Below are 57,671 nucleotides of genomic sequence, written 5' to 3' on the forward strand. Positions count from 1 at the left end.
AACTCTTGCCGCCCGATCACCTCCGACTTTTAAATTAAACTTGCGGGCGCCGGTCGGCTCCCCGTCTTCCTCAACATAAACGCTTGGCCGGCGGGTTCATATGAACGATCTCGCGATCCGCTTGAAAAAAGGACGCAAACGCCGCGCCCGCCGGTTGAACGATTTTAAAATCCGTTCAAGTCCTGCGACAAACGACAACAACAACGATAAAAGACCCCGCCCATATGGACGAGGCCATTCGAAACCGAATCTCAATCTTGTCTCTCGGCCTGCAGCGAAGGCATGCGGACTTCAACCTCCGCCCCCTTGTCGCGCGAAACGAACCGCAGTCCGTATTGGTCGCCGAAGTATAGCCGGATCCGCTTGTTCACGTTGCGCAGCCCGATGCCGCTGCCGCCGCCCGCCGATTCGTACGCTTCGCCCGTTTCGAACCTGCGGTTGAGCGACTCGAGCAAATCCTGCGGGACGCCGGTCCCCGAATCGCTGACGACGATCCGCAGCTCGCCGCCGTCCGATTTCGCGTGAATGGAAATAAAAGTTTCATGCTCTTCTTCCCGCTGGCCCGAAGCGATCGAATTTTCCACGAGCGGCTGCAGGATGAAGCGCGGCACAAGGCAGGAAGCGGTCGTCTCGTCCACGTCGATGTCGAACAGGACACTGTCGTTAAAGCGCATGTTGATGATGCCGATGTAATGCGTCAAGTAAGCCAGCTCGTCCCGCAGCTCGCACATCGGATCCTTGCTCGAGAATACCGGACGGAGCAGGTTGCCGAGCGCCACGATGCTGCGTTCGATATCGTCGGTCTTTTTCATGTTCGCCATCCAGCGCACCATGTTCAGCGTGTTGTACAGAAAATGCGGGTTGATCTGGTATTGCAGCGATTCGATCTCCGTCTCCCGCTTCTGCTCCTGCATGCTGTTGTTTTTATCGATCAGCTCCACGATGCTGAGCGACATCTCGTTGAACCGCCGGATGACCGTTCCGAGCTCGTTGTCCGGCACGCGGTCGAAGGTGACGCCAAGCTCGCCCCGGCTCATATCCTTCATTTTGCCGGAGAGCACCTGCAGCGGGTTCATGATCTTGCGCAGCCATAAGTAGGAGAGCGCGAACATAATAAGGAGGCTGACGATAAAAAAGAGCGCGACGGCCCGCTGCATCTTATAAATCTGATCGGCATACAGACCGAGCGGCACTTCCTTCAAGATATACCAATCCGCATCCTGCAGCTTGTAATAAACCGTCTGGACACGCCCGCCTTTCTCGTCGCGGCTTCCGTACGCCGGCGCCCCTTCCTTTTGCGGCACGAACGGACTCGCCTTGCCGATTTTCTCTTTGTTGTTGCTGGATACGATGACGCCGTCCTTGTCCGCGATGAACATGTCCCCGTCCTCGGGCCTGAGGTCCGAAGCGTACATGGAGGCGAGATAACGCTCGTCGATGTTAAAAATCAGCGTGCCGCTGGTCCGCGGCTCGTAGATGCTGCGCACGCCGCGCAGCATGCTGACCAGCGTGGCATCGTTCGCTCCGGTCTTATAGGGGTTGTAGTACGACTCCTTCACGTTGCCCTGCACGATGAGCTTGGGAAACTCGCGCTGCGAGCGCAAATAGGCGTCGGACTTGAAAAAAAGCCGCACCCACTCTTCTTCCGTCTGCACGAGCGTCTGTCCCGCATTGCCGCCCACGACGCCCTGCTGCTCCGCGGTGAGATAGATCGAATGAATGTAATTGTAGTTAAAAATAAACGTTTCGATGCGGTTCTGCAGCAGGTTCTGATAGTTGACGAAGTCGACGTTGCGCTTGTCCGAGATGTTCTGGAGCAAATACTGAATCTGCTCGTCGACCCAGAACAGATTGGACAGCCGGTCCACCTCGCTGACGACGCCGTGGACGTTGTGATCGACCTGCTGGAACTGCTGCAGCAGCAGCCGTTCATTCTGCGCGCGGATCTGGTTCAGCATAAAGGAATAAACGTAGTACGTGCCGGCGGACAGCACGAGCACGCTGATGAGCATGTACGACAGCACGAGCTGCGAGCGAAGACTCCGAAAGGCGTGCGGCAGCCTCATTCGACGGCCGCCTGGCCGCTCGTCCGCTGCCTGCGGTAATCGTTGGGGTTCAGGCCCGTCACTTTTTTGAACACCTTGCTGAAATACGTATATTCCGGCGAAAAGCCGACTTCGACCGCGATATCGTACGACTTCATCTGCGTAGCCGCCATGAGCTCCTTGGCCCGCTCGATCCGGTACCGGTTCAGGTAATCGATAAACGTGATCTGCAGCTCTTTTTTGAACAAAAAGCTCAAATAGCTGAAGCTGAGGTTCACGTGATCGGCGACCGCCTGCAGACTGATGTTTTCCTTGTAATGCTGCTTGATATAATGGATCGCTTTGGTGATGTCGCTGCTCATATGAAGCCGGTTGCGCGTTTCTTCGACGATTTCGGCGAAAAAAACGGATACGCAATCGAGCATCTCGAGCATCGTGTCCGCCTCCTCGAGCTGTTCGGTGACGTTCATGAGCAGCGTTTTTTCATTTTGAACGTCGTTGTACAGACTCGTGCCCACCCATTGGAGAAAATGAAAAAGCAGCGACTCGATCGTCTTGCGGTCCTCGGACAGGGACGCCTCGAGCGATGCCAGGTACGCCTCGTATTCCTTAAGCTTGATCGGGGACAGCAGCGCGCGCAGCGGCGCGGCATCCCGAAGACGGGCGATGCGGGCGCGCACGCCGATTAGGTCGGGCGCTTGGCCGACGCGATGCATTTGTCCGGTGCCGGTCAAAAATTTATGCCTCAGCGCCTTGCCGGCATCGGCGTATAGCGCGGGCAGGTTTTTGTAACCGCTGCGGATGCCGCTCACGCCGAATGAAGCCGAAGCGCCGAAGTACGTGGAGATCGCTTCCTGTATGCGGCTGAGAAGCGCATGGGTTTCCTGCTGAATCGACTGCTCGGACGCCACGTCCTCGAACGAGAGCAAAATGACGTAATGCTTGTCGTCGATGCAGAATGCTTCGCCGCGGCGCACGGCCGAAGCGATCTCCCCAAGCACGTTAATCAGCGTCATCTTGATCAGATGCCCGTGCTCGTCCTTGAACTTGTCCTGAATCCGCGCGAAGCGGTTGAGCTCCATCTTGCAGGCGACGAGCCGAACCGGCTGGAGACGCAAGCCGTGCTTGACGACGAAGCGCTCGAATTCATCGGCGGAGAAAATGTTGTAAAACAGAAAATCCTTGAGCATCTTCTCCTTCACCAGGTCCAGGTTGGAGGGATGCGGCTTGCCTTCGCTCGGTTGACCGCGCGCGCTTTGCTCGTCGAGGCTGCGGCGCACGCTTTCGAGGACGCCGCCGATCTCCGCTTCGGTCATCGTAAGCTTCAATATATAGTTAGAGACGCCAAGCGACATGGCCCGGCGCGCCAGATCGAACTCCTCCAGACAGGAGAGCACGACGATGCGCGTCGCCTTGTCGGCCTCGCGAATCCGTTCGATCAGCTGCATGCCGTCCATCCGCGGCATCCGGATGTCGGTAATGACGATATCGGGCTTTTCTTTTTCGTAATAGTCCCATGCCGACTGTCCATCGGGCAGATCGGCCGCGACCTGCATGCCGTATTTGCTCCAGTCGACGGAGCTCTTCAGCCCGACGCGGACGAGCATCTCGTCCTCGACGATCATCACCTTGTACATCGCGGCATCCTCCGATCCGAGCGGCTGCTGTCCTTCGTTCGACCTCGAATATAACCGATTCGCGTGTCGCGGACAAGTTATGCGGGACACGCGCCGCGCGTTAACCGGGGGCGCTCGTCTATTTTCATCATAAGTCGTAGGATACGGCCGGAGGTTGAACGATTTTACGATTTTCTTGATTTTGCCCGAACGTTGAACGGCCGGTGCATCCATGCCCGCGCCGGCCTTCCTTTTTTATACGAGCGAGTAAATCCAGTAATAAAATTCATTCCAGACCCTATTCTCGCCTTCTTGCTCGAAGACCAGCCGCACCGTTATATCGGTCTTTCCCGCGGTGTGTTTGGCCGGAATCTCGAATTCGTCCTCCAGCCAACGCTTGTATGGGTTGCGGTCGGCGAAGTACCAGCTGCGCGATTCGACGCGTTCGCCGTCGACGTAAACGAACGCCCGCTGCCGGCCCGTGATCTGGTCGGATCTGCGGCGCAGCCTGACCCCGGCGTTGCGCGGATCGATTGCGACCGTAAACTCGCTGTAGTTCTCGATCTCCCTGCCCGTATCCCTCAGCAGACGATGCGTTCCGTCCTCGTAGCCGCTCTCGAGCGAATAGCTGCCCCGTCCGCCGTTCGCGGCGTAGCCGTGCGCTTCCTCGGAGCCGCGGTCCCCGATATCGAGCTCGTCGGTGAGCAGAAGACCGGGCGCATCGACGCCGTAGTAGAACAAAATGCCCGAATGACGTAAGTATTGATTGTTATAGTCGCCCGACTCGATGCCGAAAACCAGCTGCTCCCTGAAAGGATAACAATCGCCCGCGCACAGCCGCACCATCGACCAAGGGTTGTTCGGCAGCCCGTCGTACCCGCTCGCAGGATTCGTCTCCGGCGGCGTCGGGAAGCCCCAACCGTAGCAGACATAGCTCTCTGAGCCGTCGCTCTCGACTTGCGGCGTCGCAATGCCGTCGATGTAGACGCGAACATCGCCTTCGCAGCTGACGATGCCGGGCTTGCGGGCAAACGCTGTGACTTGCGCCGCAACCATATGCCCCTTCCCTGCGATGCGTCCGATGACGGCATCCGCTCCGCGCGTCGCACTGGATTCGCGATAAGACGAGGAACGGAAGTAACCTGCCAGTCCTTCCGAATATCGCTCAAGAGCTAACTCCGCGGATGCGCTGCGAACGTCCCAGCTTGCGATTTGAATCGCCTTGTCTCCCTTATTGACGAGTTCGACAAGCGCGCCTCGCCAGAACGGCATCGGGAAGTAGTTGTACGAGACGCCGTCCGCGCGGGTGCCATGGGAAAGGATACGAATGGCGTTTATCCCCAGCTCGTTGCCGAAGAATGCGCCGATCGGGCTTTCCAAGTCCGGCGCACCATGTCCGTCCCATGTCGCGCGTATCCACAGATCGTTCGCGCCGATTCCCGGCGTCTCGGCCAGCATCGAGACGATGCAGCCCGCTCCCGCGGCCTCGAAGACGACGGCCGAGCCGCCCGGCGGGATCGAGAGCTCCCGATGAGCGGTCGATTCTGACGGCACGTCCGGCTTCGGGTCTTCGCCGACGCGGCTCCAGATGTCAATCGTACGGTCATAGGACTCCTTGCCCGTGAAAGTAATGATATCGCCGTCTCCCTCCGCGTACGAATGATAGACGACATGTCCCCAGCCGCCGTCCCCTTTGGCCGCTCCCTTCAACCGAATATCGGTCGTGATTTTGCACGATCTCGCGTACGGCATCGGCACGAAGCTGCGCACGACGCGGATCGGGCCGCGCCCGCCTTCTTCCGGCCCGAGATACGCGCCGGCGAGCGGCGATAAGAACGGTGCCTTCATTCCGAATTCGGAATGCCTGATCTCAAAGCGAGGCGAACACTCTCCGTCGAAATAAAATCGAAACGTCGGCTCCGGACTGTCCGGATAACGATGCTGCACGAAATTGTAAATGCAGCCCGGACCGTCGACGTCAAAAATAACGAACTCATCGCCATCCTTGTAAAGCAGCCAGTCCCAATCCGCGTTGTAGCCTTGTTTGTCGATACTGCCTTCGTAGTGTACCTGCACACCGTCCCGCAGCAAGGGCAGCAGATCGAACCGCTCCAGGCTGGCAAGTCCTCTCGGCGGTTTCAAATCGTTGCTCATCTATCCGTAACCTCCGCATATGCGTTTAATCGGCACACGGCTCCACGGCCGCGTCACCTTCACCTATATTAGATTTTTTAGCGGAAGGAAGGGTTGAAAAATTTCGGGATTTTGTTGCTTTTCAAAGCAAGTTGGGTCCGGATGGGCAAGACGAAACACAAAAAAACACCTTCCCGCAAGAAGGTGTTAAGCAGTTGACAGGCGTGAGACGAGATCTATACGAAAAACGGATTGCGCCATTCCATGAGCGCCGCGTTGCCGCACGATTCCTCGTCGTCGAGATAATGGCGCGCGACGCCGACGGGCATACGCCCGCAGCGGAGCAAGAAGGAAACGACGGGATCGCGAAGCCGCCCGGCCGTCACTTCCTCCAAATATTGCTCGGGCGTCAGACTATCCGCGTGCTTGTGATAGCCTGGCATTCGTCCGCCGCTCAGCAGCCGGCGGCAGCCGAGATGGACGGCCGTCTCATGCATGGATTGAATAAGCCATTTGCCCAAGCCAAGCGTTCGATACGCAGGCCTGACGCAAAGATCGACCACGTATAATGTGTCCCCGTCAGGCTCATGGTTACGAATGTAGCCGTCATCCGTCGCCTCAGCCCAGCTATGTCCGTCCCCGTCCGCAAGCGTGCGCCTGAGCGCCGTCATGGAGCCCGCGATCCGCCCGTCGACTTCGACGCAGAGCGCGCCCGCGGGAAATTTCGTCACATGCGCCTCGAGCTGCGCTTCGTTCCACCACAACTCGGACGGGTAGGGCGGCGGGAAGCTCTCCGCCTGAACCTCAATCAGTGCCTTGAAGTCCTCCCGCGCGTATGTACGGATGACGGCTTCGACGGTTCGGCTCCCGTCCGATACGACGAGTCGTTTGCGCATATCGATGCTCCCTTCTTACTGCCAGTCCGTATACAGATCGACTCTGCGGTCCCGCCAGGTCGTGACGGAGCCCGCTTCGCGCACCTCGTCGAGCAGCGACAGGTCGAGATCCGCCGTAATCAGCATATCCGTGTTCGTATCCCCTTCGCTCAGGATGCCCCGCGGCGGAAACGGAATATCGTTTGGCGCAATGATGGCGGCCTGGCCGTAGTTCGCACGCATAAAGTCGACGGTCGTCAGCGACCCGACCGTTCCTGTCGTCACGATGTAAATTTGATTTTCTACGGTTCTGGCATGACAGCAGTAGCGCACCCGGTAGAAGCCGTGCCGGTCGTCCGTGCAGGACGGGCAGAAAATGACGTTCGCGCCTTTGGCGCGAACCATGCGCACGATCTCGGGAAACTCGATGTCGTAACACGTGAGCAAGCCGATCTTGCCATACGGCGTATCAATGACCTCTACGCCGTCGCCGGGCTGCACATGCCAGGACTCCACCTCCGTCGGCGTAATATGAAGCTTGTCCTGGGTATGCCAGCTGCCGTCCGGCTTGAACAAAAAGGCCGTATTGCGAAGCGTATCGCCACGCCTTGTCACATGCGTTCCGCCGAACAAAAACATACCGTATTGCTGCGCCAATCCGGAGAACAGCCCTGTGTACAACTCCGTGTAATCGGGAAGCGTGCCGATCGGGCGGCCCGCGCCGCCCGGCTCCTCGCCGATGCCGAGCAGCGGCGTCGTGATGAACTCGGGAAACAGCACGAACTGCGAGCCGTATTCAGCCGCGTTGCGGACGTAGTGCTTGACTTGGGCACTCCATTCCTCCACGCTTTTTACGTCTTTCAGCGCGAATTGAACGGCGGAAACTCTCATTTTCATTAATCCCATCCCTCTCTTTTTTCACCCTCATTATATCGGGTACGCAGCAGCTCGCAAACCGCTCGTGAGAATGAGAGATTTCTCATCCGTCTCTAAGAAACCGACAAGAGCCGCAGTATTATGCGACTCTTGTTCTTTTTGGAAAATTGTAGGTTGTTTGGCATCTGTTATAGTTGGGTTAAATAAAAGGCCCTAGCGAGCCGAACCATTCGGACGGAGGATCCCCACAACATGAGCATAAACATTCGCAGCCGTTTGATCCGCAAAATCGCCAGTCTGGGACTTTGCGCCGCCATTGCCGTTTCCGGAACGCTTTTCGCTTCCGCCCCCAAAGCCTCCGCGGCTGCAACGACAACTGTTAAAGCAGATAAAATTATCACGCTCGGCAAAAAATATTTAGGCGTCAAATATCGTCTTGGCGCGCCGACCGGCACGACCAAAGTGTTCGACTGTTCCAGCTTCACCCAATATATATTCGGCAAATACGGCGTAAAGCTCCCTCGCGTCTCCAGCGCGCAAGCGACCAAGGGCAAGACGGTAGCCAAATCCGAGCTCAAAAAAGGCGATCTCGTCTTTTTCAAATCCAGCAACAGTTCTAAGATCGGACATGTCGCCGTCTATATCGGCAACGACAAAATTCTTCATACGTACGGCAAGCCCGGCGTCACGATCACAAGCCTGAGCGCCTCCTATTGGAAAACCCATTACAAAACCGCGAAGCGCGTACTCTAGCATCGCGCTTCTCGCCCATTTCACATAAGAAATACCGTCAGGGAAAGCCGCACTGACGGTATTTTCATAAATTGCGGGATGCGTACAAATAACCATCTTTTTCCGATGAGGTCGGCCCTTTTATACAGGATAGATGCTAACGTGCAGTTATTTTCCTGCATTAGCCTCATTTGCGGCTTGTGCTTTGAATTTACCTGCACTTTTGCATGTATTTCATCACGTGCCGCGGGTCGACAGAAAATACATGTGCAGTCGCAGGTTCTCGGCCCGCAAACCATCGAAAAGCGCCGGCACGCCGGATGCGCGCTTCCCCGTCTGGATCTCCGCCAATTTTTATACTCTATGCTATAGGAACTAAAACCTTTGTCCTCGGCCAAGCGGCAGTATTACGAAGGCTCTTGCGCGCGGCAAAACTACAGCTATCGCGCAGACCCCCTACTTGTACGGAAGCGCAATCGCGATGGTCGTGCCGCTCCCGGGCTTACTGAACACTTCGACCGTCCCGCCGTGCAGGTCGATAATCCGCTTGGCAATGGACAGTCCGAGCCCGCTGCCGCCCGTCGCACGATGCCGAGCTTCGTCCACGCGGTAGAATCGTTCGAACAAGTACGGAATCTCGTTCTCCGAAATACCGATGCCGTAGTCCGTCACTTCGATGCGAACCGTATTTTTCTCCGATCGGATGCGTACGTCGATCGGTTCTTTGCTGTATTTGATTGCATTGTCCAGGAAAATCAGGATCATCTGACGGATCTTGTCCTTGTCTCCGACCATTTGAACCGTATTCGAGCCGGCATGAACCCGGATATGCCGCAGGAACGTGGCGCGCAGCACGCCGGACAAATCGTTAACGATAGACACGATATCGAACCGGCTCTTGTTCAGCCAATCGTCCTGCTCGGCCTCCGCCAGCGTCAGCATCGAGAGCGTCAGCTTCTTGAGCCGCTCGGTCTCGCGCGCGATCGCTTCAATCGCCTCGTCGCGCACGGTGACGTCGTCCCGGCCCCAGCGCTTGAGCATGTCCGCATAGCTGCCGATGACGGTGAGCGGCGTCTTCAGCTCGTGCGAAGCATCCGCGACGAATTGCTTCTGGCGCTCGATCGTCCGGTCCAGCCGCTCGATCATCTGGTTGAACGCGCGGATGAGCTGCTGAAGCTCCACCGATTCCTCCCGGCCCATTTTTACCCGCTGAAGCTTGCCGCTCCGGTCGATCTCACGCATCGTCTGGACCATCTGCCCGATCGGTCCCGTTAGCCGGGACGTGAACCAGTAGGTACCGAGAATGGCGAAAATGATCGCGCCGACGCTCGTCACGCTAAGCGCGCCGAGCAAAATTTGCAGATAGCCGTCGAGCGCGGTCAAATAACGCGCGCTGTCGATCTGCCCGATCAAACGATGGTTGTCGTAGATCGGGACGGACCAGGTCAGTACCCGGTGCCCGTCCACCTTGATCGTGTCCGAATGCGATACCGTACGGACTTCCTTGGGCAGGGCGAGCAGTTGCTTATCTACCCCGACCGAGTTCACGACCCGCGAATCCGGCGTGACGATGCGCATCATCTCATTGACATTGTACATGTCCTTAAGCAGCGCGGTGTCGTCGATACCCGCCATCTCATTTTTGCGGAGCGTCTCCATGACGAGGTCGGCCTTGCTCGAGAGCAGCTGCAGCTCGCCGCGTGTCGTCACCTTGATGACGAAGTAATAGACGAACACATTGTAAAGAATCAAAATAAAAATCAACCAAAAAACGGTAAAAAGCGTGAAGCGAAGCCTCAGCGTCATACTTCGGGCTCCTTGAGCATGTAGCCAACGCCGCGAACGGTGTGAAGCAGCTTATGCCGGTAACCCTTGTCCATCTTTTGGCGCAAATAACGGATGTACACGTCGACGACATTCGTATCCCCGATATATTCGTAGCCCCATACGTCGGACAAAATCTCATCCCGCGTCTTCTCCGTGCCCTTATGTCGCGCCAAATAAAGCAGCAGCTCGAACTCGCGCGGTGTCAGGTCGATGCCGTGGTCCTTGCGGTACACCTTGCGCGTGATCAATTCGATCGTCAGATCCCCGATCTTGAGCGCATCCTCGCTCTCTCCCTCGCGCGAAGCCTTGAAAATCCGCAGCAGGTTCCGCACGCGCGCGAGCAGCTCTTCCATAGCGAAGGGCTTGGTCACGTAGTCGTTGGCGCCATGCTCGAAGCCGCTGACCTTGTCCGGAACGGTGTCCCGGGCCGTCAGCAGAATGACGGGTACCGCGTTGTCATTCTGCCTGAACCTGCGGAGCACCTCGACGCCGTTCAAGCCGGGCAGCATCACGTCCAGCAGCAGAAGGTCCCATTCGCCGCTCAGCGCCATCTCCAGGCCCGTGCGGCCGTCGGCCGCACGGCCGACTTCATAGCCTTCGTGCTTGAGCTCGAGCTCTAATATGCGCGCAATGCCGTCTTCGTCCTCTATGATCAATATACGTTCGCTCATGTTCGTCCACCTCTGTCTCTACGTACTACGGAATCTGGAATAAGCGTCTGAATCCGCTGACATCTATTGTACCATGACGACCTTGCGAGATCGAATGGATGAAGCATACATTCCCGGAAGCCGCTGGTCCGACGCCCCGCGTCGACGCGCAACGCCCCAAATGGCGGCTTGCGGTTCACCCCAGCAGACGGGCGCAAAAAGCATCCGCATCGGCTGCCGCGCGCCGCGACAGCGCGACGTCTCCGCCCAGCCAGAGCCAGGCAACCGTGTCTTCAGGCGGCAAGGTCGGCACCGCGAGCAGCGGTCGCTCCGGAAACAGGCCGAGCCATTCGCTTCGCCCCGGAAAGTCCAGGTCGCGGTTCGCGATCCAGCCCGTGGCCGCGCCGGCGCTCGACACAGCCGCCAGCAGCTCCGCGCAGCCGCGCTGCCGGCGCTCCGTCCACTTGACCGGCAGCGGATCGGCCACCGCGAACAAAGCGTCGGCATGCATTGCTAGCCAGGCCGACACCTGCGCATTCTGCCAGGCGCCGGATACGTCGAGCAGCACGAGCGGCACGCCGATCGCGTCCAGCCAGGCGGCAAAGCCCGGCCCCGGTGCGCCGCCCGGCGGATCGTCCGGACGAAGCGGATAATAATCGGCATGCCCCTCCCGCCATGACGGAGACACGGAGCCTGCGCCGGACGGATCCGCGAACGCCGCACGGACCGGCATGCGCCGGCCGCCGTCCAGCCAGCGGTAAAGCTCGGGCTCGACGCCGGGGCACTCCGTCAAGGCATGCGCGACGCCGAGCAGGTTGAGCCGGGACGACAGCAACCGAGCCAGAAAAGTTGCGCCCGCGCCTGGGTAGGCCGACAAAATCGCCGCGATCCGGACCGCTTTGCCACGGAAGCGGCTTGCAGCGTTCCGGCTTGCTTGCGCATGCCGTTCTTGCTGCTGTAGCAACGGTCCGCCCAGCTCATGCGCTCCCGCGGAGGCTGCATAGTCCTGCCAATCGCTTACGACGGCAGAAGCGCCGTCCGGCCGAGCTTCCGGGCGCTCGGACAGCAGCCGCTCCACGGACGCGACGAATCCCGGCGGCGCGTCGCGCTGCCAGATCTGCCGCCCGCCTGCGCCCGTGCGGTCATAGAAGCCGCCGCCCGTCAGCAGATAATAGGCAAGGGCACCGAGCCCGTACAGATCCGTCCGGGCATCGCTTTGCTCGCCCCGCAGCTGCTCCGGCGCCGCAAATGCGGGCGTTCCGAGCATCATCGTATCCTTCGCCGCGCCCGGCTTGAACTCCCTGGCAATGCCGAAGTCGATCAGAATCGCATCGTCCCTGCTGTCGATCATGACATTTGCCGGCTTCAGGTCGCGGAAAACGACGAGCGGCCGCTGCGCATGCAAATATTGCAGCGTCCGCGCCAGCTGAAGCAAATAGCGCAGCGCCTTCCCGAACGGCAGGCGCATCCCGTGCTTGCGCATGCGGTCGGCGAGCGTCTCGCCTTCGACATAGGTCATGACGATCAGCGCAAGCCCTTGCTCGTCCGGCGGCTCGTAATCGACGATCTCCGGCAGGCCCGGATGACGCAAGTCGCTCAGCAGCCTCGCCTCGTCGATAAATTGCCGGGCATCGTCGTACGTACGCGTCAGCTTGAGCGCCAGCAGTCTCCCGCCAAGCTTCAAGTCCTCTGCCAGATAGACGCGTGCCATCCCGCCCCGGCCCAGTCCGCCGACGATCCTGTACCGGTTCGATACGAGCTGACCCAGCTCCAATATCGGCAGCGGATGCCGCGCATTTTCCCCTTTCATGCCCCGTTCCTCCCTTCGCAACAATCGCGCGGACGCAATAAAAACAAAAAACCGCGCCAAAACCGGCAATCCCGAAGGGATCCGGTTCGGCGCGGGATGCTTTCCCGTGCGTGCGTCAATCATATGGGTCCGATTATAGCATGCTGCGATCGTTAAGGGAAGGACCGAACTCGAATATCGGCTGCGAAGGGACCCCCAAACACGGCTACTTGCGCATCCAGACCGTCGCTTCGTCCCGGTTGTGGAACAATTGCTTGACCCTTCGGATATCGAAGGTCTCCTCGTACGAGCCGAGCAGGTCGACGATTGTCTGCATCGGCTTTTTGTACATGAGCTTGAGCGTAACGATGATGGATGCGCCTGCCGACAGCGCCGGCGCCAGCTGCTTCACGATCCGGGCCGTGTGGTGCGGATCCCAGCTCATGTCGCAGACGAGCAGGTCGAACGTCCCCGGCGCGAAGGAAATGTCCGCCGCGTTCTGACGCATGTGACGCAGCCTCGGATGCCCCGCGAGCGACTCGTCCATTTCCGCTGGATCGACCGCCGTCACGCGAAGGCCGCGCTCCAGGAGCACGGACGTCCATCCGCCAGGCGCGGCGCCGAGGTCAAGCGCGTTCGTAAACCGTTCGAAAGGCAGGTCAAACGTCTGCTCCGCTTCGAGCAGCTTGAAGGCCGCTCGGGAGATGAGTCCTTCCTCGCGGCGGAACCGTACGGCGCCTCCCGGCCAGTCGGACAGATTGTCGGCCGGCTCGGACAAACCGAGATAAAGGGTCCGCTTCGCCGCGTAAACGGATACGATCCACTTCGCCCCGCGGGACACGCCCTCCGCTCTCGACTCCAGCAGCGCCGGCACCATGAGGTCGCGGGCTTCGGCCGACGAAAAAGGGAACGGACTGTCCTGCGACTTGCGTACCTGAACCGCAACCTTGGCGCCCTTAACTTCGTCCGACAGCGAACCCGCGAAGCGGACGAGGGAAGATGCGACCTCCTCCGCGTGCTGCGGGATGTCGAGCTCCTCCCGCACCGGGAAGAGGTGGCGCAAAAAGACGGGCTCGTCCATGCGAAGCTGGCGGACCAGCTCGCGGTCGTCCGTGCCGGAGACGACAAGCTTAAAGGTCTCGCCTGGCGCAAGGCCCGACAACGAGACGTCCGGCCAGCGCCTGCGCATCTCCTCCATCGCGAAAGGCGCGAACCCGGGGTTGCTCGTTCCTATGAATGCCGACACGTTACCCCTCCTTTTCAACCGTGATCCACGGTCTGTCTTCGACCCAGCGTACGTTGACCGGCACCTCGTAGGCGTCGCGCAGCAGCTCCGCCGTCAGCACCTCGCGCTTGGGACCGGCCGCGATGATGCGTCCCTCGGCCATAAGCGCCACATGCGTAAACAACGGCACGATCTCTTCGATATGATGCGTCACGTACAACATGCCCTCCACGCGCCTGGACAGCGATTCAAGCGAATCCAGAAACTTTTCCCGCTCGAACAGGTCAAGTCCGGCGCATGGCTCGTCCATAATCAGAAGCTGCGGATCGGCCATCATCGTCCGGGCGAGCAGCGCCTTTTTGCGTTCGCCCTGGGACAGCGTCCCGAACGGCTGCTCGGCGCGCGAGCCGAGTCCGACGCGGTCAAGCTCCGCCAGCGCTCTTTCCTTTATTTCGTCGGATATCTCCTCGTAAATACGCAAATAAGCGTTCATCCCGCCGACGATGATCTCCCAGACCGGGTCGCGGGGAATGAGCTTTTCGATGAGCGACGGGCCGATATTGCCGATTTTTTTGCGTACTTCGCGCACGTCGACGCGCCCGTATCGGTTGCCGAGAATATCGACCGTACCGCTTGTCGGGAATAGATAACCCGAAATCATTTCGAGCAGCGTGGATTTGCCGCAGCCGTTGCGGCCAAGCAGCACCCAGCGCTCTCCGGCTTTGACCGTCAGATCGACGCCGCGCAAAATCTCCCGATCTTCGCGGCGCCATACGATATTTTTAAGTTCGATCATAATCGTTTCCCTCTCCCCTGAACGATTCGACGAGCCGCGCCCTGACCTCCACGACCGATCCGAATCGGTATATCTTATTCCATGAGCCGTCCGACCGCCGCAGCAGCAAGCAGGGAACGCTCTCGATCTGAAATGCTTCCGCGAGTCCCGGCATCAAGTTGATGTTCGCCGAGGAGATCCGAACGTCAGTCAGAGACGCCTCGGCCACCTCGAGCATTCGCCTCGCGAGCGCGCAAGTGCCGCAAAGCGGCGTATATACGAACAGCGCGAGCGCGCCATCCGTGTCTTCCATTTCTCGCTGCCAGGTCCTGGCTTCCCATTCGGTCACGGCGATTCGCCCTTCTCTCCGCCGGCGCCTTTGACCGCCGCCGCTTCGAGCACCGCCGCCGGCATCGGACCGTCATGCACGATCAGCCCGGCGATACCGGCATCGCGCAGCCCCTTCACCATCTGGGCGCGGCCCATCATGCTGGAGGAATGAACGTACACCTCTCGCGGATGCGTGCCCGAGGCGATGAGTCCGGCCACAACGGCGAACCCGCTCGGCTGCCCGTACCCGAGCTCGTAATCGAGCGACAGGATATCCACTTCGTATTCGCGGAGCAGCAGCAGGCATTCCGCTGCCGTATGTGCCGCCACAAAGCCGGCGGGACAAGGCCGCACATCGTCCAAATAAACGTTAATCACGTGAATCGTCTCCCTCGCGCAGCAGCTTAAGAACGCGGGCGATCTGTTTTTCGTGCGTGCCGTCCGCATCGGGCGGCGTCTCCATGACGATGGGCACCCGTCGAATCTCAGGCGAGGCGAGCAGCTCCCGGAGGCCGTCGTCGCCGATATAGCCCTCTCCGATCGGCGCATGCCTGTCCCTGCGCGAGCCTGAAGGATAGCGCGAGTCGTTCAAATGCACGGCTGCTAGATTTTCCCAGTAGCCGAGCTTTGAGGCCCGCGTTTGAAAATCGGTCCAATCGGCGCCGTTCCACTCTCCGCTGGCGTACAAATGACAGGTGTCCAGGCAAAAGCCGATTTTGTCCGGATAGGCGGACAGCGAGCGGATCTGGACCATCTCCTCCGGCGTCTTGCCGGCGTCGCCGTGGTTGCCGGCCTGATTCTCCAGCAGCAGCTTCGCCTTTCCTTCCCAACGGGCCAGCGTTCTGTCCAGCCAGGCGATCATGTCGCGATAGCCCTGCAGCGGGTCGTCGCCGCGGATGACGCCAAAGTGAATGACCGTGCCGATCGATCCGCACGCCTCCGCGATCGCAAGATCGCCCAGCACGCAACGCTCCATCTGGGAGGCGGAGTCGCCTGTCGCGGCGGGATTGATCGCATAGGCGGAATGGCCCAGCGAGACGATGCCTGCTTCCCGGCAGTACGCCGCGCAGCGGGATGCGTCCGCCTCGTCGACCGGCTTGGAGAAAAGCGTGCGCGGATTCGACGGAAAGTACTGGAACGCATGGCCGCCCATTCGACTCGTGGCGAGCGCCGCCTCGTAAAATCCGCGCCGCGTGCTCACATGGCTGCCTACGGCCGGCATGTCAGGCTTCCTTCTGGCACGCCGGACAATAGAACATTTTTCGTCCCGCCAGCGTTTCCAATACGATCTCGTCTCCGGAGCGGGGGCATGGTTCGCCTCCGCGATCGTAAATCAGCAGCTTGTCCAAAAAGCCGCCTGTCGTCTCGTCTCCCGCCGTCAAAGGATGCTCCATGTATCCGCCGCCGTCGGCCGCTTCCGTCAGCACTTTGCGCATGGAAGCGTAGAGCGCGGAGATCTGCTCGCCCTTCAGCGCCGAAATTTGCGAGGCAGGGTGGATCATGGCATCGAAGCAGATCTCGTCGGAATAGCAGTTGCCGATGCCGGCAAGAAACTTCTGATCGGTCAGTACGGGCTTGAGCCGTCCCCTGCGCTTTTTGAGCCTTGCCGCGAATGCGGCTTCGGTCAAGCGCGGATCCATCGGATCCGGTCCCAAATCGTGCAGACGCTCCAGCACCGCTTTGGCGCTAAGCCGATGAAGAAATCCGAGCCTGAGTCCCGCGAAAAACAGCCGGTTGCCATCGTCGAGCGTCAGGATGACTTGATAGTGGTCGTCGCTCTTCGGCCCGTCTTGGCCGTAGAACATCCAGCCGCCGAGCATCAAGTGCAGCAGAAGCCGGTTTCCGTCGTCCAGGTGAAAGAGGATGTGCTTGCCCTTCCGCTCTACAAACAATATTCGCTTGCCCTTCAACGCGTCTATGAACAATTCCGGAGGTTCGTTAATCGTCTTTTCGCGGTTCACGACAACCTCCCGGATCATCTGCCCGCATACGAGCGGCGACAGCAGTCTTCGATAGGTGTCCATTTCCGGCCATTCCGGCATGTTCTTCCATCCCTTCTCCAGCCATCCCGCGGATGGTCTGTTCTCATCTAGCCTTCGTCGAATCCGTACCTCATTTATGTATCTGCCGGTTCGCTAACGAGTCCCGGCCCTGGAAATCAACGCACGTACGTCAGCCGGACCCTCGCATACCGCATCCGGCATCGCTCCCGCTCGCTCGCAGCGCCGGCGCCAATCGTCCGGACCGCATATGCCGGTCAAGACGAGCACCGTCGGACAACCGGCCGCAAGGCCCGCAGCGAGATCCGTGTGGGGGTTGTCCCCGACGACCCAGGCCTCCGCCGCTTCGATACCCGCCAGGTCCAGCGCATACTGCATCATAATGCCGGACGGCTTGCCGATGACGACCGGCGCGATGTCGCTGGCCGTCTCCAGCAGGGCGGCCAGGCTTCCCGCGCCAGGCAGAAAACCGTCGCCGACGGGCAGCCGCCGATCCGGATTGGTCAGCAAGTAATCGGCGCCCGACAATAAATAACCGAGCGCCTCGGTCAACTGTCCGTAGTTCAAGCCACGGTCCAGGCCTTGCACGACAAGATTCACCTTCGCGCCTTGGGCGCGTTCGGCTTCGTCCGGCATCGCGATGCCCGCTTCCGCAAGCGCGCTCTTCAGGCCGTGCTCGCCGATGACGAATGCGACTGCGTCAGGATGGCGCTGCTTGGCGTAATACGCCGCGGCTGCCGCGGATGTAATAACGCGCTCGGCGTCAGCCGGGATGCCGAAGCCGCGAAGATGCTCCGCTACCTGCTCGGGCGTGCGCGTCGAATTGTTCGTCAAGTACCAGCAGGCGATGCCCGCTCCTTCAAGTTCCTCGACCAATCCCGGAGCGCCCTCGATCGGCGTCTCTCCTCTGTAAAGCGTGCCGTCGAGATCTAGCAGCACCGCCTTCGGCCGCCCGGCGAAACGGTCTTCGCGGAGCAGCGCGATTTGTTGCGACATTCATTTTCGGCTCCTTTGACGCTGTCTTGCACTTCATGATGCTGCCAGCTTTTATATGAATCACAATACCCTTTTGTCGAGTCGTGTGCAACCATCAAGACGTAGAAAGAAGCGACAGCCCGGCCCGGCATTTTACCCGGGCCGGCCTATCGCTTCGATCTTGCGGCGAAGCCGCGCCATTCGGTGCCTGATCGCATCGAGCTCCGCCCGCATGCGATCGCTCTGGCGCAGCGATGTTCGCCGCTGCAGCAGTTCAAGCGCGCGCACGGCGTAATCCAGTGCGACGGCCGGCTTCCTGCATCGATGCTCGTAATACATCGAGAGCTCGATATGCGCTTCCGCGGAAGGCAGCAGGCGCGATTCGGCGAAGCTCGCCGCCCGCTCCCACAGCTCCGCCGCCTCCCCGTGCCGGCCGAGCTTCTTGAGGCGCGCGGCGGCCGGCAGCAGCCACCGGCCGCCCGGCGTGCCCTCCGCGATCAGCGCCGCGAACAGCCGCTCCGCGTGCCGCTCGCCGCCGTGATCGGCCAGCCAGGCTGCCGTCCGGAACAGCTCCTCCGGCTCCTCGGGCAGCGCCCACTCGGCGCCGAGCCGGCCCTCGAGCACGCCGCCGAAGTGCACGGTCAGGCTGACCAGCGTCAAAATATCCCGCTCGTTGTGAATATAGACGCCGCGCAGATGAGAAGCGTCCCCGTCGCTCAAATACTTCATATACAGCTCCGGCGCGAGCGAGCCGGGAACGTCTTCGCCGCGCAAGATGCCGAGCCGGTCTTCCTCGATGCGGCTCAGCCTGCAGGAAGGCAGCGTGTTTTTCCACAATGCGCGGGCAGGGTGCAGGAAATCCAGATGCCCCGGCTCGACGCCGCTCGGCCGCCAGCCGTTCAGCACGAAGCGGCTCGTCAGCACCGGCCAGTCGAACGAACGACCGTTGTAGGTGACCAGATGCGTGACCCCCGCGAACTTGCCGAGCAGGTAAGCCAGCATTGCCCGCTCCTCGCCGGGGTGCCGGATCAGCAGCTGCTCCACCGTAAAGGTCCCCGCCCCGCCGTCGGCGTAGCCGAATCCGACCATAAAGGGCAAATTGCCCGTGCCGACGCCAAGTCCGGTCGTCTCGGTGTCAAGGAACAAAAGCCGCTGCGCTTCGATGTTGTCCGGCTCGGATGAGGCGTCTGCCGCTTGCGGCTCCCGCTTCCGGTTCTGCCGCGCCGTAATCGGCTTCAGTCTGCCGGCGCAGGACATCAGCTCGGACAGCACGTAGTGGCCGTGCCGGTGCTCGAGGGGGTAGACCGCGCGACGGCGCAGAAAGCTGCCGTACTCGCCGTCGACTTCCTCGACGTTTAACGCGACGAGCGCCTGATGGAGTCCGCTTTTCGCCGTCCCATCGTTATCCCTTGCCGCCTCGGTGCCGCCTGCGACCGCCGTGTCAGCAGCAGCGCCCCCCTCCGGTGCATCCGCCGCCTTGGACGAAGCCGAATGGGCCCGCAACCGGTCCAACCGATCGCGCAGACTGCTCATCCTGCAGCACCTGCCGTTCTTTGCAGCAGCCCGAGCGCCAGGTCTTTGCCGAGCAAGCCGACTTCCTCGATCGGTCCGACGCAGGCCGGACAGCCGCTCAGGCATCCGCATCCCTCGATGAGGCGCCCGGCCTCCGCGAGCAGTTCGTCATGCTTCTCGTACAGACGCTGGCTAAGTCCGATGCCGCCCGGATACCGATCGTAAAAGTAGATCGTCGGCTGCTTCGTATGAACGGCCTTCACCTGGGGAACGACGCAGATGTCCATCGGATCGCACATCAGATGCAGCGGCGCGAGATGGACGAGCACGTTGGCGAGCCCGAGCAGGGCGGATTGCATATCGTTCGCGCTGCGAACGGCGGCGGCTTCCTCCGAGAAGGAAAACCAATAGCCGCTCGTATGGAGCTCCTCTTCGGGCAGATGGATCGGGCCGGAACCGATATTTTCGTGCGTACGCAAACGCATCTTCTTAAAGATGGTCGGCTTGGCCGTCACCATCAGCTCCCCGTACTGACGCACGATGGCGCCGCCCGGCGATTCGCGCTCCTTGTCCACATGCAGTACCTTGAGCTCGACTGCGAGACTCGCGTCCGTGAAATAGTCCACGTTGACCTCGCGCACATAAGCCTTCTTTTCCGGATAATCCAGCTTCTCGACCTGATATTGAACGCCCTCGTGCAAATAGATCGCTTCTTCGTGGATAAGCGTCGGCGCGCCGAACCGGTCGACCTCGCCGAGCACGCGATGGCCTTCCGTCATGTCAATAATGACGAAATTTTCCTGCGCCGCGGAGCGCAGCGAGATGCTGTGCGCCGGAAAAGCCTGCTCCATCCAGTACCAGCGGCCGGCATTCTCGTGCAGCACCTTCTCTTCTGCAAGAAATTCGAGCAGGTCGACGAGTTTCTCCCCGCCGAACGTATCTCCCGCCTCGAACGGCAGCTCGTACGCGGCGCACTTGATGTGATCGAGCAAAATCAGCAGGTTGTCCGGGTGGATCCGCGCTTCCTCGGGCGGACGTCCGAGAAAATAGTCCGGGTGCTGAATCAGGTATTGGTCGAGCGGGTTGCTGCTGGCCACGAGAAACGTGACGGAGCTGCCATGCCGGCGCCCCGCCCGTCCCGACTGCTGCCAGGTGCTTGCGATCGAGCCGGGATAGCCGTTAAGCACGCAGGCTTGCAGCTGGCCGATGTCGATGCCGAGCTCGAGCGCGTTGGTGCTGACGACGCCGCGAATCTCTCCGCTTCGCAGTCCCTTCTCGATCTCTCGGCGCAGCTTTGGCAGATAACCGCCGCGGTAGCCGCGAATCGACTTGGGTCCGAATTCGCGCCTTGTCAGCTCCTGCAGGTACGTGAGCAAGATCTCTACGCGGACGCGGCTGCGCGCGAAGACGATTGTCTGGATGCCGCTTCGGAGCAGCAGCGCCGCAAGCTTTTGCGATTCCAGCACGCTGGAGCGCCGGATGCCGAGCTGCCGGTTGACGACGGGCGGATTATAAAAGACGAGATGCTTTTCCCCGGCCGGCGCGCCGTTGTCGTCGACGAGCGCAAACGGCTCCTCAATCAGCCGCTCGGCATGCTCGCGCGGATTGGCAATCGTAGCGGAAGCGCACAAAAACTGCGGATTGCTGCCGTAAAACCGGCAAATTCGCTTCAGTCTGCGGATGACGTTGGCCACATGGCTGCCGAAAACGCCGCGGTAGGCGTGCAGCTCGTCTATAACGATATATTTGAGGTTTTCGAACAGCTTGACCCACTTCGTATGATGCGGCAGGATGGCCGAGTGGAGCATATCCGGGTTCGTCACGACGATATGGCCGGCGTTGCGAATGACCTGACGGACGGTAGGCGGCGTATCGCCGTCGTACGTATGCGTCTTGATGTCGACCTCCATCATGTCGGCCAATTCCTGCAGCTCGGCCACCTGGTCCTGGGCGAGCGCCTTCGTCGGGAACAGATAGAGCGCCCTCGCGCTCGGATCGGTCAACAGCCGCTGCAGCACCGGCAGGTTATAGCACAGCGTCTTGCCAGACGCCGTCGGCGTGACGGTCACGACGTGACGGCCGGCGCGGACCGATTCGAACGCCAATGCCTGGTGGGTATAGAGCGAAGCGATATTCCGCGATCCGAGCGCGGCTGACAGCCTCGGATCGAACTCCGGCGGAAACGGCGAAGTCCGCGCGGGGCGGGCAGGCTGCGTATGCCAGTAGGTCACGTTTTCCATGACCTCCCGGTTCAGCTTCAGATGCGCCAGCCATTCCTCCATCGTCGCCGCTTTTCCCGTCAAAGGGTTCATGCCGCATCGCTCCATTCTTTTGCGTATCGTATCGATCATTTACGTCTCGTATTCTTCATTGTACAGAATGTACGTTCGCACGGCAACGGCTTGCTCGATCCCAAGGCGCGATCCGCGCTTATTTCTTCATCTCGGGGAAATGATTGCGGAACCAGCTCCATGCTCATTTGTGTGAATTGTCGCGCAATTGCAATAACGGTGTCGAACGAAAGCGCTATCGGCGGAGTGCGGTCGAAAATAACGCTTCAAGCCTTGCGATTCGCGTTACTCATTGTCGCATCCTGCGCTTTCCGGGGAAATGATCGTTCATTGCCCGCTGTTTGAGACAACAAAAAAACCGTCCCGATCGCAAACGCGACCGGGACTGCCTTCATTAGAGCATATCATTCAAGCGTTTAAGCCTTGTCCACGTTAAAATACCTGGCGTCCGGATGCGCGAATACCATCGCGGACACCGAAGCTTCCGGCTCCATCATGAAGCCTTCGGTCAGTTGAACGCCGATATCCTCCGGCTTCATCAGCTCGAACAGCGGCCCCTGGTCCTCCAGGTCCGGACATGCGGGGTAACCGAACGAAACGCGGATCCCCTGATACCTGGCGCCGAAGCGCTGCTTCATCGTCATATCGGCCGGATCAGGGAAGCCCCAATTGTCGCGCATGATCTGATGCACCCGCTCCGCCATGCCTTCCGCCACCTCGAGCGCCGTAGCGAGCAGCGCGTGCGAGCGCAGGTAGTCGCCGTTTTCCTTCCACCGCTCCGCCTGCTCGCGCGTGCCGTTGCCCGCAGTCACGACGAGGAAGCCTACGGTGTCCATGACGCCGCTCTCTACGGGCTTCAGGAAATCGGCCAAGCACAGGTAAGGATCCACTGCCTGCCGCGGAAACGTAAACTTCTTGATCACCGTCTTGCGGTCGTCCGGATCGTAGATCAGGATGTCGTTGCCGTCTCCCTGCGCGGGGAAGTAGCGGTACATCGCCTGCGGCTTCAGCCAGCCGTTCGCCTGCGCGTCGGCCATAATGCCGTCGATCGTTTCCTTAAGCTGCGTCGTACGCTCGTCTCCCGCCTTAAGCAGCTCTTCGACGTTGCCTTTGAGACCCAGATGGTGACCCATCAGCATCTGCAGATTCACGTAAGGCAATACGTGCGCAAGCGGATAATCGCGCAGCACGTGGCGATCGCAATCCGGCGGCGTGAACACGGGCGCGTCCGGCGACACGCTGGCGCTGCGGGCGCGCGTCGGCGCGGGCATCGCAGGCTTCTCCTCCTCGCGTTCGAGCGTGGCGAGCGCGGTCCGATGCTCCTGCTCGATCACGGCCCGCTGGGCGGGATTGCTCAGCTTGTTGGCGATGTCGAGCCCGTCCATCGCATCCTTGGCGTAGAGCACGACGCCGTCGTATTCGGGCGCGATCCGCGTCTTCGTGAACTTGCGCGTCAGCGCGGCGCCGCCGACGAGGATCGGCGCGTCGATACCGGCGCTCTTCAAGTCCTGCGCGGTCAACACCATCTGCTGCGCGCTTTTGACGAGCAGCCCCGACAGTCCGATCGCATCCGGCTTCTCCGCGCGGTAAGCGGCGATCAGTTGATCCGGCGGAACTTTGATGCCGAGGTTCACAATCTTGTAGCCGTTGTTCGAGAGGATGATCTCGACGAGGTTTTTGCCGATGTCATGGACGTCGCCTTTGACCGTCGCCAGCATGATCTTGCCCTTTACGGCCGAGTCCGCTTTTTCCATATGAGGCTCCAGATGCGCGACGGAAGCCTTCATGACCTCCGCGCTCTGCAGCACCTCGGCGACGATCAGTTCGTTGTTGTTGAACAAACGTCCGACCTCGGACATGCCCGCCATGAGGGGGCCGTTAATGATGTCGAGCGGCGCATACTTCGCGAGCGCCTCGTCGAGATCGGCGTGCAGGCCTTCCTTGCTGCCTTCGACAACATAGCCGGCGAGACGCTCCTCCAGCGGCAAGTTGTCGGCTTTGACCTTCTTTTCCACCTTTTTATCCCGGAAAGCGGCGACAAATTCGGCGAGCGTCGCGTCGTTCGTATTGTAGAGCAGCTCTTCGGAAAGTCTGCGCTCATGCTCGGGAATGGAAGCATAGCGCTCGAGCTTTTCCGTGTTGACGATTGCGTAATCGAGTCCCGCCTTCGTGCATTCGTACAGAAATACGGAGTTCAGCACCTCGCGGCCGGACTCGGGCAAACCGAATGAAATGTTGCTGACGCCGAGAATCGTCTGGCACTTCGGCAGCCGTTCCTTAATGAGCCGGATGCCTTCGATCGTCTCCTTGGCGGAACCGATGTATTGCTCGTCGCCGGTGCCGACGGGAAAAACGAGGGCGTCGAAAATCAGATCCTCCGACTGCAAGCCGTATTTGTTCACCAGCAAATCGTGCGAGCGTATGGCGACCTCGAGTTTGTCTTCCCGCGTGATGGCCTGTCCGCGCTCGTCGATCGTACCGACGACGACGGCCGCGCCGTACTTGTGAAGGATCGGCACGACCTTTTCGAACTTCTCTTCGCCGTCCTCGAGATTAATGGAGTTAATTAATGTCTTGCCCTGGATATACTTCAGCGACATGTCGATGACGGCCGGATCGGTCGTGTCGACCATCAGCGGCGCCTTGACTTTTTTCGTGACGAAGTCGAGGAACTTCTTCATGTCCTCCGTCTCGTCGCGATCGGGATCCTGCAGGCAGACGTCGATGACATGCGCGCCGCTCTTGACCTGGGCGCGCGCGATCTCGGAAGCTTCCTCGTACTTGCCCTCGGCGATAAGCCGCTTGAACTTGCGGGAGCCGAGCACGTTCGTGCGCTCGCCTACCATGTAAGGACGATTTTCGCTCTCGATATAGACCGTCTCGATGCCGGAGACGGCGGGCGGGTGCTCGCCGTTCTGAACGCGCGGCGCGACATCGGCCATCGCGTCCGCAATTGCCTTGATATGTGCCGGCGTCGTGCCGCAGCAGCCGCCCGCGATGTTGATCCAGCCCTGTTCGGCGAAGGCGCGCAGCTTGCGTGCCAGCGATTCGGGCGATTCGTGATAATGTCCGTTTTCGTCAGGCAATCCGGCGTTGGGGTAGCAGCTGACGCCGGACTTCGCGATCGCGGACAACGTGCGAATATGATCCCGCATGAACTCGGGGCCCGTCGCGCAGTTCAATCCGAACGACACCGGGTTCAGATGCTCTAGCGAGACGTAAAAAGACTCGATATTCTGGCCGGCCAGCGTCGTGCCCATCGGTTCGATCGTACCGCTGATCATAATCGGCAGCGTCCGTCCCATCAGATCGAACGCCGTCCGGACGCCGATGCTCGCCGCCTTGACGTTAAGCGTATCCTGGCAAGTCTCGATCAGGATCGCGTCCACGCCGCCTTCCATAAGCGCGACGACCTGCTCGCGATAATCCTCGACCAACTGATCGAACGTCACGCCGCCCGTAACCGACAACGTCTTGGTCGTCGGCCCGAGCGCGCCTGCGGCATATCTCGGCTTGTCCGGCGTCGTATACTTGTCGCAAGCCTCGCGAGCGAGCCTCGCCGCAGCCAGGTTGATCTCCCTCGCCTTTTCGGGTATGTCGTACTCTGCCAGCACGACTGAAGTAGAGCCGAACGTATTGGTCTCAATAATGTCGGAGCCCGCTGCAAGATATTGCTCATGAATGCCTTGAATGACGTCCGGACGGGTCAGCACGAGCATTTCGTTGCACCCCTCGAGCTCTTCGCCTCCGAAATCGTCCGCCGTCAGGTTTGCCTGCTGAATCATCGTGCCCATGGCGCCGTCGAGGATCAGGATCCGCTTCTTGAGCAGCTCTTGCAATGGGGCTTTCGTATCGGTTAAAGTCATATTTAGACGTATCATCCTTTTCCGGGTAACTTCATGGGTAAAATCATTAACTTCTATAGTAGCAGAATGTTTTATTCACGAAAAGATCAGGTTGGATGTGTCGACAAATGGCGTGGCAAAGATTATAATCTAGTCAACAAATACTTAAATTCATAGTGGGAAAGAAGGAATAACAAATGGCAAAAGTTCGCGTTCGCAATACGAACGAGCTGATCGAGGGAGAAGACAACGTCCGTTCCTTTCTAGACACGCAAGGCGTGCTTTACGAGCACTGGAATCCTTCCAAGCTGCCTGAGCGCCTGCAAGAGAACTTCGACCTGAGCGCAGATGACAAAGCCGAGATCCTGTCGACCTTCGATGCCGAGATCCGCGACCTCGCCGGGCGCCGCGGCTACAAGACCTGGGACATCGTCGTATTGTCCGAGTCCACGCCGAATATCGAAGAGCTGCTGAAGAAGTTCGAGCAGATCCATACGCACACCGAAGACGAAGTCCGGGCGATCACGGCCGGCGAAGGTATCTTCATCATCCGCGGCGACGAAGAGACAGGTTACTTCGACGTCATCCTGAGCGCCGGCGACGTTATCTCCGTACCGGAGGGCAGCGTTCACTTCTTTACCCTGACCGACTCCAAGAAGGTCGTTGCCGTCCGCCTGTTCATTGAGACCGAAGGCTGGATCGCGCATCCTTTCGAGGATCCCGCATTCGTTAAATAATTCCCTTAAACGAAAAAGAAGCGCCGAATCCCTTCATCGGGGATCCGGCGCTTTTGTCATTCCGCGGAAAGCTTGTTAAGGAGCGGCTGCAACTCGCTCAAGCTGGCAATCTCGAAGCTCGGCACGATCTCGTCGCCGCGTACGGCTCCGTGGCGGTTGATCCAGATTGAGATCATCCCGACGCCGTTGGCGCCCTTGATGTCGGTCGTCAGCTTGTCGCCGACCATGACGCAGTCCTCCGCTTCAAGCCCGAGTCGCTGCAGCGCGTGAGCGAACAGCCTCGGCGACGGCTTGCCTTCCCCAAACTGTCCGGAGATGACGATCTCGTCAAAATAGGGGATCAACTCCGGCGTCATCGCAAGCTTCTCCTCTTGAAGATCGGGAGACCCGTTCGTCAAGAGCAGCAGCTTGTAATTCCCCTTGAGCGCGTCGAGCACCTCGAACGTTTCCTCATAGGCAAGCGGCAGCTTCCGGCGTTGGGCCGGAAACATCTCGGCAAGCTCGGCGCCCAGCTCCGGGCTGTCCACGCCAAGCGTCTTGAGTCCGCGCGTCCATGCTTCACGCCGATAATCCGGGACGATGGCTTCCATCCGTCTGAACATTTGATGTTCCCCGGCCTTAAAGTTCCCCCACAAACCTTCGAAAGGGTTGATCCCGATCATTTGCGTGAACGGAAACGTCTCGTACGTCTCATAAAGCGAACGCGCCTCGCGTCGCACCGCATCTTCCAACGCGGCTGCGTCGACGCCGGCTTCCCTTGCAGCCTGCTCGCAAGTCGCCTCAAAGGCCTGCTTGACGCTGCGGTCATCCCATAACAGCGTGTCGTCCAAATCGAACATTACCGCTTGAATCTTCATCTGACGTCCATCTCTCCCGTGCGCGATTGTTCAAATCCCGAATATCATTGGTTTAACCGTAGAAACGTACTTATAGAAAAGCGAATGTCCGTGGCTTATTTAGCACGGTTTTCCCACTCGATCTGATGCTGTCCAGCAAACTCCTTGAGCCGAACGGACATTGCATCCAGCGGATACCGGTTCATCAGCTTGGTGAACACCCAGTTGCCGCCTTTGATCGTCTCTACGACGATATAGCCAGGCATCTGGACGATTTTGCGAATCTCGAGCGGCTTAAGGGTCTTGTATCCCGCAAATTTGCGCGTCTCCAGCCTGTCCTTCGAGACGGCTAAATAAGGCCGACGGAGGAAGTAAAATACGGCGAGCAGCACATAACAGCCTACTGTTGCCCAGAACATGCCGGCGCTCTGTTCAAAGCTCGCGGACCAAGGCTTAAACAATAGAATATAGAACACGATCAGAAGCACGAGCGTGAAAGGCATAATGAAGCTTCGCCCTTTGAACCGGTCGATCTGCACCGAAGGAGCGGACAAACTCTGCTTCCCCTCTTTTTTGCGGCGTTTGTTGATTTGCTTCGAATTGCGCTGTACGGCGCGTTCCCATGAACGTGACACTGGATACCCTCCTATGTATAGGCAAAGCCGGCTTTAAGCCGGCTTCGCCGCGTTGCCGCATGAATAAGACCGATCATGCCATCTTTCACGACGTTAAATATCGGAATCTGCAAACGGGCGTATCAATGCTTGATCGTATTTTCGGGCGGTTCGTCCGTCCACTCGATCTGATCGAGCTGTTGCCTGAAGTTTCGTTTGAAGTTGTCCAGATAAAGCTTGCGCAGCTTTTGTCGCTCCAAAGTCTCTTCCTCGGTTAATCCGATCGTTTTGTGTTTATGTGCCAACTCGTTAATCCGAGCGATCAGTTTGTCGAATTCCATAGGGTCACCTCCCGTGTTGCCTCTTCTAATTTGACAATATCGCAAGGGGAATGTCAAGGCGAGGCTAAAGCAAAAAGACCGATATGCATCGGTCGATTAAGGATAGTCTATTCAAGAAAGATTCGTAATGCGAATATCGAAGGGATAAGAACGTGCGTTCCTATTCGACTTTATCGGACAGCTTGGCCGGAAGGACCAAGCGTTGACCGGAAGCAATGGTGGATGACGTCAGTCCGTTGCGCTTCATGATCAGGTGCACGGCCGCGATCGTCTTCATGCCGGCAGGCTTGGCACCCTCGGCAATCGCCCAAAGCGTATCTCCGCTGTCTACGGTCACGGTCGCTTCCGTTGCGGCAGCCGGACGGACGGAATCGGGCTCGGCTGATGCAGTCATCATGGACAGTCCCGCATAGATCAGCAGTGCGACAATCGGAATCAAAAACAGCCGCAGTCCCTTAAAGGAGACGATCGATTGAAAAGTGATCGCCAATGCCGTGCGCTCGACTCGCGCGGTCGAAGCGGAAGCTCGCCCCTCCCCGCTATCCCTCTTCATATATGTATAATCATTAGCCTTCAGCGAATCCGAACCGAGCAGCTGTACTTGTACCATCTCATCCACCCCAAACGTTTGTTCTGATACGAGAATACCACGAACATATGTTTGAGTCAACGATTTTGCGAACGCAAGTTCCCTAAGAACGAATGTTTGTACGAACTCCGGTTCTGTGTTATAATTTGTCATATGAATTTTCAAGTCAGTAGGAGGGCTTCGAGGTGTCGAAGATGTCCAACCGTCAATCCGCCATATTGGAATTTATTAAGAATGAAGTCAAGGACAAGGGTTATCCCCCATCCGTGCGCGAGATCGGCGAAGCCGTCGGACTCGCTTCGAGCTCTACCGTGCATGGCCATCTAGACCGTCTCGAAAAGAAAGGCCTCATTCGCCGCGATCCGACCAAGCCGCGCGCGATCGAGATTACGGACGGCGAGCAGGATCCTGTCGTTCAGTTCGCGCAGTCCATTCGTCAGGTTCCGCTTGTGGGCAAGGTCACGGCGGGCGTGCCGATCACCGCAACGGAGAATATCGAGGAATACTTCCCGCTTCCCGCCCAGATGGTCGGCGAGCAGACGGTGTTCATGCTCTCCGTCAGAGGCGACAGCATGATCGACGCCGGCATTCATAGCGGCGACTACGTTATCGTGCGCCAGCAGCAGACGGCTACCAACGGCGATATCGTCGTCGCCATGACCGAGGAAGACGAAGCGACGGTCAAGACGTTCTACAAGGAGCGCGACCACATCCGCCTTCAACCGGAGAATACGACGATGGAGCCCTTGCGCTTGAATAACGTGAGCATTTTGGGCAAAGTCATCGGTTTAATCCGCAGCATTCGATAATCGTTTTATTCCTTCATTCGACATCAACAACAAAGAATCCTCGGGATCGCGAAGCGATCGCCGAGGATTCTTTGTTGTTGCCGAGTATTAATAAGTCGTCAAATATTGATCCCGCTCCCATTGGTGGACCTGGGTGCGATAGATGTCGTATTCGATTTCCTTCATTTCATAGAAATGCGTCAGCGCGTGATCGCCGAGCGCATCGCATACGATCTCATCGCGCAGCATCTCGGACAATGCTTCGCGAAGATTCAGCGGGAGGCTTGGAATGCCTGCGTCGATGCGCTCTTCTTCGCTCATCACATATATATTGCGGTCGACCGGCGCAGGCAGCGCCGTCTTGTTGCGAATGCCGTCGAGGCCGGCCTTCAGCATGACTGCAAGCGCCAGGTACGGATTGGCAGCCGGGTCCGGATTGCGGACTTCGACGCGCGTGCTGAGGCCGCGGGACGCCGGAATACGGATCATCGGACTGCGGTTGCTCGCCGACCAGGCGACATAACATGGCGCTTCATAGCCGGGAACGAGCCGCTTGAACGAATTGACGGTCGGATTCGTGATGGCCGCCATGCCCCGCGCATGCTGCAGGATTCCCGCCATATAGTGACGCGCCACCGTGCTGAGGCCCAGACGGTCGTTCGCATCGTAGAACGCATTTTCCGAGCCCTTGAACAGCGACTGATGGCAGTGCATGCCCGAACCGTTCATGCCGTACAGCGGCTTCGGCATAAACGTCGCGTGCAGTCCGTGCTTGCGTGCGATCGTCTTGACGACGAGCTTAAACGTCTGGATTTGGTCGGCCGCCTTGATGGCGTCCGCATATTTGAAGTCGATCTCGTGCTGCCCGGGTGCGACCTCGTGGTGCGAAGCTTCGATCTCGAAGCCCATTTCCTCGAGCATAAGCACGATATCGCGACGGCAGTTTTCGCCCAGATCGGTCGGCGCAAGGTCGAAGTATCCGCCTTGGTCGTTAAGCTCTGTCGTCGGATTGCCCTTCTCGTCGGTCTGGAACAGGAAAAACTCGGGCTCCGGGCCGACATTAAACGACGTATAGCCAAGCTCCTCCGCTTCCTCGAGCGCACGCTTCAAGATGCCGCGCGGATCGCCCGCGAACGGCGTGCCGTCAGGCATATAGACGTCGCAGATCAGGCGCGCGACGCGGTCTTCCGTGACCCACGGGAAAACGACCCATGTATCGAGATCCGGATACAGATACATGTCGGACTCCTCGATCCGAACGTAGCCTTCGATGGAGGAACCGTCGAACATCATTTTGTTGTCCAACGCCTTTTGGAGCTGGCTTACGGGGATTTCCACGTTTTTGATGATGCCCATCAGATCGGTAAATTGCAAACGAATAAAACGTACGTTCTCTTCCTTGGCAATCCGAATGATATCCTCGCGCGAGTAGCTCATGACAGCCTCCTAGTATGGTCGTTGTAGGTACAGCTACTTGTTCTTGTAAAAGCGGGACAGCTCGCCCTGGATGAGCGATACTTGGCCCGGGCGCTTGTTGCCCGACATGATCTGCTGCTTGAGCATGCGGTGAAGCTGAGATTCGGACATCTCGCGTCGCTTGACCTCGGACAGCTCGTTGATAATCGTTCCGTCATCCGCGCTCTCTCCGACCGGGTTCATCACCTGCTTGATGCCGGCGATGTTGACGCCCTTTTCGATCAGCGCCTTGATCTCGAGCAGACGCTCGACGTCGTTAAACGAAAAAAGCCGCTGATTGCCCGCGGTCCGGGCGGGTTGAATTAATTCGTGTTGTTCGTAATATCGTATTTGCCGGGCAGTCAGATCGGTCAGCTTCATGACAATGCCAATCGGGAACAGCGCCATATTTCTGCGTATTTCGTCGCCAGCCATAACATATCAACCTTCCATCTGGGCGCGGAATTTGCAACCACTCCCATTGTAGCCCGGGCCGCAAAACATGTCAAGGAATGTGAGGTTTAATTCCAATGAGCATACGCAGCTTCGCAAGAGGCTTGGCTATTGATCCCGCCGAACTGACATCCCGCCGAGCATGCCGCGAGCATGCAGCGACTGCCAAGCCTCCCGCACCGCCAATTTAACGTGCGCATACGTTAAACCGCCCTGCATGTATGCGATATAAGGCTCGCGGATCGGAGCGTCCGCGGACAGCTCCAGGCTGCCGCCTTGTATAAAAGTGCCGGCCGCCATAATGACCGGATGCTCGTAGCCGGGCATGTCCCATGGCTCGGGGACGACATGGGCGTCCACCGCGGCCGCGCGCTGCACGGCTTGGACAAAGGCGATCAGCGGCGCTTCCGAGCCGAAGGCGATCGCCTGGATGAGGTCGGTGCGGGGCTCGTCCCAGCCGGGCTTGGTCTCGAAGCCAAGCTGTTCGAACACGGCTGCCGCGAAAATGCTGCCCCGGACCGCTTGCGAGACGAGCAGCGGCGCCAGAAACAGCCCCTGGTAGATCGACCGCGTCGTGCCGAGCATGGCGCCGACTTCCGCCCCGATGCCCGGCGCGGTCATGCGGAAGGCCGCCTGCTCGACGAGCTCCTGCTTGCCCGCGATATATCCGCCGCTGGCCGCGAGCCCGCCGCCCGGATTTTTAATGAGCGAGCCCGCGATCAGATCGACGCCGACCTCGCACGGCTCGCGATCTTCGGTGAACTCGCCGTAGCAATTATCGGCGAAAATGACGGCGTCCGGCTTAATCTGCCGCAAACGGCGGACCATCTCCGCAATCTGGTCGATCGTAAACGAAGAACGCCACTCATACCCCCGGGAGCGCTGGATCGCGAATACCCGCGTACGGGGCGTCACCGCCGCGGCGACCGCCGCGATATCCACGCCGCCGTCAGCGAGCAGCGGGATCGACTTGGCCTGGATTCCCCAATCGGCAAGCGAACCGATACCATCCCCCGGCTTGCCTACGACCTTGCGAAGCGTGTCGTACGGTTCGCCGGTCACGAACAGCAGCTCATCGCCCGGCCGCAGCACGCCGAACAGTGCCGTCGAAATCGTATGCGTGCCCGAAGCGAAATGAGGCCGCACCAGTGCGGCCTCCGCTCCGAATACATCTGCGTAAACGAGATCCAGCACTTCGCGCCCCCTGTCGTTGTAGCCGTAGCCCGTCGAGGAGGCGAAGTGATAATCGCTCACTTTATGCTTGCGGAAGGCGCGAATGACCTTCCAGTTGTTCCGTTCGCCGATCCGGTCCGTCTCCGCAAAACGGCCGGCCGCGAGCATCTCCGCCCTGTCGGCCAGCTGCTGCCATTCCAGATCCGTTGCCTGATTGTCCTTGCCTTCGTTTGCCTTCATGTTTCCCTGCTCCCATTTCCGAACCGGTTCGCGCTTACGATCAGACCGAATTCACGTTTTCTACGAAATAATGTTCAAGCGACCTTCCGTACTTCTCCAGATCCGCCGGATTAATGCGAAGCTTAAGCAGCAGACGATCCTCGTCCGTGTCTTGCTCCAGCACTTCGCCTACGCGGTAGGCCAGCGCGACCAGTTCGCCGCGTTCTGCGGGGAGCGACAGCAGCCTCACGTCTCCCAGGAGCTTGTCCTCGATGCGGCGCACGAGCATGTCCATATCCCGCGCGCTGAATGCGCTGACACGCAGCGTATCGGAGCCGCCGGCGAGCAATCCGATTGCCGCCGGCGGACATTCGTCGATCTTGTTGTAGATCAGCAGCGTCGGCTGGCCGCCGGCCCCGAGCTCCGACAGCACCTCGTCGACAACCGTACGCTGCCGGTCCCGCATCGGGGACGACGCGTCCACGACGTGTAATAGCAAATCCGCCTCGTTGACCTCTTCGAGCGTCGCCCGGAACGCCGCCACCAGATCGTGGGGCAGGTTCTGAATGAAGCCGACCGTATCGGTGAGCAGCACTTCCTTGCCGCTCGGCAGCGGCAGCGCGCGGGAGGTCGGATCGAGCGTGGCGAAAAGCTTGTTCTCCGCAAGCACGTCGGCGCTCGTGAGCTGCCGGAGCAGCGTCGACTTACCGGCGTTCGTATAACCGACAAGCGCAACCTGGACGACGCCGTTTTTTTTGCGGCGTTCCCTGTGGAGCTTGCGATGCGCCATCACGCCTTCGAGCTGGCGCTTTAGCTCGGTGATCCGATTGCGGATGTGACGGCGGTCCGTCTCCAGCTTCGTCTCGCCCGGTCCGCGCGTCCCGATGCCGCCGCCGAGCCGGGACAGATTTTTCCCTTGTCCGGACAGTCTCGGCAGCAGGTACGACAGCTGAGCCAGCTCCACCTGCAGGATACCTTCCCTCGTCTTGGCCCTGCCCGCGAATATATCGAGAATGAGCTGGGTGCGGTCGATGATCTTTACGTCCAGCTCTTCTTCAAGATTGCGCACCTGCACGCCGGACAGCTCCTGATCGAAAATGGCCGTTGTCACCGCTTCTTCGGCAATCCTCGCTTTTAGCTCCTGGGCCTTCCCCTTACCGACGAACCATCTCGTATCCGGAACGTCCCGGTTTTGCATCATGCGTCCGACGACCTCGACGCCGGCCGTATCGGCCAGATTCGCAAGTTCGTCCATCGAATGCTCCGGATCCGCGCCCGATTGGCGTACGGCATCGGTAACCAGACTGACGAGCAGCGCGCGCTCGCCACGGTCTGCCCCTGTATCGTAAGAACTCGGCTTCATCTTCTATCGGCTGCCTCCATTGCTTCGAATCGTCACTCTATACTATACCCGCAATAAGGCACGCTAATTGAAGCCCCATCCGAATGCAGGTCCCGCCGGCGCCCCGGCCGCAGGCAGCGGCTTCAAATCCTCCGGTCGAATGCCTACCAGCTCCTGTCTTGAAGGCGAAGCCGAAGGATATTGCTGAAGCAGCCGCACCGCCTGGTTCCGAATGGCTCGTTCAAGCATATTGCGCACATAACGGGCGTTGCTGAACGGATGCGCCGCCGCTTCTTTTTCTTGCAGTACGTTTTGCTTAAGCTTGGCGACCGCCTGGGGCAGCAGCACGTAATCGCGCTCCCTCGCCATCCCTTCGGCGATCTGGAGCAGCTGATCTACGCTGAAGTCCGGAAAATCCATCTGGATCGGGAACCGCGACGGAAGTCCCGGGTTCGTCATCATAAACATGTCGATCTCCATCGGATATCCCGCAAGGATCAGCACAAACTGATTGCGATGGTCCTCCATCGCCTTGACGAGTGTATCGATCGCTTCCTTGCCGAAGTCCTTTTCCCCGCCGCGGGCAAGAGAGTACGCCTCGTCGACGAACAGCACGCCGCCAAGCGCCTTCTTAACGAGATCCCGCGTCTTCTGCGCGGTATGGCCAATATACTCGCCGACCAGGTCGGCGCGTTCAACCTCGACCAGATGGCCTTTGGTCAGCAGTCCCATGCTCTGAAAGAGCTTGGCGAGCAGCCTGGCGACCGTCGTCTTGCCCGTGCCCGGATTGCCTCTGAAAATCATATGGTAGACGTGCGCCTGGCTATGAAGTCCCGCATCGCCCCGGTACTGGGCAATCTGCAGCAGCGCGTAAATCTCGTAGACAAGCTCCTTGACATTATCGAGCCCGACCATGCGCTCCAGCTCCTGCTGCCACATGGCCCAAGGGCCCGAAGACGGCAGGCCGCGGCTGGCGGCCAGCGCCTCCGGGCTGGCTGCCGCGCCGGACGGTGCCGCGTCCTGGTTGCGAAGCACCACGTTAATCTGTCTGGCGGGCCTCGCCGCGGCGGCGCTATCCCGCTCGCCCTGCGCTCTAGCGTTCATGAATGGCTCACACCCCGCAGACGAAATGTCGGCGCGAACGCCGCACTATCAGTCTATTCGAGCCAACCGGGCATCATGCAACCGCACATTCAAAGCCACTTTTGGAGCAGCCACTTGGTGTAGGCCAGCACCTCGCGCGTCCGGTGATAAGCCATGTTCATCACCTTAGAGTCCGCCACGCTGACCTGCGGATGCTCGTAGTCCAGCGCCTCTGCGATGTCGAGCGATCTTGACCCGTGATATTGATGCGTGACGATTACCGCCGTATGCCATCCGTTCGCCTGCATAATCGCTTTGGAATATTTCAGGTTTTCGTACGTACTTGTCGCCTCAGGCTCGATAAAAATTACCGAAGCAGGCACGCCCTGTTGCAGCAAATAATCGCGCATGCCCTCCGCCTCGGTCAGCACGGCGCCTCCGCCGTCCAGTCCGCCCGTAACGATAAAGTGACTGAAGACGTTTGCCTTATAGAGCGATAAAGCCTGATCCAGACGCTCCTGCAAGCCAGGGCTCGGTTTGTTGTCCCACAAGGACGCGCCCAGCACGATCCCGACATCGGACTGCGCCGGAAGTCCCTTGGCGGGTTCGCCGCCGAATCGTCCGATGACGACAAACAGGCTGCCGCACCATAGAAAAAGCGCCAGCACGCCGGCGCTAACCATATAGGCGGCCGCCCGAAGTCGCCTTCTGCGCAGACGGACGACAGATTCGACCGCGCTTGGCCCGTGATTCCCGCCCCCGGTCACGGCGTACCGCTCTCCCAGCCGAGACGCTCGAGAAACAGCTTGCGGTGCTTGAGGCTCATATCGAAGTAAGGAAATTTCTTCTGCCGGATCAGAGACAGCAGACGCTGCGCCGTCCGGTGGGCCATCGCCGAGTCGCGCGGCGTGATATGGCCGTCGTCCAACGCTTCCTCCAGCTCGTCCTCGTCAAGCAGCAGCGTCTCGCCGGTCGGCAGTACGACGATGTCGAGATACAAGTCGTCGAACCAGGGCACCTGCTGATCGGTCAATCCCTGCGTTTTGCAAATATCGATGTACCACTGCACGACCTGGCCGCGCTGATCGAACATCGTCGTCACGACAAAATGCTCCCCGCGCGGGTAATGCTGGGTCCACAGATATCCTTTGTCCGCGAGACACATCCGCTTCCCGTTGTACTCCTTCCAGAGCGGGTCGCGCAGGTCCTGAATCCGGTATAACGTTACAAACCCGCGGAAATAAGGTTCGTCCATGGGGATGCAGGCATAGTTTTTTTTCAAGATGCGGCGCCAATTGGCCCGGTCGGAAAATTTTCGTTTCATAAATCCTCTCTCGTTCACGATAATCAGGTTTACACAAAGCTTACCACAACTTGCCTTCTTGAACCAGTTAAGCCCTCTTTGCGCTGCGGCAAGCATCATCCGGCCACGACCGCCGGTAAATTTATCGCAAGTTCTTGCTCATCCTGACATGCAATATGCCTGCATCGTAGAACGGTTCCGCAGATATCGTCGCGTAGCCCAGCTTCTCGTAAAAAACTTCCGCGCTGCACTGTGCGTCCAGGATCGCGGTCTCGTATCCGAGCTTGGCGGCGTCTTCCTCCATCGCCGACACAAGGAGGCGACCGATCGAGCGGCCGCGGTAGGGAAGTCTGACGGCGATGCGCTGCAGCTTGGCCACTCCGGGCTCAAAGGTTTTCCAGCGGGCTGCAGCTACGGGCTTCCCTTCGTCCGTCACCAGGAAGTGCCTGCAGGCAGATGGGGAAACGTCATATCCGTCGACCTCCTGGTCGGGCGAAACGCCTTGCTCCTGCACGAATACTTCCATGCGCACGGACAAGCCCTGTTCCAGTTCGCTTTGCTCGGTTACCAGTTTGCATTCCATTGCGATTCCTCCTGCCGATTCTTTCTATAATGAACCTATTTTGTACAAAAAACGAAAAAAAGACAAGCGCGGGCGCGCCTGTCTCTAAGCGTAATTCGCTCAAGGAGCGACCGTCTCCGTGGCATCGGCCGCAACTCCTGAATTGGGTTGATTCTTATTGTTTTTATTGTTTTTATCATTTTTCTTGCCGTTCTGGTCGGCGGCATCCGTCTGTGTCGGCAGCACGCTCGGCGTGGCCGTCGCGCGCGCGACCGGGCCCGTTGACTCTGTCGATTGGGGAGTCGACGACGGCGTCGGAGACGGGGTCGTCGTCTGTGAAGGCGGCGCCGTATCGGTCGGCTGCCCGCCGTCAGGCGTTTGTCCGCCTTGCTCTCCGTTTCCGTCGTCCGGCACATCCGTGCCTTCCGGCGGGAGCGATTCCGTCGGTTCGCCAGGCGTCTCCGTTGGCGTCGGCGTCGGTGTTGGTTCCAGCTCGGAAGTCACCTCTACCGTAACGCGATTCGACTCGGCGCCCTCCGTTCCGGTTTTCGGATCGTAAGGCTTCACGTAATACGTGTACGTCGTATCCGGCAAGATCGACAGATCTTCGGCCGACGGCGTAACGGACTCGACCAGCAGCTTGAACTGGTTCTCCCCGCTCGCCTGGCGATAGATCTTGTAAGTGATATCGTCGCCCGGTACCGCGGACCAGTTCAAAGCTACCGATACCTGCTGAGAGTCGTACACGCCTGTCAGATCGGTGATCGCCGCGTTCTCCGTCGGCGTCGGTGTCGGCTGCTCCTGCGCCTGATCCGGCACGGGGAACGACTGCTTCTTTTTGCCCTCGAGCGCCTTCGTCATGACCTTGGAGAACAGCGCCGCAGCTTGGCCGCTGCTCTTCTTGACATAATGATCCTTGTCGGTCTTGTCATAGCCCATCCAGACGGCTGCGGTATACTCCGGCGTGAAGCCGACGAACCAGACATCTCGGTTGCCGCTGGAGCTGACGCCTTTGAGTCCGAGCTGCGTCGTTCCCGTCTTGCCGGCGACGGTCCGTCCGCTGATTTGCGCCTTCGTGCCCGTGCCGCCGCTTACGACGCCCTTCATAATCTCGGTCACGTAGTAAGCGGTCAGCGGTTTGATTACCTGATTGTCGCCGGGCGCCTTAAACGAATAGACCGTTTTTCCCGAAGCGTCGTTGATCTTGAGCACGGCATGCGCGTCCTGAAGCTGGCCGCCGTTGGCGAAGGTGCCGTAGGCACGGACCATCTGCACGGGCGTCACGCCGTTGGTCAAGCCGCCGAGCGCGATCGCCAGGTTGTGCTTGTCTTCGTCACCCAGCTCGATGCCCAGCTTGCCGGCGAACTTAACTCCCGTCGAGAGGCCGATCTCGTTAAGCAGCCAGACCGCCGGTTGGTTGCGCGACTCGCGGATTGCTTCCTTCATCGAGACGGCGCCGATATACTTTTTCGAATTGGAATCCGTCGGGCAATACGTTCCGTTACCGTAACAGATCTTGTCGTCGCGGAGCGTCGAATCCGGCGTATAATTGCCTGTCTCGAGCGCCGGACCGTACGAGACGATCGGCTTGAACGAGGAGCCCGGCTGACGACGGCTTTCTACGCGGTTCAGTCCGCTCTTTTGGTAGTCCCTGCCGCCGACCATCGCCTTGAGCGAGCCGTCGTGCTGGTCCATGATGACCATCGCGCCTTGGATCGGCGTATCGTCGTTGCTTTTCTCGAAGTTGGCTTCTTTGGAAAACTCGCTTTCCATCGCGCTTTGGGCGTCCGTATCGATCGTCGTATAGATCGTGTAGCCGCCCGACAGAAGCTCTTCCTCCGTCAGATTCAGCTTTTGGAGCGCTTCGTCGATCGCATAATCCGTGTAGCTGGCGAACTTGCTCGTGCTGGTCATCGCCATCGTCGGCTTGTATACGATCTCCGCGGCCGCTGCGCGTTCTTCCTCCGTAATGAGTCCTTGATCTGTCATCAGCCTCAGGACGACGCCGCGGCGTTCCATGGAGTTGTCCGGATGCTTGTAAGGATTATAGATGCTCGGCCCTTTCGGGATCGCGGCAAGCGTAGCGATCTGCCAGGTTTTCAGCTGATCGAGATCGCCGACGCCGAAGTAATATTTTGCAGCCGTCTTGATGCCGTATTGTCCGTTGCCGAAATAGATCCGGTTCAAGTAGAGCTCTAAAATCTCTTCCTTCGACTTGTGCCGCTCGAGCGCCAGCGCGATCGACGCCTCCGTGCCTTTGCGGAACCAGGTCTTGTCCGCGTTCAGGAACAGATTGCGGGCGAGCTGCTGGGTAATCGTGCTGGCCCCCTCGACCATGCTGCGGGCGACGACGTCCTTGGCGAGCGCCCGGCCGATGCCGAACAGGTCGACGCCGCCATGCTCGTAAAACCGTTTGTCCTCGACCGCCACGAAGGCATCGCGCACGGCTTTGGGAATATCCTTGTATTGCACGTATTCGCGGTTGCCGCCCGCGATCGATATTTTGGCGATCTGATTGCCGTTCGCGTCGGCGATGATCGTTGAACGGTCGAGATCTAGCTTGTTGAGGTTGGCCGACAAAATGCGTTCGCCGTTCAATATGACGAGCAAGTACGCGACCGCTGCGCCGAGAACGGCCAGGACTGCGAGGCAGATGATCCAAATGAGCGCGACTTTGCCGCGCCCGCGCTTGCGCGGCGGCTTGCCGCCTTTCCCGCTGCGGGACGATTTCGGTGCTGACTGAGCCAATGGCTTTCTCCCCTTTTACAGTACGTTTTTCTCTGTCTATACCATACCCGCTCAAAAGAAGAACAACCCAAGTGTTGGGTTGCCCTGTGGCCTGGCTATTCAATTAGACGCTTAAGGGGGGTGAAAGGTTTCGTTTTGGAACTACGCGCGCCTAAGCGTCAGGCGTTGGCCCCGGTGTCCTGCTGCTGAAGGGATACGTTGCGCTGCGGCATAAACGTGCTGATGGCATGCTTGTAAACCATCTGCTGCCGGCCGTCGCTGTCGATGACGATCGTGAAGTTGTCGAAGGCGCGGACGACGCCGCGGATCTGAAAACCGTTGGTCAAGTAGACGGTGACGGGCACGCTATCCTTGCGCAATTGATTCAGAAACGTATCCTGGATGTTTATGGACTTGTTCATTACCGGTATCCCCCATCGCCATTAATTTCTTTTATAAGCTTATATTCAAAGCTCATTTTAACTTTCCTGCTATTATAGCATAGATCATTGGCAAAAGATCGGTGATTTTTGCGACATCGTCCGTATCGATCCAAACCAAGTCCTGCATGTGCCGGAACCAGGAGAGCTGGCGCTTGGCGAAGCGCCGCGTATCCCGCTTGAGCATCGATACGGCATCCTCGTACGGGACGCGCCCCTCCAGGTAAGCGGCCATCTCCTTGTATCCGAGCGCCTGCATGGAAACGGACGACGAGGGCAAGCCCGCTGCAAGCAGCCCCCGCACTTCCTCTTCCAGCCCTTGGGCCAGCATATCGTCGACCCGCCCGTCTATGCGCGCGTACAGCTTGGCCCGATCCATATGGAGTCCGAGCAGCGCGAGATTATAGGGCGATTCCTTGCGGTCTCCTCGCGCCTCGCCGAGCTGCTCGGATGCGGGACGCCCTGTCGTCGCATGAATCTCCAGCGCCCGGATGACGCGTCTTACGTCGTTGGGATGCAGCTTCGCCGCCGTCGCCGGATCGACGGCCGCCAGCTTCCCGTGGAGCGCTTCGGCCCCTTCCGAGTCGGCGATCGCTTGCATCGACTCGCGAAAAGCAGAATCGCCGCCCGTAGGCTGGAAGCGGAACCCGTAGCATACGGACTCGACATACAGGCCCGTGCCGCCGACGATAAAGGGGATTCGCCCGCGGCTATGGATGTCGCGGATCGCTTCCCCGCAGGCCGTCTGGAAGTCAGCTGCCGAAAAAGGCTCGGCCGGCTCCTTGATATCGATCAGATGGTGCGGTACGCCCTCGCGCTCCGCAAACGGCAGCTTGGCCGTACCGATGTCCATCCCTTTGTATACCTGCATCGAATCCCCACTGATAATCTCGCAATCGAACGTTTTGGCGATCGCAAGACTCGCCGCGGTCTTGCCGACGGCAGTCGGTCCGACCAGCGCGATCAGCGGAGGCTTGTTGTTCGTCATTGAATCTCAATCACTCCATAGTCCACGGCCGAATAGGAAGTCCGGACGCGCCGGAACCCGTGCCGTTCGAATTCGCCGCTCGTCTTGTGGTCCTTCAGTACGACGACGCGTCGGGCCACCCGTCGCGCCTCCGCGATCGCTTCGGCGGCGAGAGACCGGTCCTCCGCATGCGCCCGGAGCGGCCTTAAGGAGGCCGATCCCGTGACGGGCTTCGCGAACATCGGATCGAAGTATACGATGTCCGCGCTGCGATCCGGCATGCGCCTCAGCGCCTGCAGATGCTCGCCATGCTGCATGCTAACCCTGCGCATCGCCTCGTCAAGCTCGCTTAGTCCGCTCCGGTAAGCTTGCAAGCCTTCTCTTACGATGACGTACAGGATGTGCGACGCTTCGACCGCCCTCACGCTGCCGGCTGCGCCCGCGGCGTAAGACAGTACGAGCGCATCGGCGCCAAGACCCGCCGTGCAATCGACGACGACGTCCCCCGGCCGCACGCCGGCCGCCTCTACGAGCGCGTCGCCGCCGCCCTCGAGCAGGCGCTTGACTCTGATCAGCGCCATGCTCGGATGGTAAAAAAGCGGATCCGCGCCGTCCGCGGCATACTTTAAGCCTTGCGGCGCTGCGATCAGGATGCCTTCCGCGGCCTCCTGAAATTTCCGGGCGAGGCCTGCAAGCGTCTCGCGGCGCCGGTCGGCGAAGCGGCAGCCAAGCTCGTCCGCCAATCCGCGCGCGTACGCGGCTAGCGCCGCATCCGGCTTCTCCGCGGTCGTTACGATCAAGACATCACCCGCTTGAACATTTTCTCGAGCTCGTACGTCGTGAAGCTGACGACGATGGGCCGTCCGTGCGGGCATGTATAAGGCTGCTTGCAAGCGGCCAGCCTGCGCAGCAGCGTCTCGCCCGCTTCGCGCGTAAGCGCCTGGTTCGCCTTGATCGAAGCTTTGCAGGAGCACAGGATCGCCGCTTTCTCGCGGATCTTGTGAAGATCGATGCCCCGCTCCTTCAAGATCCACTCCGCCATCTCCCGCACGATGTCCGACTCGTCCCCTTCGGGAAGCCAATGCGGTACGGCCCGTACGATAAAGGTATTGCCGCCGAAGTCTTCCAGATATACGCCCGCGAGCTCGAACCAGGGGAGCTTGCCGCGAATGGCCGCGTATTCGTCAGGCGCGAAGGACAGCGTGACCGGGAGCAGCAGCTCCTGGCTCGCGGCCGCCGGATCGCCGAACTTCTCATAGTAAATCTCGTAATGAATGCGCTCGTGCGCGGCATGCTGATCGATCAGGTACAAGCCGCTGTCGTTCTGGGCGACGATGTACGTGCCGTGAAGTTGGCCGATCCAGTAGAGCTCGGGGAATTCGGGCTTCGACTCCGCGGCCGCGGCGCCGAAAGCCGCCCGCCACACTTGATCGGGCAGCTTGCCCGCTTCCTGCCCCCTGCTCCTATCGTTCCAAGGGTCTCGCGCCGGCGCCGTATAGCTTCCGCCGGAAGGACGCTGTTCGCGGACTGTCTCTTGACTGACGTTGGACGACCGCCCCCCAGAAGCAACGGCGTAAGACGACCGGCTTGGGGCGCTATCCCGTTTTCTTTCCCCGGATCCCTGCGATATTGAATCCGCGTCGTCGGACGAAGCTGCATTTTCGACTGGACGAATGTCCGGAGAAGGCGCCTCAGATTCGGCGGCGACCGCCGGTTCGCTTGATGCGGGGGCCGGAAGTTGCGCTTTTGCTGAATCGTTGTCCGGCTGCGCGGTGTTTGGATCGCCGTCCGGCTGCCGCTCGCTTGGCTTGGGATCCGATTGCGCCTCAACCGGCGGCAGCTGGAACCGGATTTGCTCCTGCTGCCAGATGTCAGGCTTCGGCTTGCGGACGGCCGTCCCGGAAGGGATATAGGCATAGGTTTCAAGCGTTTCCTTTACGGCGGCTTCCACGAAAGCGCGCAGCTCGGTTTCTTTGCTGAACCGCACCTCAAGCTTGGCGGGGTGAACGTTCACGTCCAAAAGCGACGGATGCATCCGCAGATGCAGAACGGATAGCGGGTAGCGGTTGATCGGCAGCAGCGTATGGTAAGCCTGCAGCAGCGGCTGGACGATAGCCGGGCTGCGGACGAACCTTCCGTTGACGATGATCGTCACCGCGCTGCGGCTGGCGCGCGTCTCGATCGGCATGGCGGTCAGCCCGGACAGCGAGAAATCCGGTCCGTCCGCTTGCAGCTCGAGCATCGCCTTGGCCGGTCCCGAGCCGTAGATCGCCGCGACGACTTGCCTCAGGTCGCCGTTCCCCGGGGTGCGCAATAGCACGGAGCCGTTGTGCGAGAACGTAAACGCGACGTCCGGGCGCGCAAGCGCCTGCCGGTAAACGACGTCGGACAGATGCGATAGCTCCGTCTGGATCGTGCGCATGTATTTGAGCCGTGCCGGCGTGTTATAAAAAAGCTCTTTGACGGACATGTCCGTGCCTCTCGGCGCGGCAGCGTCCTCATGGCGCTTGACCGTGCCGCCTTCGATCTCGAGCAGCCGGCCGAGGCCGCCGGATTCGGAGGCGCTCAGGCACCGGACTTTGGCGACGGACGCGATACTGGGCAGCGCTTCCCCCCGGAAACCCAACGTCGAGATCTGGAACAGGTCGCGATTGCTTGCGATCTTGCTCGTCGCATGGCGCTGGAAGGCGATGAGCAGGTCGTCAGGCTGGATGCCCGCTCCGTCGTCCACGACCCGAATCAGCGACAGGCCGCCTTCATCCGCGGCAATATCGACGTGCCTTGCGCCGGCGTCGACCGCGTTCTCGATAAGCTCCTTCAGCACGGAAGCCGGGCGCTCGACCACCTCGCCGGCCGCGATCTGGTTCGATAAATGCTCGTCCAGCTGTATGATGATCCCCATGGGCTGTCCCTCCTTCCTGACTATAAGCTGCCCACGTCAAGCCGCCGAATCGTACAGCGTGACCGTTCCGTCGCCTACGGCTGCCCAGGTCAGGTTGGCGAACCACTTGGACAGCAAGCGAACGTCGATATAGCTGACACCGTTTTTGACGATGACATGACTGTCGGTGGCGTCAAGCCGATGCGTGATTCCATCCTTGGAGAGCACGATCTGCCGGGCCTTGGCATCATAGCTCAGCTTGGCTTCGGAGGCGACTGCACCCAGCTTGGAGCTGACGTACCAGACGCCGTTTTTCTTGATGACGGAGCCGGAATCCGCCGTGCGGATACCATTGATGACCAGCGCGCCTCTGCCGACGGTAAGCCTGACGTCGCCGCCACCGGCGAGCCGGTAAGCCGCGAGCAATTGCTGAAGGCCGCCAGTTACGGTTAAGTCCGGCGTAAGTCCGACTTTGTCCACTTTTTTGCCGCCCGGCGTCGTGTACTCCTGCACAGTCACCTTAAGCGTACCGCCCGACTCCACCGGAATGAGCTGCTGGATGACGCCTTTGCCGTATGTTTTCGTGCCTACCAGCTTCGCGATTCCGTATTCCTGCAGCGCGCCGGATAAAAGCTCGGTCGCGCTGGCGCTGCCGCCGTCGACAAGAATATAAACGGGATAGCTTCGGCTTACGCCGTGCAGCTCGATCGGCGTGTCTTTGCCGTCGCGGTCCGATACGTGCGCCAGGATGCCGTCTTTGACGAACAATGACGCGATCTGCTGGGCTTGATCCACGTATCCGCCGCCGTTGCCGCGCAGATCGACGATGAGCGACGACATGCCTTTCCCTTCGAGCGATTGCAGCTGCGATTTGAACTTGGCGCCGGCATCGGCCGAAAAGGAATCGAGCCGCAGGTAACCGACGCCGCTGCCCATCAGTTTGGAAGTGGCGACAGGCAGTTGTACCGCGGTCCGTGCCACCAGAAACTGCAGCTTGACCATTCCCCGCTTGACGCCGATGTTGACGATGGTCCCTTCCGCGCCGGCAGCCATGATCTGAATCGCGTCAATCGATTTGCCCGCGGTGAGCTCGCCGTCGATCGAGACGAGCGCGTCGCCCGGCATCAGCCCGGCCCTAAACGCCGGGCTGTCCGGCACAATGTCTTCAAGATAAACGATGCCGTCGTCCTGCGACATGACGATGCCGATCCCGACAAAAGACTGATTGATTGCGTTCGAGAAGTTCTGAAGCTCCTCCGGCGAAAAATATTGGGTATAAGGATCGCCCAGCGCATCGATCATCGCATCGATGCCGGACTCGCTCAGCTTGTCGTCCGACGGCTTGCTGATATGGTATTCTTCGAGCAGCTGGCGTACTTCGTTGACTTGGTCCTGGGTAGCGGCACCGGCACCGACAGGCAGCCATAGGACCGAAAGGGCCAGACACAGCACCGTTTTAAGCAGAAGGTTTGCCGTTTTTCGTTGTCCTCTCAAGTTCAGTCCCCTTTTCCGATCAATTGATTGCGCGCGTCGTTGAGCCATTCCAGCGCCTGCAGCGGCGTCATGCGCATGACGTCGAGCTTGCGCATCTTGTCGAGCAGCTTGTCCGCCTCGGGCGTCCGCGCCTTCGCCGCCTTCGCTTCGGCGGAAGCCGCCGCTTCCTCGAACATCGACAGCTGCTGCACGCCGCTTGCAGGCGGAGCCGCGGCCGGTCCGCGCTCGGCGACAATCGGCTGCGGAGCTTGCTGCGCAAGTATCGGCGCAGCGGCCGCGTAAGCCGGTCCCGCGTTCGGCGAAGCTTCTGTGCCGGCAACCCCGCCGGTTGTCCGGGCCGATGCCGCACCGGCGGCCTCAAGCAGGCCGTAAGCTCTCGAGACGATCGAATCCGGCAGGCCGGCGAGCTGCGCGCAATAGATTCCGTAGCTGGAATCCGCCGCTCCGGCTACGAGCTTGCGGAGGAAAGTGACGCCGTCCGCGCTCTCTTTGACGGCCATGCAACCGTTGCGAAGTCCGCTCAGCGTCTCCTCCAGATGGGCCAGCTCATGGTAATGCGTCGAGACGAGCGCCTTGCAGCCGATCCGGTCGTGCACATATTCGATAACGGATTGGGCGATCGCCATGCCCTCGTCCGTCGATGTGCCGCGGCCGAGTTCGTCGATAATAACCAGGCTGCGCTCCGTCGCTTGCTCCGTCATTATCTGGATATCCTTCATTTCGACCATGAACGTGCTCTGTCCGCCGACGAGATCGTCTGCCGCTCCGATTCGCGTGAAAATGCGGTCGACCATCGGCAGCTCAGCCCGGGAAGCGGGCACGAAGCAGCCGATCTGTGCCATGATGCAGATCATCGCGACCTGCCGCATGTACGTGCTCTTGCCCGCCATGTTGGGACCCGTGATGAGCAGGATCGGCCCGCCTTCGCGCGTCAGCGAAGCGTCGTTCGAGATATAAGAGCTCCCTTCGGTCACGGCCTCCACGACGGGATGCCGGCCGCCGGTTACGTTCAGGTCGTAGCCGTCGCTCCAGGTCGGCCTGACATACCGCCGCTCCGCGCTGACCTCGGCCAGCGACTGCAGGGCGTCGAGGCTCGCCACTCTCTCGGCCAGACGCTGCAGCCGGGGAATATGGAGTGCGATCTCGTCGCGCAGGGCGGCGAACAGCTCGTACTCCAGATCGATCATGCGGTCCTCGGCTTCGAGGATGAGCGCTTCCTTTTCCTTCAGCTCGGGCGTCACATAGCGCTCGGCGTTAGCCAGCGTCTGCTTGCGCTCGTACCGGCCCTCCGGAAGCGTGCCCAGATTGGCCCGCGTCACCTCGAGATAGTAACCGAACACTTTGTTGAATCCGATCTTCAGCGACTTGATGCCCGTCGCCTCGCGCTCCCGCCGTTCAAGCTCGGCGATCCAGGTCTTGCCGTTCTTGCTCGCTTCGCGCAGCTCGTCCAGCCGCTCGTGAAAACCGGAACGGATCAGTCCGCCCTCGCGGACCGACACAGGCGGCTCGGCCGCAATCGCGTCCACGATCGCCAGCGCCAGATCCTCGCAGGCGTCGAGCGACTGCGCCATGGCGGCGAGCGGCCCTGAGCCGAGCTCCGCGCAAATATCCTTGAGCGCCGGGATGCGCGAGAGCGAAGCGCCCAGCGCGTTGAGATCGCGCGCGTTGGCCGTGCCGTAGGCGATCCGCCCGACAAGCCGCTCCAGATCGTAGATCTCCGACAGCGCGGCGCGCAGATCCTCGCGCAGCATCCAGTTGCCGTGCAGCGCCTCGACCGCGTCGAGCCGCTCGTCCGCCGCCGCCCGATCGAGCAGCGGCTGGTCGATCCAGCGCTTGAGCTGGCGCGCGCCCATCGCCGTGCGCGTGCGATCGAGCAGCCACAGCAGCGAGCCCTTACGGGCGCGGTCGCGCACGGTCTCGGTCAGCTCGAGATTGCGCCGCGTGAACGCGTCGAGTGCCATAAACTGCTGCGGATCGTAGCTCTTGACCGCGCGCACATGGGCGAGCGAGCGCTTCTGCGTATCGCCGAGATATTCGGCGAGTCGCGCTACGGCGAGTTTCCTCACCGGCTCGTGCCTCTCCCACCGCTCTTCGGGGAATTGCGCGGCGAGCCGTTCGCCCGGGTCCTGCGTCTGCGCCCTGACCGTCGCGACCAGGGCCCTGCCGGACGCCTTGGACGCCTCGTCCAAGATCGACAGCGCCCGCTCGTCGCCGACGGCCTCGGCCGGACGATAAACGTTCAGCTCGTTTTTAACCGCCTCCGCGGACGCCGCGAACGAAGTCACGTACATCTCGCCGGTCGTCAGATCGCAGGCCGCCAGTCCGAACCGGCCGTCCTGCTCGGCTGCACCGACGATAAAGTTGTTCACGCCACCGGCGAGCGATTTCGTCTCCATCACCGTGCCGGGCGTAACGATGCGCACGATCTCGCGTCGCACGACGCCCTTGGCCGCCTTCGGATCCTCCACTTGCTCGCAGATCGCAACCTTGTAGCCCTTGTCTACCAGCCTTGCTATGTAACCTTCTGCCGCGTGATGGGGGACGCCGCACATCGGAATGCGCTCTTCTTGCCCCGCCCCCCTGCCGGTCAATGTAATCTCAAGCTCCCGGGACGCGGTTAACGCGTCTTCGAAAAACATTTCATAGAAATCGCCCAGCCGGAAAAACAGGAGCGCATCCTTCGCTTCTTCCTTCACGGACAAATACTGCTGCATCATCGGGGTATAGCCGGCCATAGAATCCTCCAATTGTCCCACTGAACTCATCACTCTATTATACCAAGCTTTGCGAGGTTCGTCGTGCTAGTCAGGGAAACTGGCATAAACTAGAGCCGTGCGTTCGCTCGCGGATGAAGCAAACCGGTCAGGGATGATCCAAGACCGCCCGTATAGTCTTTTAAGTTTGGCGGATATCCGAACCGATTCGCCGCGGAACGCCTATCGACGGTTCATCCGACAATTGTTCAGTCGGGTCGGCCGTTCGTCACCTGCACCGATCTATTGCGTAATGCCTGCAAATATACATCTAATTTCGACGATGTTGACCCTTTTGGGAAGAAAAGATGCAAATACGCAGGTATTTTCCTCCATCAGACTGGCATTCAGCTTATTCGTTAAATTTACATGCACATTTGCAGGTATTTCACCAAGCAGCGTCGGCGGGCAGAAAATACATGTATAAATGCAGGTTTCCGCCCCGCAAATTTCCTATTGGCGCCGCAGCCCGCGTCAGGAAGGAAAGACATTTTATACGCTTTTAAGCATTAAAAAAAGCGGCTTCGCGTTTGCCGCTAGCCGCCTACCGCTATTGCGCGTCCGATACTGCACGCTCCGCCATTCAACCGTCCGCTTCCCCGGCGTCACTCCGGGATCCGCCATCTGCGCCGGATATCCTCGCTCTCGTCCCACACCTTGCCCGCCTCGATCGCGTCGAACAAAAAACCGATCGCTTCGCCGTATCGTGCGTAAGCCGGCAGCGATTCCAGCGCGCCGCGCACCGCCGCGGCCGCCCGCCGCAGCGGCGCCGTCCGGCCTTCATAAAAGGCGTCGCGCAGCCCGTCGTCGTCGAGCGGCCGGCTGCCGGACAGCTCGCGCGCATGCTCGGCCGCGAGCTTCGCGAGCGACAGGACGCCGAGCGCGAGCCGCGGCGATACGAGCCAGCTCGGCGGCGTCCGGTATTCGAAGCCGCCGTGCGACTTCGACCTGAAGTCGCCGAGCGCGCCGTAGCGCGGCCGGCGGCGGCCGGCACCGGCCGGCTCGAGCAGCCGAAGCGGCAGCGCGAGCGCGTTGTCGAGCGCCCGCAGGCGCTCGGCCGTAAGGGCAAGGCCGCTGAAGTGCAGATGCCCCCCCAGCGGCAAGCCCTTGACCGGCGCGGCGCCCGCGCGCCAGCGCAGCCCCGCGCCGGCCGTTCGCGCGGAAGCATCCTGCAGCAGGCGCCGGATGCGCTGCGCCAGCACGGCGGGGTCCCGCGCCGGCCGTGGCCGCAGCTCGGCGAGCGGCCACCGCTGCACGCCCCGTACGACGACCGAATCGCTTCCTGTCCGCTCGCCCGGGCCGAAGTACCGCGAGGCCGGCACGATGCGCCCGGCATCCGTGAGCATGACAAACTCCGGATCTGCGCCGATGAGCGCTTCCAACATGCCTTCCGCGGCCTCTTCCGACCACGCCGCGACGAATGCGGATGCGGCCTCGCACAGGCTGCGCCCGCCCGGTTCGTCTGTCACGCCGATCGCCGCATCCAGGCCGACGATGACGCCGCGCCGGCCCGATCCGTCGACCTGCCAGGTCACGGTGCCGAGCTCGAGCCCGAGGGCGTAGAGCGCGCGCGCGGACGCTCTGCCCAGCCGGCGGACCAGCTCGCGCCCCGACGCATGCTCGCCGGGCGCCGGACGAACGATCGGCGCGGCCAGGCCGAAGACGGTGACGACGTACGTCCGCGACGGGACGCGGAGCGTGCCCCGCGGCTCGTCTCCCCGTCGCCAGCCTGCATTCCCGCCCACCGGAGCGCCGCTTCGTATCGCCGCGGACAGCCCCTCCCGCAAGAGCCGCCGGTCGAGCTCCGCGGGCGCCAGCGAACCGACCGCGCCTGCCTTGGCGTTCCATGTCCAGGCCTCTGCATGTCCGGCAGCGGAAGCGCCTGCTTCCGTACGCACGATGCCCTCGCCTGCACCCGACAGGCGAATGACCACGTCCGAAGAACCCGGCCGACTGTTAGCTTCAAGACGCTTCAGCCCCGCAGCCGTCAACAGCTCGGCCACCGCGCATTTTCCGTCAACCCATACCGTCCCGTGCGCAGCCTGACGGCTTTCCGCACAGCTTTCGTCCGCCGCGGATATAACGCTGCCGATGACTCCCGCCCTGCCCTTGCCTCGCTTCGAGCCGGATCCCCCCATCGCCTTCCCCCCTAAACAACACGGGAAGGGCCGTCCCGCCGACGGTTGTACGTCGAAGCCGGATGACCCTTCCCTGACTCTGTCCCTGCCCCTGCGCCGGGACCGCGGCCGGAATCGCCGCCGGGCTTAGGCCCGAGCGATCCGCGCGTTTTTTCCGGCATCGAGACGATTTTACCGAACGAAGCAGGCATCCGCCCTCGACAATTCCATCGCTTCTGCATAGACATAAGTACCGGCCGCAGCGGGCCGCTTACAGATCGTCTTCAAGCAGATCGGCATCGAGGTCTTCGTAATCGCCGTCGTCCAGTGCAAAGTCCGCATCCTTGCCGTCTTCGAAGTAGTTCGGATCCACGACCACGCAAACCTTGGTTTCCGCGACCATCTCGACCGCGTATTCGCGCTCCACGCGAATAAGCACGGAAGTACCGCCTCCGCCGATCAACGCTTCCACGCAATTCGGTTCCTGCGTCGCATCCGCAGAGACCTCTTCCGTGGAGCTGCGATGGCGAGGGTCTACATACGAGAGCGGCACGAGCTCCGAATACGAGACCGTCTCCTTGGCGACGTCGGTCTGGGAGTTCTTGTCGTACGAATACCAGATGTTGATATCGTAAGACCCGACCACCTCGATGCCGTCACCCGAACGAACCGCTTCGTACTGGTGATTGATGATCCATGCCCCGAGAATGCTGGTGGGATGGTGCGGCGGCGTGACCGAATGGGTAATCGTCGAGAATTTGCGGCCCTTGCCGCATACTGCCTTCGTGATGATTTCCCTTCGCTGCAGCCGTTTATCCGCGAGCGTCATGCAATGACCTCCTCCATACAATCAATTCAATTAAAGTCTATGCAGGACATTCGTCTAGAGTGACAAAAACGTATCCTTGCATTGACGCTTCGTCTCTATGATTGTATGCCGGTCCTTGTTCATGAAGACCTGCGCATTTTCCCTCTTCGGCCGACGGTCAAATATCTGCGCAGCTCTCTGCACAGATGCAGCAGCGCCGCCCGGATCTCGAACTCCTCCCGCGTCGCCGGCAGCGGCATCGCCTTGAATTCGCGCTCGAGCGCGTCCAGCGCGCGCTCGGTCTTGCCCTCGTAAAATTCGGACCGCACATCGTGCGTCAGCCGGTCGAATAAAGAGGCGATCGCTTCGGATTGCGGCACGCTAGACGATACGAACGCGATATTCTCCATCATCAGCTGGATCATGTCGAGCTGCTCGCGCCGCATGCCGAAGTATAGCAGCCACGGCTCGTCCTGCCGGCTCAGCCGATTTTCCTGCGAACGCTTCGCCGCCTGCAAGCCTTCCTCGATCGCCGCTTCCGCCAGGAGCAGCTCGTCGCCGCCCCACACGGCCGCGGGGTCCCGCAGAAACTTGGCCAGCTCGCCCAGCATCGCGACGAACATATCCTCGGTCGTCTGGCGCAGCGATTCGAGCGATTTGCGCTGCTTCGGCATATACACGAGGTTGAATACCGTTGCCGAGCCGAGCCCGATCGCAAGCAAGGCTAGCTCCGTCCCGATCGTATGCCAGGATACGACGCCGCTGTGAAAGAGATGAAAAACGATGACCGCCCCGGTCACGATGCCTTCCTTCATCTTAAAGCGCGTGAGCAGCGGAAACGCGATCAAAATGTAGAGCGCGAGCGTCCAAACGTAAAATCCCGCCAGGACGAACACCGCCGAAGCGACGGCCAATCCGATGACGGATGCCGCAAATCGCGCGTACACCGTCATAATGCCGCGCCACCGGGTCGTATCGACGCCTAAAATGGCGAGAATGCCCGCCGCTTGCGGATTATCCACGTGCAGAAGCATCGCGACGTAGATCGCCGCGACCGTGGCCAGCGCCGTCTTCACGGTACGCAGGCCGACAACGCGTCTAAGCGCGCTCGCCCCTTTCGTCACGTTCATGCCCATTTCCTCCGATGCTCGCGCGTGTTCGTTTTTCACCATCGTACCCGTAAAGCGCGATTGCGTCAAAATGCGGCGTTCTTCGGTGCGTCGCAGCGCTCGATGTACCGGGCCGTTGCGCGAAGCATGACAAACTGAAGGAGCCGCCCCCCGGTCATTTGCATGACCTAGGAGCCGCCCCTTGGATTGTTGCGCACACCATCGCTTAGCGTGTATTAGTCGAACGAGATTTCCCTGCCCTGCTCGGCCGATTCATAGATACCGCACAAGATTTTCATCATCTCTACGCCGTCCTGCACCGGACTGTCCGGCGTCCGGCCCTCCCGGCAGCAGGAGATAAAATGGTCGATCTCGTTCTGGAACGCCCGGTCCGCATCGAAGGACGCATGATCCGTTTGCGGCGACACCGTGACGATCGTATCGGACTTCTCCGTGACGAGCAACACTTCAGGGTCGATCTCGATCCCGCCCTTGTCTCCATACAGCCGCACCAGCCCCTCGTCCTTGCGCGCATGCAGCGTGAAGCTCACGTCCACCATCAGCGAGGCGCCGTTTTCGAAGCGGATCAAGGCGTTGGCCATGTCCTCGACCGTATTGGAATCGGCATCGTAGTCCGCGGATTTGTAAAAGGTAAGGCCCTTGACATGGCTGCGCTGGCCGAGCTTCTTGTACGTGTTGCCGCTGACCGACTTCACCGTGGGCCGCCCCATCAAGTACCAGCACAGGTCGATGATATGCACGCCCAGATCGATGAGCGGACCGCCGCCGGAGCGCGACTTGTCGGCGAACCAGCCGCCCGGATTGCCGAGCCGTCGCAGGCTCGATGCTTTGGCATAATAGATGTCGCCGACTTCGCCTTGGGCGATCCATTGACGCAGCATCTGCGCGTTCGGATCGTACCTGCGGACGTAGCCGATCTGAAGCACCTTGCCGCTCTTCTCAACCGCCCGTTCCACCTCCAGCGCCTGCTCCACCGTCATGCACAACGGCTTTTCGACAAGGACATGCTTGCCCGCCTCCAGCGCCTGTACGGCAAAAGGCGCATGCGTGTTGTTCCAGGTGCAGATGCTGACCGCGTCGACCTGCGGGTCCGCCATCATGGCCGCATAGTCGGTATAGACGGCCGAAGCGCCGAAGGACGCTGCCGTCGCTGCCGCACGTTCGCCGTTCACGTCGCACACCGCATAAATCTCGACGTCCATATTCTTTTGATACGCTTTTAAGTGATAGTTGGAAATGGAGCCCGTCCCGACGATCCCGATTTTCGTTATTCCCATGACGATCCCCGCCTTCTCTCGCTACTATTTAATGTAAGCTGCGATATCGCCGTCCGTCAGCCGGTCCGCACGACCTGAATCGCATTGACGGCCGCCGCATCGGTCAGCGCGCTGAAGTCGATATCGAGCACACCGTCCGTTACGGCGATCTTGTTGAACTCATACCTGCGTGCCTTATCGTGTCCCAGCGCGGCCGTGAACAGATCGTAGCCGGATAACATGTTGACGCCTTCGATGTCGACGTTGAACACCCGGCTGCCGACGGCGCTATAAAAAAATTCCGCGAAGTCCAGCGTTACCTTGTAAGTGCCATTCGGAACGTTGAACTTGTAAGCGAACGGATTGCCGCCCCCTCCAAACCGCTGCGTGCGATAAAGTGTCGGGTCGTCGGTGCCTGCGATCGTATCGCCCGTCGTATCGACGGCGGTTGTAGACGTCGTATAGCCCCAGGTGTTGGTGCCCGAATAAGGCTGATCCGCTGCCCATACCTTGCCGGTCGCGTCCGTATACGCTGCCGTCGCTCCGACGTCCACGCGCTGTTCATAGCCGCTCACCACGTTGATCGTCCATGTTTTTATGGTGCCGAAGGTCGCGACGCCGTCCTGAACCATGCCTGCGCTGAGCGTATAGGTACCCGGCGTCGAAGGCGCTTGGATGCTGAACGAGAAGCCTTTGCGCTGGCTGGCGGCGATCGTCTCCGTACTTGATAAAAAGATGCGCTGATTGGCGGCGCTCAGGCTATAGCCGCCGACGCCGAAGTCTCCCCAAACGAACTGATTGGTCGGACCGGAATAGAGCCTGTACAAATCCGATTGCGTCCAACTGTTCGCTCCCGCATTTTGCACATCGATACTAATATTAGCCTTGGTTCCAGCAGCCATGACCGTCGGCACGTCCCATGCCGCGAATTTGGCGTCGCGCGGCGCGGCCACATGGACCGTAAACGTCTTAACGACGCCGAATCCCGAGGTGCCGTCGTTCATTTGCATCGAGAGCGTATAGTCCCCCGGCGTCGACGGCGCGTTGATCGAAAAGGAGAAGGTTTTCGCCTGCTCGTTTTTGATCCGCTCCGATGCCCGCATATACACTTTTTGATCGGTTGCGCCGGCGCTCGTGCCGCCATACGGGAAACCGCTCCAGGTCAATTGATTGGTTCCCGCGCTTTTCAGCGTATAGTTGCCTGCACGCGTCCAGTCGTTCGTTCCCGTGTTTTTGAACGTCACCGATACGGGCAACGCGGCGCCAGGCGCCACGTATTCGGGAATGTCGTCGTTAAAGCTCACCGCGTCTTTGGCCGCAGCCCCGCCCGGCGTTACCCGGATATCGTAGACGCCGGTATCTCCAAACAGAGACACGCCCTCCTTGATCATTTCGACCGCGAACGTATAAGTTCCTCTTGTGCGCGGCGCCGCGATCGAAAAGCTGAACGTTTTGCTCGCGCCGGGCGCGATGCTGTCCGTGCCGCTCAGGTAGGCCCGCTGAATGCCTGCGCCGCTGCTCGACCCGCCGCTCGCGAACGCGCTCCACAGCACCTCGTTGCGGTCCGGAATCGCGGCCAGCCGGAAGTTGTCCGCGGCCGTCCAGGTGGCGGTGCCGATATTTTTTACCGTGACGGATACCGTAGATATCTGCTCCTCCGTCATGGCGGACGGTACCGTGACCGCGGTGATCCGCGCCGCATGGGCCGGAGCCGCGACGACCTGGACCGTCTTCTTGCGGTTGTCGCCGAATACGGCCGTTCCGTCCTTGATCATCGACGTTCCGAACAAGTAATTGCCCGGCGTCGCGGGCGCCTGCACCTGGAAGGTGAACGTCTTGGTCTGCTGCGGCTGGATGCTGTCGGCCGCCGCGAGGAATACCCGCTGATTGCCGGTCGCCAGGCTGTAGCCGCCGTCCGGGAAGTCGCTCCAGGTCAGCGTATTGTCTGCGGTCGCGGCGAGCCTGAACAGATTCGCCTCCGTCCAGGCTGCGGTTCCGACGTTGCGGACCGTAACGCCGGCCGTATATTTCTGACCCGCGATCATCTGGTCCGGAAGCTGGGCGTCCAAAAGAATGGCGTCATTGGCCACGCTGCCCTTGACCTTTTGCCGGATCAGCGAAGCGTACGTATACGGATCGACCGCCTCATAGTTGTACTCGGGATGCTCGGCGACAATTTTTTTCATCACCTGGCTGATGTATTCGACGGACGAAAACGCCGGCTTGATATACAAGAAGTTCGGCGTCGTGCCCGGGCTGGCAAGCGTCGCCGTCACATTATAGATGTGAGCGGCCTGCCCGTTGACATCGTTGTTGGCGATCGGCACGTTGTCGCCCATCACGACCATATTCGTGCTGCGCACATCCGGCTTGGGCGAGCTCAGATTCGGATTGTAAAAAAGCGACATATCATTGGAGAACCAGCGATAAGATTCCTCCGAGGCAGGCGTGACGGGACCTGCGTTGCCGTTCAGGACAAAGCCCGACATCGTATACCCCGTCGAACGGTAGAGCCGCTCGTTCCAATTGCGCCACACGGAAGCATCGTGCACGTAATCGGGATTCACATAGCCTGCCGCTCCCGCGCCGGCGACGAAGTAGTCGTTCGAGGTCGCCGTGTCATACAGGAACTGCATCAGATCTCCCGCATTCCGCGTGCTTGGCACGATGTTCCAGGCAATCGGCGTCTTGCCCCGGGCCGGATCCGAATTCCACACATAAGGAAACTGGTAATGAACGGTCGATTCGTCGTGATCGCCCATTCCCCATAAAATGTACGTCTTGTTGGCAAGCGCGGGACGGCTGCCCGCTTCGGAGGAAGGCTTCAGGTCCGTCGCGACCGGCGCCCACCAGTGCACCGACATGTTGGCGTCGCCCATCGTATCGATGACGCTGACGATGGCTGCGTTATATTTGGACAGGTGCTCGACCGTCTTCCATTCGCCTTCGAATTCGGTATGGCCGCCCTTGCCGCCATAGGTCGAGTATTTGTCCCACCAAGGGAAAAAGCCGTAAACCTCGATCATGTTATTGCTGCCGTAAATCGTATACGCCGATTGCAGGATGGCGAGGAAGGTGTCCAGATCCTTGCCCAGCGTCTGATTGGGGGCGTCGAACGCCCGCTCGTCGCCCCATGGGCTGAGGTCGAACACGAAGCCCTTGCGCATGACCAGGATGTCACGAACCGAAGTGTATTCCTGGGAGTGGGTGGCGGGCTGCCTCGCATAGGCGTCCTCAATGTAGCCCAGAACGCCCGCGTTCGCCAGCCCCGTATCCAGGAACTGCTGCTTCGCCCATACGTAAGCATCCGTCTTGGCATTATTGCCGGCGAACTGTCCGACGAGGTTCCGCGAGACGGCCAGACTGTTGGGAGCGGCGGTCAATCTGGCATACAGGCGACCGCCGCCCATGACGGCCGGCGTCCGCTCGATGCCCGCGATCGTCGTCGCGACGTTGGCGGTCGCGTCTACCTTCGGGTCCCAGACGGCGAGCCCGGCCAGATCGGATCTGAACGTACTGACCAGCGCTTCGATCGATGCAAGCGGCGTGACCGTGTATTCGCTCAGCCATTGTCCCGGCTTGCGAAAGGCGTCCAGCCATTTCTCGTCGATCTGCATCGCCTGGGACGACGTAATGGACGGCGTCTGGACATAGAAGGAATTGTAGACGTACAGCCGCGGTCCCTTCTGATTGACGATGCCTTGCAGCGTCGACACGAACAGTTTGATATCGTAGGACTCGGCCGTATTGAACGTCCCCGACACCTGCCGCAGATCGAACGTATAGATGACGGGAAATGCCGCGGCCTCAGCCGGTCTGGCCTGAAAGCCCGACCAGCCGGATACGGCCAGCGCGAGCATAAGGAGCATCTTCAGCAATCGGTTCATCTTCATGGGGCAGCCTCCGATTCAATCGAATGAATGGCTTTATCTAGCGGATTCTAACCGTCCGGATTCGCTGGATCTGCGCGCCAGCAGGACGGCTCTGGCCGAGGCGACGCAATCGGCGACGGACAGAATTTGCGGCTGCTCGCCGCGGATTCTGCGCACGAAATCCAGGCATACGCTGTCCTGCTCCCGAACCTCCTCCATTACATTGCGGTGATTC

At 60.1% G+C, this 57,671-nt stretch carries 46 protein-coding genes (1 of these 46 only partly in view); 3 read left to right on the plus strand and 43 right to left on the minus strand.

All coding sequences use genetic code 11. The features are described 5' to 3' along the window. Positions 1 to 251 precede the first annotated feature (251 nt). The 5 genes from ACFSR7_RS22225 to ACFSR7_RS22245 all read right to left on the minus strand — a co-directional run bounded on the left by ACFSR7_RS22225 (position 252) and on the right by ACFSR7_RS22245 (position 7,566). Positions 252 to 2,066: a cache domain-containing sensor histidine kinase gene (locus ACFSR7_RS22225; protein WP_378165353.1), complete on the minus strand. Its 1,815-nt coding sequence runs from the start codon at positions 2,064 to 2,066 to the stop codon at positions 252 to 254. Then, positions 2,063 to 3,682, minus strand: a complete 1,620-nt coding sequence (locus ACFSR7_RS22230) for a response regulator (protein ID WP_378165354.1) — start codon at positions 3,680 to 3,682, stop codon at positions 2,063 to 2,065. Before ACFSR7_RS22230 ends, ACFSR7_RS22225 begins: the two co-directional genes overlap by 4 nt. A gap of 234 nt (positions 3,683 to 3,916) precedes the next feature. Next, positions 3,917 to 5,815: a DUF2961 domain-containing protein gene (locus ACFSR7_RS22235; protein WP_378165356.1), complete on the minus strand. Its 1,899-nt coding sequence runs from the start codon at positions 5,813 to 5,815 to the stop codon at positions 3,917 to 3,919. A gap of 215 nt (positions 5,816 to 6,030) precedes the next feature. Next, complete coding sequence (locus tag ACFSR7_RS22240) at positions 6,031 to 6,690, minus strand: GNAT family N-acetyltransferase (protein WP_378165357.1); 660 nt, start codon at positions 6,688 to 6,690, stop codon at positions 6,031 to 6,033. Positions 6,691 to 6,705: 15 nt separating this feature from the next. Then, complete coding sequence (locus tag ACFSR7_RS22245; protein WP_378165359.1) at positions 6,706 to 7,566, minus strand: carbon-nitrogen hydrolase family protein; 861 nt, start codon at positions 7,564 to 7,566, stop codon at positions 6,706 to 6,708. Between the two features lie 231 nt (positions 7,567 to 7,797). Between ACFSR7_RS22245 and ACFSR7_RS22250 the strand changes: the two genes are divergently transcribed. Beyond that, on the plus strand, positions 7,798 to 8,298 hold the full coding sequence (locus ACFSR7_RS22250) for a C40 family peptidase (RefSeq protein ID WP_378165361.1): 501 nt from the start codon (positions 7,798 to 7,800) through the stop codon (positions 8,296 to 8,298). A 435-nt stretch (positions 8,299 to 8,733) separates the two neighbouring features. On the opposite strand, the gene ACFSR7_RS22255 is transcribed toward ACFSR7_RS22250, so the two are convergent. The 13 genes from ACFSR7_RS22255 to metH form a co-directional block, all read right to left on the minus strand. Further along, positions 8,734 to 10,083 (minus strand): HAMP domain-containing sensor histidine kinase, encoded by a 1,350-nt coding sequence (locus ACFSR7_RS22255; protein WP_378165362.1) that lies wholly within the window; start codon positions 10,081 to 10,083, stop codon positions 8,734 to 8,736. Continuing rightward, positions 10,080 to 10,775 (minus strand): response regulator transcription factor, encoded by a 696-nt coding sequence (locus ACFSR7_RS22260; protein WP_282908547.1) that lies wholly within the window; start codon positions 10,773 to 10,775, stop codon positions 10,080 to 10,082. The genes ACFSR7_RS22255 and ACFSR7_RS22260 overlap by 4 nt, the downstream gene beginning before the upstream one ends. 175 nt (positions 10,776 to 10,950) lie before the next feature. Then, entirely contained in the window at positions 10,951 to 12,564 is a 1,614-nt protein-coding gene (locus ACFSR7_RS22265) for a serine/threonine-protein kinase (protein ID WP_378165364.1), read from the minus strand. A 205-nt stretch (positions 12,565 to 12,769) separates the two neighbouring features. Next, complete coding sequence (locus ACFSR7_RS22270; RefSeq protein ID WP_378165366.1) at positions 12,770 to 13,789, minus strand: 23S rRNA (cytidine(2498)-2'-O)-methyltransferase RlmM; 1,020 nt, start codon at positions 13,787 to 13,789, stop codon at positions 12,770 to 12,772. Between the two features lies 1 nt (position 13,790). After that, positions 13,791 to 14,564, minus strand: coding sequence for an ABC transporter ATP-binding protein (locus ACFSR7_RS22275; RefSeq protein WP_378165368.1), 774 nt, complete (start codon positions 14,562 to 14,564; stop codon positions 13,791 to 13,793). Further along, positions 14,551 to 14,892 (minus strand): thioredoxin family protein, encoded by a 342-nt coding sequence (locus tag ACFSR7_RS22280; protein WP_378165370.1) that lies wholly within the window; start codon positions 14,890 to 14,892, stop codon positions 14,551 to 14,553. The genes ACFSR7_RS22275 and ACFSR7_RS22280 overlap by 14 nt, the downstream gene beginning before the upstream one ends. Next, the gene (locus ACFSR7_RS22285; protein WP_378165372.1) at positions 14,889 to 15,251 is read right to left on the minus strand and encodes a cyclic-phosphate processing receiver domain-containing protein; all 363 of its coding nucleotides are present in this window, start codon (positions 15,249 to 15,251) and stop codon (positions 14,889 to 14,891) included. The genes ACFSR7_RS22280 and ACFSR7_RS22285 overlap by 4 nt, the downstream gene beginning before the upstream one ends. After that, positions 15,244 to 16,095: a deoxyribonuclease IV gene (locus tag ACFSR7_RS22290; RefSeq protein ID WP_378165374.1), complete on the minus strand. Its 852-nt coding sequence runs from the start codon at positions 16,093 to 16,095 to the stop codon at positions 15,244 to 15,246. The genes ACFSR7_RS22285 and ACFSR7_RS22290 overlap by 8 nt, the downstream gene beginning before the upstream one ends. 1 nt (position 16,096) lies before the next feature. Further along, positions 16,097 to 16,915: an Fpg/Nei family DNA glycosylase gene (locus tag ACFSR7_RS22295; protein ID WP_378165376.1), complete on the minus strand. Its 819-nt coding sequence runs from the start codon at positions 16,913 to 16,915 to the stop codon at positions 16,097 to 16,099. Between the two features lie 93 nt (positions 16,916 to 17,008). Next, a complete protein-coding gene (locus ACFSR7_RS22300; protein ID WP_378165378.1) occupies positions 17,009 to 17,869 on the minus strand; it encodes an HAD-IIA family hydrolase in 861 nt (286 codons plus the stop codon). A 132-nt stretch (positions 17,870 to 18,001) separates the two neighbouring features. Continuing rightward, positions 18,002 to 19,381 (minus strand): ribonuclease H-like domain-containing protein, encoded by a 1,380-nt coding sequence (locus ACFSR7_RS22305; RefSeq protein WP_378165380.1) that lies wholly within the window; start codon positions 19,379 to 19,381, stop codon positions 18,002 to 18,004. Next, positions 19,378 to 21,672, minus strand: a complete 2,295-nt coding sequence (locus ACFSR7_RS22310) for a DEAD/DEAH box helicase (protein ID WP_378165382.1) — start codon at positions 21,670 to 21,672, stop codon at positions 19,378 to 19,380. Before ACFSR7_RS22310 ends, ACFSR7_RS22305 begins: the two co-directional genes overlap by 4 nt. Positions 21,673 to 22,067: 395 nt before the next feature. Continuing rightward, the gene (gene metH, locus ACFSR7_RS22315) at positions 22,068 to 25,517 is read right to left on the minus strand and encodes a methionine synthase (protein WP_378165384.1); all 3,450 of its coding nucleotides are present in this window, start codon (positions 25,515 to 25,517) and stop codon (positions 22,068 to 22,070) included. A gap of 176 nt (positions 25,518 to 25,693) precedes the next feature. On the opposite strand from metH, the gene ACFSR7_RS22320 reads away from it, so the two are divergent. Next, a complete protein-coding gene (locus ACFSR7_RS22320) occupies positions 25,694 to 26,233 on the plus strand; it encodes a cupin domain-containing protein (RefSeq protein ID WP_378165386.1) in 540 nt (179 codons plus the stop codon). 56 nt (positions 26,234 to 26,289) lie between these two features. On the opposite strand, the gene ACFSR7_RS22325 is transcribed toward ACFSR7_RS22320, so the two are convergent. The 4 genes from ACFSR7_RS22325 to ACFSR7_RS22340 form a co-directional block, all read right to left on the minus strand. Then, the gene (locus tag ACFSR7_RS22325) at positions 26,290 to 27,090 is read right to left on the minus strand and encodes an HAD family hydrolase (RefSeq protein ID WP_378165388.1); all 801 of its coding nucleotides are present in this window, start codon (positions 27,088 to 27,090) and stop codon (positions 26,290 to 26,292) included. A gap of 95 nt (positions 27,091 to 27,185) precedes the next feature. Continuing rightward, positions 27,186 to 27,704, minus strand: a complete 519-nt coding sequence (locus ACFSR7_RS22330; RefSeq protein ID WP_378165389.1) for a hypothetical protein — start codon at positions 27,702 to 27,704, stop codon at positions 27,186 to 27,188. Positions 27,705 to 27,826: 122 nt separating this feature from the next. Continuing rightward, entirely contained in the window at positions 27,827 to 28,024 is a 198-nt protein-coding gene (locus ACFSR7_RS22335) for a DUF896 domain-containing protein (RefSeq protein WP_378165391.1), read from the minus strand. Positions 28,025 to 28,184: 160 nt separating this feature from the next. Then, positions 28,185 to 28,634 carry a LysM peptidoglycan-binding domain-containing protein gene (locus tag ACFSR7_RS22340; protein ID WP_378165393.1) on the minus strand — a complete coding sequence of 150 codons (450 nt, stop codon included), beginning with the start codon at positions 28,632 to 28,634 and terminating at the stop codon, positions 28,185 to 28,187. Between the two features lie 164 nt (positions 28,635 to 28,798). Here ACFSR7_RS22340 and lexA point away from each other — a divergent pair, with 164 nt between their 5' ends. Beyond that, complete coding sequence (gene lexA / locus ACFSR7_RS22345; protein ID WP_378165395.1) at positions 28,799 to 29,422, plus strand: transcriptional repressor LexA; 624 nt, start codon at positions 28,799 to 28,801, stop codon at positions 29,420 to 29,422. Positions 29,423 to 29,509: 87 nt separating this feature from the next. Here lexA and glnA read toward each other — a convergent pair whose 3' ends face one another. From glnA to ACFSR7_RS22450, 21 genes are all read right to left on the minus strand, one after another. After that, positions 29,510 to 30,838 (minus strand): type I glutamate--ammonia ligase, encoded by a 1,329-nt coding sequence (glnA, locus tag ACFSR7_RS22350; protein WP_378165397.1) that lies wholly within the window; start codon positions 30,836 to 30,838, stop codon positions 29,510 to 29,512. Positions 30,839 to 30,871: 33 nt separating this feature from the next. Next, positions 30,872 to 31,291, minus strand: a complete 420-nt coding sequence (locus tag ACFSR7_RS22355; RefSeq protein WP_378165398.1) for a MerR family transcriptional regulator — start codon at positions 31,289 to 31,291, stop codon at positions 30,872 to 30,874. A gap of 126 nt (positions 31,292 to 31,417) precedes the next feature. Further along, positions 31,418 to 32,722 (minus strand): methionine gamma-lyase family protein, encoded by a 1,305-nt coding sequence (locus ACFSR7_RS22360; protein WP_378165400.1) that lies wholly within the window; start codon positions 32,720 to 32,722, stop codon positions 31,418 to 31,420. 40 nt (positions 32,723 to 32,762) lie between these two features. Then, the gene (gene hflX, locus ACFSR7_RS22365; RefSeq protein ID WP_378165402.1) at positions 32,763 to 34,064 is read right to left on the minus strand and encodes a GTPase HflX; all 1,302 of its coding nucleotides are present in this window, start codon (positions 34,062 to 34,064) and stop codon (positions 32,763 to 32,765) included. 63 nt (positions 34,065 to 34,127) lie between these two features. Beyond that, a complete protein-coding gene (locus ACFSR7_RS22370; protein WP_378165404.1) occupies positions 34,128 to 35,147 on the minus strand; it encodes an AAA family ATPase in 1,020 nt (339 codons plus the stop codon). Positions 35,148 to 35,236: 89 nt separating this feature from the next. After that, positions 35,237 to 35,893, minus strand: coding sequence for a YdcF family protein (locus tag ACFSR7_RS22375; RefSeq protein WP_378165406.1), 657 nt, complete (start codon positions 35,891 to 35,893; stop codon positions 35,237 to 35,239). Next, positions 35,890 to 36,450 carry a ribonuclease FAU-1 family protein gene (locus ACFSR7_RS22380; RefSeq protein WP_090112617.1) on the minus strand — a complete coding sequence of 187 codons (561 nt, stop codon included), beginning with the start codon at positions 36,448 to 36,450 and terminating at the stop codon, positions 35,890 to 35,892. Before ACFSR7_RS22380 ends, ACFSR7_RS22375 begins: the two co-directional genes overlap by 4 nt. 121 nt (positions 36,451 to 36,571) lie before the next feature. Then, complete coding sequence (locus ACFSR7_RS22385; protein ID WP_378165407.1) at positions 36,572 to 37,012, minus strand: GNAT family N-acetyltransferase; 441 nt, start codon at positions 37,010 to 37,012, stop codon at positions 36,572 to 36,574. A 99-nt stretch (positions 37,013 to 37,111) separates the two neighbouring features. Further along, positions 37,112 to 39,739, minus strand: a complete 2,628-nt coding sequence (locus tag ACFSR7_RS22390) for a PBP1A family penicillin-binding protein (protein ID WP_378165409.1) — start codon at positions 39,737 to 39,739, stop codon at positions 37,112 to 37,114. Between the two features lie 158 nt (positions 39,740 to 39,897). Then, positions 39,898 to 40,140, minus strand: a complete 243-nt coding sequence (hfq, locus tag ACFSR7_RS22395; protein WP_340513656.1) for an RNA chaperone Hfq — start codon at positions 40,138 to 40,140, stop codon at positions 39,898 to 39,900. A gap of 52 nt (positions 40,141 to 40,192) precedes the next feature. Beyond that, positions 40,193 to 41,146 (minus strand): tRNA (adenosine(37)-N6)-dimethylallyltransferase MiaA, encoded by a 954-nt coding sequence (miaA, locus tag ACFSR7_RS22400; protein ID WP_378165411.1) that lies wholly within the window; start codon positions 41,144 to 41,146, stop codon positions 40,193 to 40,195. Beyond that, positions 41,143 to 41,925, minus strand: coding sequence for a class I SAM-dependent methyltransferase (locus tag ACFSR7_RS22405; RefSeq protein ID WP_378165419.1), 783 nt, complete (start codon positions 41,923 to 41,925; stop codon positions 41,143 to 41,145). Before ACFSR7_RS22405 ends, miaA begins: the two co-directional genes overlap by 4 nt. Then, positions 41,922 to 44,027 carry a DNA mismatch repair endonuclease MutL gene (gene mutL / locus ACFSR7_RS22410; RefSeq protein WP_378165421.1) on the minus strand — a complete coding sequence of 702 codons (2,106 nt, stop codon included), beginning with the start codon at positions 44,025 to 44,027 and terminating at the stop codon, positions 41,922 to 41,924. Before mutL ends, ACFSR7_RS22405 begins: the two co-directional genes overlap by 4 nt. 36 nt (positions 44,028 to 44,063) lie before the next feature. Beyond that, on the minus strand, positions 44,064 to 45,500 hold the full coding sequence (locus ACFSR7_RS22415; RefSeq protein WP_378165423.1) for a S41 family peptidase: 1,437 nt from the start codon (positions 45,498 to 45,500) through the stop codon (positions 44,064 to 44,066). 2 nt (positions 45,501 to 45,502) lie between these two features. After that, positions 45,503 to 48,235, minus strand: coding sequence for a DNA mismatch repair protein MutS (gene mutS, locus ACFSR7_RS22420; protein WP_378165425.1), 2,733 nt, complete (start codon positions 48,233 to 48,235; stop codon positions 45,503 to 45,505). Positions 48,236 to 48,858: 623 nt separating this feature from the next. Beyond that, positions 48,859 to 50,391, minus strand: coding sequence for a putative amidoligase domain-containing protein (locus tag ACFSR7_RS22425; RefSeq protein WP_378165427.1), 1,533 nt, complete (start codon positions 50,389 to 50,391; stop codon positions 48,859 to 48,861). A gap of 250 nt (positions 50,392 to 50,641) precedes the next feature. Then, complete coding sequence (locus ACFSR7_RS22430; protein WP_090112635.1) at positions 50,642 to 51,199, minus strand: outer spore coat protein CotE; 558 nt, start codon at positions 51,197 to 51,199, stop codon at positions 50,642 to 50,644. Between the two features lie 119 nt (positions 51,200 to 51,318). After that, the gene (locus tag ACFSR7_RS22435) at positions 51,319 to 52,308 is read right to left on the minus strand and encodes an aromatic acid exporter family protein (RefSeq protein WP_378165429.1); all 990 of its coding nucleotides are present in this window, start codon (positions 52,306 to 52,308) and stop codon (positions 51,319 to 51,321) included. 215 nt (positions 52,309 to 52,523) lie between these two features. Next, positions 52,524 to 53,585, minus strand: a complete 1,062-nt coding sequence (locus tag ACFSR7_RS22440; protein ID WP_378165431.1) for a Gfo/Idh/MocA family protein — start codon at positions 53,583 to 53,585, stop codon at positions 52,524 to 52,526. Between the two features lie 56 nt (positions 53,586 to 53,641). Next, positions 53,642 to 57,457: a malectin domain-containing carbohydrate-binding protein gene (locus ACFSR7_RS22445; RefSeq protein ID WP_378165433.1), complete on the minus strand. Its 3,816-nt coding sequence runs from the start codon at positions 57,455 to 57,457 to the stop codon at positions 53,642 to 53,644. A gap of 33 nt (positions 57,458 to 57,490) precedes the next feature. Further along, a protein-coding gene (locus tag ACFSR7_RS22450; RefSeq protein WP_378165435.1) for a Gfo/Idh/MocA family protein crosses the window boundary here: on the minus strand, positions 57,491 to 57,671 show its final stretch. It continues 809 nt past the right edge of the window; the window shows 181 of its 990 coding nt (coding positions 810–990); the start codon falls outside the window, past its right edge; its stop codon occupies positions 57,491 to 57,493.

It is taken from the genome of Cohnella sp. GCM10020058, from assembly GCF_042683485.1.
Taxonomy (GTDB): domain Bacteria; phylum Bacillota; class Bacilli; order Paenibacillales; family Paenibacillaceae; genus Cohnella.

Coding starts and splice junctions, on each gene's coding strand:
- glnA (WP_378165397.1), bottom strand. CDS start 30,838: ATGAGCTACTCGCGCGAGGATATCATTCGGATTGCCAAGGAAGAGAAC.
- hflX (WP_378165402.1), bottom strand. CDS start 34,064: ATGAAGCCGAGTTCTTACGATACAGGGGCAGACCGTGGCGAGCGCGCG.
- ACFSR7_RS22340 (WP_378165393.1), bottom strand. CDS start 28,634: ATGGTACAAGTACAGCTGCTCGGTTCGGATTCGCTGAAGGCTAATGAT.
- ACFSR7_RS22275 (WP_378165368.1), bottom strand. CDS start 14,564: ATGATCGAACTTAAAAATATCGTATGGCGCCGCGAAGATCGGGAGATT.
- ACFSR7_RS22245 (WP_378165359.1), bottom strand. CDS start 7,566: ATGAAAATGAGAGTTTCCGCCGTTCAATTCGCGCTGAAAGACGTAAAA.
- ACFSR7_RS22370 (WP_378165404.1), bottom strand. CDS start 35,147: ATGAACGCTAGAGCGCAGGGCGAGCGGGATAGCGCCGCCGCGGCGAGG.
- ACFSR7_RS22360 (WP_378165400.1), bottom strand. CDS start 32,722: ATGAAGGCAAACGAAGGCAAGGACAATCAGGCAACGGATCTGGAATGG.
- ACFSR7_RS22325 (WP_378165388.1), bottom strand. CDS start 27,090: ATGAAGATTCAAGCGGTAATGTTCGATTTGGACGACACGCTGTTATGG.
- ACFSR7_RS22235 (WP_378165356.1), bottom strand. CDS start 5,815: ATGAGCAACGATTTGAAACCGCCGAGAGGACTTGCCAGCCTGGAGCGG.
- ACFSR7_RS22265 (WP_378165364.1), bottom strand. CDS start 12,564: ATGAAAGGGGAAAATGCGCGGCATCCGCTGCCGATATTGGAGCTGGGT.
- ACFSR7_RS22290 (WP_378165374.1), bottom strand. CDS start 16,095: ATGCCGGCCGTAGGCAGCCATGTGAGCACGCGGCGCGGATTTTACGAG.
- ACFSR7_RS22385 (WP_378165407.1), bottom strand. CDS start 37,012: ATGGAATGCAAACTGGTAACCGAGCAAAGCGAACTGGAACAGGGCTTG.
- hfq (WP_340513656.1), bottom strand. CDS start 40,140: ATGAACAAGTCCATAAACATCCAGGATACGTTTCTGAATCAATTGCGC.
- ACFSR7_RS22300 (WP_378165378.1), bottom strand. CDS start 17,869: ATGTCGCAACAAATCGCGCTGCTCCGCGAAGACCGTTTCGCCGGGCGG.
- ACFSR7_RS22435 (WP_378165429.1), bottom strand. CDS start 52,308: ATGAACGTGACGAAAGGGGCGAGCGCGCTTAGACGCGTTGTCGGCCTG.
- ACFSR7_RS22440 (WP_378165431.1), bottom strand. CDS start 53,585: ATGGGAATAACGAAAATCGGGATCGTCGGGACGGGCTCCATTTCCAAC.
- mutS (WP_378165425.1), bottom strand. CDS start 48,235: ATGGCCGGCTATACCCCGATGATGCAGCAGTATTTGTCCGTGAAGGAA.
- ACFSR7_RS22430 (WP_090112635.1), bottom strand. CDS start 51,199: ATGACGCTCGCGGATAAACGGCTGCAGCGAAGGGAAATCATCACGAAG.
- ACFSR7_RS22250 (WP_378165361.1), top strand. CDS start 7,798: ATGAGCATAAACATTCGCAGCCGTTTGATCCGCAAAATCGCCAGTCTG.
- ACFSR7_RS22260 (WP_282908547.1), bottom strand. CDS start 10,775: ATGAGCGAACGTATATTGATCATAGAGGACGAAGACGGCATTGCGCGC.
- ACFSR7_RS22445 (WP_378165433.1), bottom strand. CDS start 57,457: ATGAAGATGAACCGATTGCTGAAGATGCTCCTTATGCTCGCGCTGGCC.
- ACFSR7_RS22305 (WP_378165380.1), bottom strand. CDS start 19,381: ATGAGCAGTCTGCGCGATCGGTTGGACCGGTTGCGGGCCCATTCGGCT.
- ACFSR7_RS22380 (WP_090112617.1), bottom strand. CDS start 36,450: ATGAAACGAAAATTTTCCGACCGGGCCAATTGGCGCCGCATCTTGAAA.
- ACFSR7_RS22255 (WP_378165362.1), bottom strand. CDS start 10,083: ATGACGCTGAGGCTTCGCTTCACGCTTTTTACCGTTTTTTGGTTGATT.
- ACFSR7_RS22335 (WP_378165391.1), bottom strand. CDS start 28,024: ATGGAATTCGACAAACTGATCGCTCGGATTAACGAGTTGGCACATAAA.
- ACFSR7_RS22320 (WP_378165386.1), top strand. CDS start 25,694: ATGGCAAAAGTTCGCGTTCGCAATACGAACGAGCTGATCGAGGGAGAA.
- miaA (WP_378165411.1), bottom strand. CDS start 41,146: ATGACGAACAACAAGCCTCCGCTGATCGCGCTGGTCGGACCGACTGCC.
- ACFSR7_RS22310 (WP_378165382.1), bottom strand. CDS start 21,672: ATGAACCCTTTGACGGGAAAAGCGGCGACGATGGAGGAATGGCTGGCG.
- ACFSR7_RS22225 (WP_378165353.1), bottom strand. CDS start 2,066: ATGAGGCTGCCGCACGCCTTTCGGAGTCTTCGCTCGCAGCTCGTGCTG.
- ACFSR7_RS22295 (WP_378165376.1), bottom strand. CDS start 16,915: ATGCCGGAATGGCCGGAAATGGACACCTATCGAAGACTGCTGTCGCCG.
- ACFSR7_RS22355 (WP_378165398.1), bottom strand. CDS start 31,291: ATGGCTGGCGACGAAATACGCAGAAATATGGCGCTGTTCCCGATTGGC.
- ACFSR7_RS22230 (WP_378165354.1), bottom strand. CDS start 3,682: ATGTACAAGGTGATGATCGTCGAGGACGAGATGCTCGTCCGCGTCGGG.
- metH (WP_378165384.1), bottom strand. CDS start 25,517: ATGACTTTAACCGATACGAAAGCCCCATTGCAAGAGCTGCTCAAGAAG.
- mutL (WP_378165421.1), bottom strand. CDS start 44,027: ATGGGGATCATCATACAGCTGGACGAGCATTTATCGAACCAGATCGCG.
- ACFSR7_RS22240 (WP_378165357.1), bottom strand. CDS start 6,690: ATGCGCAAACGACTCGTCGTATCGGACGGGAGCCGAACCGTCGAAGCC.
- ACFSR7_RS22425 (WP_378165427.1), bottom strand. CDS start 50,391: ATGGGGGGATCCGGCTCGAAGCGAGGCAAGGGCAGGGCGGGAGTCATC.